A 55,287-nucleotide genomic window follows, 5' to 3' on the forward strand; every position below is an offset into this window, starting at 1 on the left:
GAACGCGTCGTCCGCCCCTTCGAGGTCGGCGAGCGACCGCTGGACGTCCGCCGGCGTCGTCCGGCGGCGCAGCAGCGACCCGCCCGGTTCGGCCCCGCGTCCGACTGCCGCGGTCGCCGGCATCACCTCGGTCCCGCCGGTCGACGACCCGGCCCGGGCGGTCGAAACCGGTACCGGCTCGGACGGCACGTCCGGATCCGCCGTCGGTTCGAGGTCGAGCAACCGCTGCCGGATCGTGCGATAGGTGACGGCCGCGGCGGCCACGTCGATGCGATCGGTCGAGCCGCCGTCGCCGACGGTCACCAGGCCGATCGGATCACTGTGCCGGTTGGCCGTGCCCGCGACGACCAGCGCGACCTCGCGGAGGAACGCCAGTTTCGTCTCGCCAGGGGGACCCGTCGCGAGCGAGCCACGGTGGTCGACGACCAGCAAGGTGCGCCGATCGGTCTCGGCCTCGTACTCGCGGACGTACGGCGTCATGAGCCGCGCCGTCGCCTTCCAGTCGATTCGGTTGCCCGCGTCACCGGGAACGTACTCGCGGAGCTCGGCGGGCTCGATCCCCGTCCCGGTTCGGTCGGCGTCGTGTAAGCCGTACGAGGCGGCGATCCGGTCGCCGCCCTCCCCGACGTGGATCCCGCGGGGACCGGGCGGTTCGACCGTCACGGTCGGCGCCGATCCCGCCGACAGCGTCTCGCGAAACAGGCCGTCGGTCGCCGTTACCGTCGGCTGCTCGAAGTCGTGGCGGCCGGCGACGGGCCAGGCGACCCGGCGCGTTCGGGAGGCGCGGTCGGTAGTCGGCTCGAGGGTGACTGCGAAGGGAGTCGTCGCGCGCGCCGCGACGGGGAGCCCGGCTTCGACTTCGACGGTCAGGGCCGTGTCCGCGTTCGTCTCCGCCCCCGGCTCGGCGTCGCGCTCGACGGCGAGCGTGATCGGCACCTCGTCGCCCGTTCGAACGTCGGTTCGGGCGGGCGACTGAACGACCGAGAGCGACGCCGTCGATCGCTCTAAGTCGCGGGCGAACCGGTACTGGTGAGCGAGCAACCAGGCGCCGACGAGGGCGGCGCCGGCAAGCGGGAGCGGACGCCCGAAGATGATTGCGAGGACGGCGAGTACGGCCGCCAGGGCGGCGACCGTTCCCCCGCGACGGGTAGGACGCATATCCGGATAGATTCCAATGCTCGTGTTGAAAGTATTGGTTGCTCACATTCGCCATTCGGATCGGCTATCCGAGCGCGAACGCAGCGGCTGCTAGGTACTAGTCCGAGAGCCGTCGTCGTGGACGACGGTACGCTGAACGATACTTTTTTGCGATAGATAATGGACCCCCCCGGGCGTGACCGACGCCCAACTCCGAGCGCTCGTCCGTGTCGTCCTCGTCGCAGCGGTACTCGGCGGTGCCGTCGCTCCGGCCGCGACGGCGGCGACCGCTCCGCCGGCCGATACCACCGTCGAGCGCGTCGCCCTCCAGGACACGGGGAGTCCCGATGCCGCCGCGGACGGAAACGAGACGGCTCGCCACCGAAACCCCGACACCTACGCCGAGGACGGCGACGTCGAGGCCGTCGAGGCCTGGTTGACCGATCGGATGGCCGCCCAACTGCGCGACGGAGCGATCGATCTTCAGGAGGGAGACTACGACCGAGCCGCCGAGTCCATCGACGAGGAGTACCACGACCGACTGCTGCAGTACGCCGAAATTTCGGACGACGACGCGGCGGAGTTCGAGGAGGCGGGTGACCGACAGGAAGCGCTGACGGCCGCGGTTCGCGAGTACTGGGAGACGAAATCGGAGTACGAGGCGGCCCGCGAGGCCGGCGACGACGAACGGGCCCGCGAACTCGCCCGCGACCTCGAGCGCACGGCCGAGGAGATCGAGGAGTCGAGCGGCTCGATCCGCGGCACCTACGACGAGATCGAAGCGGAGACCGACGCGAACCTGTCGGAGTCGGACGCGGCGATCGAGAACGTTACTGAGGAGGTTCGCGCCGAACAGACAGTGGTTCGCGAGCAGGAGTTCGAGCCGACGGTCCTGACGCTCGCCCCCGAGCGGAGCGACATTTCGTTCCGCGAGCCGCTCGTCGCCGCGGGCGAGTTGCGCACGGCCGACGGGGAGCCGATCGCGAACGAGGAGATCGCGCTCGAAATCGGCAACCACACGGAGCGCGTCGCCACGGACTCGGCGGGCGGGTTCACCCTCGAGTACCGCCCGACCGACGAGCCGCTGTCGACGGACGAACTCGAGGTGCGGTACGTCCCCGCCACGCAGTCGACGTACCTGGGCGACGAAACGAACGTCAGCGTCTCGATCGATCAAGTCGAGCCGACCGTCTCGCTGGACGAATCCGCGGCCAGCGACGAGATCGCCTACGGCGAGGAAGCCGCCGTTTCCGGCGACCTGACCGTCGACGGCGTCCCCGTCGACGGCGTTCCGCTCGCGGTGACGGTCGACGGCCAGCGGATCGGATCGGTCAACGCGACGGCCGGCACGTTCGACGGCACGGCGCCGGTTCCGGCCGACGTGGAAGACGGTGACCGTGATCTAGGCGCCCAACTCCCATTCGAGGATCGCGCCCTCGCGTCCGCGTCGGACGCGACGACCGTGACCGTCCGCGAGACCGAAAGCGACCTCTCGCTCGACGCGACACCGGCCGCCACCGACGACCGAGAGATAACGGTCAACGGGACGCTCGCCGCCGGTACCGACGGGACCGGTGATGGCGACGGCGACGGAAGCGGCGGTGGCATCGCGGGCGAACCCGTCGAACTCCGGATCGACGGGACGATCGTCGGAACCGTCACGACGGCCGCAGACGGAACGTTCGGTGACACCGTCGCCGTGCCGAACTCGGTCGACGGCGGGGACGTGACGGTCGCCGCCGTCTACGACGGCAGCGGTTCGAACCTCGAACCCGCCCGCACCGAAACGGTCGCGACGATCGGCGAGGCGGGACCGCTGTCGCTGGCGCCCGCGCAGGCCTGGCTGGCCGGCGGCGTCGCGCTTTTGCTCGCGATCGGACTCGGCGCCTGGTGGTATCGGCGGTCGACGGCGTCGGACCCGGCGCCGGTCGGTCCCCCTGGTGATCGCGGGGACGCGGTTTCGGGACGGTCCGACGAAGACGCGATTGCGGACGAGATCGCCGTGGAACCGCTGTTCGAGCGGGCGAGGCTGCACCTCTCGAACGGGCGGCCAGATACCGCAGCCAGGGTCGGGTACGCGGCGGCCCGGCGGGCGCTGGCGTCCCGGGTCGAGGACCGGCGCGCCCTGACCCACTGGGAGTTCTACCGACGGTACCGGAACGCCGACGAGACGACCGCCGATCTGCTTCGTGACGTGACCGAAGGGTACGAACGGGCGACCTTCGGTCGTCGCGACGTCTCGACGGACGAGGCTACGGGCGTCCTCGAGAAGGCGCGGCGACTGTGCGGGATCGACGACGAGTCCGGTCACGGGTCCGATTCCGCGGACGAGTGATCGGGCGATTTCCAGTTACCCATGACGCAGTTGGGTATGAGAAGGTGAACATATAAGCAGACGGACGGTGTCGGCCCGATCGGACGCGGTTATCTCGAATGGAAATATGCCCGATACAAAGCCCATGGAACCCGCTCGTGGGGCCGGCTCCGAATCGAATTACCCCCGCGCAGTCGTTCACAAACGGATCCTCTCGGTCGCGGAGTCGCGCCCGGACGCGTCGATGGAGTCGATCGCGTCGGACGTCACGGGCGCGACGACGTCGCTCGTCGAGCAGGTCCTCGAAGAATACGGCGATCCGGGTCGCACCGGAGATGCCGAAGCGGACGTCGCCGAGGAGCCGGCGGACTCCTCGGCGGCGGACCGTACCGGCGATTCGACGGCGGAGAGCGATCGGGATGCGACGCTCGAGGACAGTGACGACGTTCCCCTGGCCATGGACGACCACGACCACACCACCGCTGAGGACGAACCGCCGGTCGATCCGTCGACACTCACCGAGACGCAACTGGAAACGCTGCGCGAAATCTACAAGCGGCCGGACGCGACGCAGGCGGCGCTCGCCGAGACGTTCGACGTAAGCGACGCGACCATCAGCCAGCGAGTGAACGGAGTCGACGGGTTCGACTGGGCCCGCCGGCGGGAGTTCACGGTGCGGCTGTTCGAATCCGGGGCCGTGAGCCCCGAACCCGAGGACGCGGCCGCCACTGTGTCGGCCCCCGGCCCGGAGGCGGACGATCGCGACCCGTCCGCGGAGAACGATCGAACGAACGACAAGTTCGAGGTTGATCGAGACGATCCGTCTGATCCACCCACCGGCGGCGATCCGGCGCTCGATACGCCGGGAGAAGCGCCGTCCGCGACGCGTCGATCCGACACGCGATACCGAACGGACGGGGCCTCGGCAGCCGTGGCGTTCGAGGACGCGACCGGCGATGCCACCGCACCGACAGCCTCCGAGACGGCCGAGACGGCCGACTCGGTCTCGGAACGACTCTCCGAACTCATCGACCGAGTCGAGCGACTCGAACGGGCGTGTGCGGCCGATCGGTCGCAATCGGTTCTCGCCGATCCCGAACTCGCACACAAGGTCGTTCACGCTTGCCTCGCTTCCGAGCAGATCTCGGAGACCGAAGAGCTTCGGATTCTGAAGGGACTTCTCGGACCGGGGCGTGACGGATGCCCCGGTGATTCTCCCGATCGCTAGTCCGCAGTATAGCGGCGACGCTAGTGCACTAGTGGACGAGCTAGTACGCAACGCTGATCGTTCGGGAAGCGGGGCTAGTACTAGGCCACTGGCGACCCGGGACTAGGTATCGGACCCGGACTGCACTAGTGTCTCGCGCCGATTCCGAACCGGCGGACGGCGTGATCGCGACGGTCGGTGTTCCTATCGGTTCGCTTTTCACACCGATCGGTGGACCTGCTAATCGAATGGTCGCGTTCCGTTCGCTATGGGTATTACTTCCACGGCCGATTCGCGAGGTTCCAGCCGATCTCGCCGCAGTAGCCGCGCTCGCCGTCGCGACGAACGTCGCCACGTTCGCCCCGGTGGTTCGGGAGACGCCGATTCGGATTCCCTTGGGCCTGGTCTTCGTGCTATTCGTCCCCGGCTACGCGTTCGTCGCGGCGCTCTTTCCGAGCGCCGGCGAGCCGCCGACCGCGTCAGCCGACGCCGAGAGCGAGGGCGACGAACCGCACCCGGGCAGTCGGACGCGGCCCGTCACGTCGTTAGGCATCGATGCATCGAGTATTGACGGTCTCGAACGCGCTGCGTTCTCGTGTGGGTTCAGTATCGCACTCGTCCCCCTTATCGGACTCCTGCTAAACGCGACGCCGTGGGGGATCGGGTTGCCCCCCATCGTGGTCGCGGTCAGCGGGTTCACGATCGTCATGTCGGCAATCGCGGCCGGTCGTCGACAGGCGCTCCCGCCCGAGGAGCGGTTCCGAGTCCCCTTCCGCGGGTGGTATACTGCCGTTCGGACGGAACTGCTCGAACCGGACACGCGCGCCGAAGGCGTCCTGAACGTCCTGCTGGTTGCGTCGGTGTTGTTGGCGGCCAGTACCGGTGGCTACGCGATGCTGGCCCCGTCGGAGAGCGACCAGTTTTCGGCGATCTACTTGCTGACCGAGGACGACGACGGCGAGCTGGTTGCCGAAGGGTATCCGAGCGAATTCGTCCGCGGTGAGAGCCGCGAGGTGATCGTCGGGGTCGACAACCGCGAACACGAGACGACCGAGTATACGGTGGTCGTTATAGAGCAGGACGTCCGGATAACCAACGAGACTGCCACGTCACCGGAAGACGGCAATGTGACCTACCACGACACGGCCGTCACCGACCAACGAGAACTCGATCGGTTCAGCACGACTCTCGCACACAACGAGAGCTGGCAGTACGAGTACGAACTCGAGCCGACGGTCGTCGGCGAGAACCAGCGCGTGGTCTGGTTGCTCTTCCCCGGCGGAGACAGTGAGATTCCGGCCGATCCCTCGATCGAGGATACCGAGTATCACGGCCACCTCTGGATAAACGTCACCGACTCGGACACACGAGAATGAAAGCGACCGTCCGTCCTCCTCGCTTCGAGTCCGCTCTCCGGCCTGATCTCCTTCTCGTTAGTCGATCGACCACTGTTTCACGCGTTCTCCGCAGCGTTTTACGCGGCAGTGAGCCGTCTCGTCGGCGAAACGAATTCGAGACCGAACGGACCAGCTACATTCGAGACAGCGTCCAACGCGACCAGCCGCAACCGGAACCGATGTCCACGGAACGAATCAGCGACGGCGATCCGTCCGACGGCTTATTCCGTCTCGTTTCGAGAGTCACTGATTCGCTCCCAAATCTCGACACAGCCCGCGCCGTCAGGGACATCGGCGAGATGGTCAGTCTCCGTCTCAGTACACTCTTCATCTGCTTCGTCACAGTCGGGCCCGCTGGGCATACGAGTGACGGACTCATTTCGATCGGTAATAAAGATTGGTGTAGTCAACAGGTTTGTCTTATAATTTAATGTCAGAAACACATATTTTACTTCATATATCCAATAACCCCTACCCCTAACACAACTTTTTTATTATCTGTTGGAATCAGAAGATACCGATCGATATGACCATCGCAATCACTGGCGGGGACGGTTATCTTGGTTGGCCGACTGCATTGCGTATCGCGGACCGAACGGACGAACGCGTCGTACTCGTTGACAATCTCGCGCGACGAGAGTGGGTAGAATCTGTCGGCTCGACGAGCGGTCTCCCGATCGCCTCGATCGACGAGCGGCTCGCGGCGGCTCGCGACGTCCACGGACTCAGAAACCTCTCGTTCGTCGAGGGTGATCTAACGGACAAGGACTTCGTCGAGACGTTATTATCGGTCCACGAACCGGAGACGATCGTCCACACGGCCGCCCAGCCGTCCGCTCCCTACTCGCAGATCGACGGCGAGCGCGCGAACTTCACGCAGCACAACAACATGCAGGCGACGCGGAACTTGCTGTGGGGGCTCGAGGAACACGACCTGACCGATACGCACTTCGTCGAGACGACGACGACCGGCGTCTACGGCGCTCCCGAGTTCCCGATCCCCGAAGGCGGCGCCGTCATGGAGAATCAAGACGGCCGCGACGAGGTCCCCTTCCCCGCGATGGCCGGCTCGTGGTACCACCTCACTAAGAGCCACGACGCCGCGAACATGCGCCTGGCGCACAAGCAGTTCGACATTCCGATCTCCGACGTCCGGACGGCGATCACCTACGGAACCGAAACCGAGGAGACCGCGGTCGATCGCCGCCTCTCGACTCGCTTCGACTTCGACTACTACTTCGGCGTCGTCGCACACCGGTTCTGCGCCCAGGCCGTCGCCGGCTACCCGATGACCGTCTACGGGCGGGGCGAGCAGCGCAAACCCTTCATCGCGCTCGAGGACGCGGTCGAAGGCCTGGCCCGCCTGGCGCTGTCCGATCCCGACGCGCGACCCGACGACCACACCGTCTACAACCAGGTGACGCGGGCGATCAGCATCGTCGAGATGGCGGAGACGATCGCGGACGTCGCCGGCGAATTCGATCTCGACGTCGACGTCGAACACTTCGAGAACCCGCGCGACGAGGACGAGACCCACAAGATGGAGATCGAATACGACCGCTACGAGACCCTCATCGACGGCCAGTCCACGACCTTCGAGGAGGGCGTCCGATCGATCCTCGGCAGGCTCCTCGAGCACGAAGACACGATCGTCGCTCACGAGGACCGGTTCCTCCCGGGCGTCCTGGCCGAGGACTGATCCATGCGGATACTCGTTACCGGCGGCTGCGGCTACATCGGGAGCGTGCTCGTCCCGCAACTCCTCGACGACGAGGCCGTCTCCGAAGTGGTCGTGCTCGACTCGTTCGCGGCCGGCACCCCCCGCACGTTGCTGGGCGCGGTCGACGACTCGCTGGAGTTCCAGCGGGGCGACGTCCGCGAGTACGGCGACGTCGAGCGCGCGATGCGCGGCGTCGACCGCGTGATCCACCTGGCGGCCATCACCGGCGCCGACAGCACGCACGACCGCCGCGAGGAGACGTTCGCGGTCAACCGGCAGGGAACCGATCACGTCGTCACCGCCGCGGGGAAGTTGGGCGTCGACACCGTCGTCTTCGCGTCGTCGTGTAACAACTACGGCCGCGCCGCGAGCCGAAACATCGACGAGACGACGACGCCGGATCCGCTCAACCCCTACGCCGAAGCGAAGATCGAAGCCGAAGAGATAGTGCGCGACGCGGCCGACGAGTACGGGTTCGACGCCACGTCGCTGCGGATGAGCACGAACTACGGCTACGCGCCGGGGATTCGGTTCAACCTCGTCGTCAATCACTTCGTCTTCCGCGGCGTGACCGATCGTCCGCTGACGGTCTACGGCGACGGCAACAACTGGCGGCCGTTCATCCACGTCAAAGACGCCGCCCGGGCGTACAAACACGCCGCGTTACACCCCCACCGGTGGCCGGCGGACGTCTACAACGTCGGCAGCACCGATCAGAACTACCGGATCGAAGACGTCGCTCGCCTCGTCAACGACGAACTCGAGTCTCCACTCGAGATCACCTACCTCGAGGACAAACAGCCAGGCCCCTCCTATCACGTCGACTTCGCTCGGCTGAACGAGACCGGCTTCGAACCGACCTGGACGCTCCGGACGGGCATCCGCGAACTCGTCGATCAGTTCGGCGGGACGGCGGACGAACTCGATCCCGAACCAGACGGCAGACCGAAACTCACACCGACGAACTATGAACGCTGAGACCACCGACGAGTACGAGCCGAGGATCGCAGTGACTGGCGCGGCCGGATACATCGGCAGTCGCGTCGTCGAGCAGCTCCGTGCGACCCACCCCGAGTGGGAGCTGGTCGCCCTGGACAACCAGTTTCGCGGCCAGGTCGACGCCATCGGCGACGTGTCGATTCGCCACGTCGACGTCCGCGATCGCCGCTCGCTCGAGGACGCGCTCGCGGACGCCGACATCGTGTTACACCTCGCGGCGCTGAGCGGCGTCGACGACTGCGAGTCCAACCGCGACCTCGCCTACGAGGTCAACGTCCAGGGGACGAACAACGTCGCCTGGTTCTGCCGGCGAACGGGAGCCGGGATGGTGTTCCCGTTTAGCATGGCGTCGATCGGCGACCCACAGTCGTTCCCGATCACGGCCGATCATCCGCGGGAACCACTGAACTGGTACGGGCGGACGAAGGTGCTCGGCGAGCGAGCCGTCGCGTCGCTCGCCGAAGGTGCGTTCCCCGCCCACTGTTACATGAAATCGAACCTCTACGGCGCCCACGAACTCGACGGGACGAGGATCTCGAAGTCGACCGTGATCAACTTCTTCGTCGACAGGGTGGCCGCTGGCGAGCCGCTGACGGTCTACGAGCCCGGGACGCAGTCGCGGAACTTCGTGCACGTCAAAGACGTCGCACGCGCATACATTCGGAGCGCGGAGCGGCTCGTGACGCAACTCGACCGCGGCGACACCGGCGTGGAGACCTACGAGATCGCCAGCGACGAGGACCGCTCCGTGATGGCCGTCGCGGAACTGGTCCGGAGCCTCGCCCGCGAGGAACTCGGCATCGACCCGAACGTGGAACTGATCGAGAACCCGCGCGGTAACGAGACGCTCGTCGAGGACTTCGCCGTCGACATCACGCGCTCCCAACGGGAGCTGAACTGGGAACCGCGACACAGCGTCGCGGAATCGGTCCGACAGTTACTGAACGATCACGCATGAGTTCGGTGACCGTCTCCGCACTCGGAGCGGCGCTGGCAACTCACCTGGCACCGGTTCTGTTCACCGCCGGCGGGCCGAGCGCCGTCGACGGACTGCTGCTCGCCGTCGCCGCCGGAATTCTGGTCTGGGGGTTCGAGCGGTACCGCTCGCGGTTCGTGAAAGCCGACCTCCTCGGCGCCGTCGTTCTCACCGGCGGCCTCGCCCTCGTCGTGTTCGCGCCTGGCGTCTTCGACACGCTCGGTGCCGCACTGAACATCAATCAGCGGTTCGTCGTCGTCTCGCTGATTGCCAACCTGGTCTTCCTCCTGATGATCCTCTATCTCGTCACGCTCGTTCGGACCACGCGCGCCGATCTGAGCGATCTAACGCGGAGTCTGACGACCCGAGAGGCGTCGCGAGCGGACGGCGGCGGCCGGACGATCTACGTCGTCATCCCCGCGTACAACGAGGCGGAGACGATCCGCTCGGTCGTGCAGTCGCTGCCCGAAACGATCCGGGGACACGCAGTGCAACCGCTCGTCGTCTCCGACGGCTCGGCGGACCGAACGGCGACCGAAGCGGACTGCAACGGCGCGATCGTCGTCGAGCATCCGATCAATCAGGGCCAGGGCGGCGCGCTCAAGACCGGTTTCGACGTTGCCCAGCAGAACGGAGCGGACATCGTCGTGACGATGGACGCCGACGGCCAACACCCCGTCACCGAACTCGAGGATCTCGTCGCGCCGATCGTCGACGGCGAGGCCGACTTCGTGATGGGATCGCGGTACAAGGGCGTCAACGAGTCCGGAAACGGAACCGTTCGCGAGGCGGGGATCCGTACGTTCACGCTGCTGATCAACGTCCTGACCAAGTCCGAGATCACAGACTGTACGAACGGCTACCGCGCCATTCGCGGGTCGAAACTCGACGATCTGACGCTGACCGAAGAGCGATTCAGCGCTCCGGAGCTGATCATCGAGGCCCGGAAGAACGGGCTCGGAATTCGGGAGTTGCCCATTACGATCGAGGAGCGGAAGGCCGGCGACACGAAGAAACCGACGCTCGGGTACGCGTTCGGGTTGACGCGAGCGATCATCACGACCTGGATTAGATGAGCGATAGTAATTCGACCGTGGAGGTGTGACCGCACGATGAGCTACGGAGTCTCAGCGACGGCGGCGCTCGTTCGAAAGCGGTATTTCCCGTGGTTGGCGCTTCTCTTCAGCGGTGCCGCAACGGCGTGTCTCTATTTGCTCAACTCGTACCTCCATTTGCCGCTGGCAGTTAGCGTCGTCCTCGGGACTTTCCTCTTTCTCGTGTTTCACAACGAGAACCGTAGCGTTGCCGCGGCCGCCTTCGAGCGACGTCCCGTCCGGCTGAAAGCCTATCTGGTCGCGTATTTCGTCTGTTTGGCGCTCTCGGTATTCTTGGCGGTGAACAGCCACCATCCGCCCGGGTACGAATTCTATCTCTCGATCGCCCTGTTGTCCGCGCTGTTGCTGTGCGTGCTCACTCACGCTCGCACGTCAGTCGGGTGCGTGTTGTTCTTGGTCTCCGCCGGTTGGTTGTTCCTCTGGCCGCAGGTCGTGTTTCCGAACGGTTTCGGCGGCCAAGACTCGTACTACCACGTTTCACAGGTTATCCGGCCGATTATAGAACACGGAAGCGTCCCCCCGCAAACGAATTATACGTACTTCCCGGGTCATCACGTTCTGGTGTCGGTTCTGTCGCTCGTTCTCGATACGAGCGCTCGGAGAACGTACTATTTCACGACGGCGTCCGTCCTGGCGATTCTCAGTTTGTTCGTCTACGCGTTCGCCCGACTGTTCTCCGTCGACCTCCTCGGGAGGACGTACGTCACTCCCGAGATTGCGGTCGTAGTGTACCTCTCTTCGAGTTTCGTGCTGCGATACGCGTACCAGGGAAACCACCTCCCGTACGCTATCTTCTTTTTGATGATCATTCTCTACCTCACGTATCGCGTGTTATTCTGGAGCGATACTGACTCGTACGCGATGTACGTTTTACTGCTGCTCGCGTACCTCTCGCTCATCGTCACCCACCATTACACGACGGCGATGGGGTTACTCCTCGTTCTCGTGCTATTCGTCACGAGTCGATCGAGGCGGGTCCTTCTGGTGACGTTCGCCGCCGGCGTGTTTACGTTGTTACATTGGGGGTGGATCGCGGACGTGAACGGATTAGATCTGGTGGTAACGAACGTCGTTCCGCTCTTTCGCGACTTCGGGTTTTCCGACCCCACGAGCGCGTCGACGGACCAACCGCTCTCCGTTCTCCTCTACACCACCATCGGAACGGCGCTGGTACTCCTCTTCGCGCAAATAGGGTTACTACTCGGCATTCGGTCTTCCCGAGTGCAGACCGTCTCGCTCGTCACCGTTTGTTACTTCCTCCTGGGACTGATCGGCGTCGGGGTTATCGTCGGAACCGAGGGCCTCTCCCCGAATCGGATCTTTTTCATCTCGCAAGTTCTCTTCTTACCGGCGCTCTGTGCGTCCGGCATCGTATTGCTCGGATCGCGACGCATTCTGCTGTTCGGAACCGTCACTATCGTTCTCGTCTCCGCCCTTACGGTCGCTGGCCCGGCGCCGGCCTTCGAGACTGCGATTCTCGGTAACGACGTTCCGAACAGCAAGACGTTTCAGACCACCAACGAGAGAGCGGCGATCGAGTGGTACGATGACGTCGGTGACACCGACGACCGCGTGTATACCAGCCGTTCGTACGTCGATTTCCGGACCGGAACGGCGATGTTCCGTCCCCACCTGGAGGAGTCGACCGTCGATGCGCGAATGATACCCGTAGCAGACGACGAGTACAATAAGACGGACATCGAAGACGACGAGATTTATTTCCACACCATCTATGACAAAGAGATAGGGTACAGACCGGAGCTCGAGTCGAGCAGACGGGTCGGCCAGGCCGAAACGACGCAGATCAGCGACCGAAGCGTCGACGAAATACGTACGAGAAATGATAATGTCTACAGCAACCAGGTCGTCGAGGTGTACAAATGAACGTAGATAGAGGACAGCTCTTTTCGGTGGTGAAGGTGGCCGTCATCGCGTTTTCCGTCTACTATCTCCACGAGACCGTGCCGTTCACCGATGTCGTTTCGGTGGTAACGATCCCGAGCCGATTTGAACTCTTCGCCGCAAGCGTCACAGTAATCGCGACGACCCTTCTCACGAGCCGTATTTTACAGCTGCTCGCATCGCCGTACGCGGACATCCCGCTTCCGGTCTTCGCGAAAATCTACGTAATGAACTTCTCGTTGAATTCGTTCATCCCGTCGAAGGCGGGAAGTCTGCTGACGATGCCCTTCTTGATCGATCGCAATACCGACATCGAGAAGAAAGACGGGCTGAATATCCAACTGACGAATCTCGTACTTACAGCGGTAACGCTGGGAACGACGACGCTCGTCGGTCTGCTCGCCCTCGTCTCTATCCTCGAGTACGAAATAGCGCTCGTCCTGTTCTCCAGCGGGATGGCGTACTTGGCAATCCCGGTGCTCTCGCTCGGCCTCCATTCCACCGCCAACGTTCCGATCGTCGACGTGCCGATCGACAGACTCGATTACGCTACCTTCGATCGATCACTTATCGCGAAATGTTTTCTCTTGACGATCCTGACGGTCGTCTGCATTGTCGGCCTCCGATTCGCCATTGTAACGAGTAGCGTCGGCGTCTCGTTTCCGGTGGCGTACTACTTCGTCATCCCGGTCCTCGTGTACGCCGTCTCGGTCTTGCCGATCTCGGTCGGCGGCATCGGCATCTCCGAACTCACCGGAACGAACGTCCTCATCGCGCTCGGCGTCGAACCGGACGTAGCGGCCGCGATAATACTGCTCGACAGGAGCATCTCGTTTTACATTCCGGTGGTACTGGCATACATCTACACCATGACGGAGTTGCGTCAGTATGAGAATAGTATTTATTGAAACGACCGAGAAGACCCGGCCCGGACTAACCCGATTATCGAAGTCGCTGGCCGAGGACGGACACGAGGTGTGCGTCCTGCTCCCGGAAAAAGCGAGGGAGAACCTCGATCGGGTCGAGCGAATCGACTACCGGTTCTATTCGGCGACGACCGTTCCGGGCGTTCGATACACGCTCGTCTCTCGCTCGTTTTATCGAACCTACCGGGACGCGCTGACGGACGCGGACGTCGTCCACATCTTCAGTTACTTCTACCCGCCCTGTACGCTCGCCGCAGTGATCGCCGACCGAAACGATACGAACTGTATCGTCACGATCGATTCGCTGCCGGGTATCAATTGGTCGTACGGAAACCGGATCGTCGACTGTATCGGGTCGATTTACACCCACACGCTGGGACGGCTGACGTTCAACGCCGCGGACCGAGTCACCCTTCTCGGCGATTACTTGCGGAGCGACGTTTCCCGGTTCACGTCGACGCAAAAGGTCGAAACGATCCCGAACGGAATCGATACGTCGACGTACGTTCCCGCGGAGCGGAGTCGCCGGTCGGACGCCGACGTCGAGTTACTCTACGTCGGACGGCTCGACACGGTGAAAGGCATTCCGCTGCTGTTAGAGAGCATGCGCGTACTGGACGGCGAGCGCGACGCCGACATCCGGTTAACGATCGTCGGCGACGGGACGAAGAGGGCGGAGTACGAAGAGTACTGCTCGACGCTGGGGATCCGAGACATCGTCACGTTCGAGGGACACGTCGACGATACCGTCGAATACTACAACTCACACGACGTGCTGGTGTTACCGTCGGTTTCGGAGGGACAGCCGAACGTCGTGATGGAAGCCCAGGCCTGTGGGGTACCGGTCGTCTCTACCGACGTCGGTTCGGTGAACGAAATGATCGCCGTCGGACGCGTGATCGACTCCCGTGAGCCGCGCGACCTCGCAGCCGCTATCACGTCGGTTGTCGAGTCGGACGACGGTTCCCGAGCCGAGGCAGCGCAGTCGCACATCGAGAGCCGATACTCGATAGAGAAGGTCTGCGAGGAATACCTCGATCTGTACGAGCGTGTCGCCTAAACCACAGGTCGCTCTCGACTACGACTGGCTCTCCTCGCTCGCCTCATTACAGATAGCCGAGATCAGCGAGGTGCTCCGTCGGTGCATCGATTTCGCTCGCGTCTTCGAATTCCATCTCGCCGTCGACCAACTTCTCGACCCACTCGCGTATCTCGAGGACGTGACCGGGCAGTTCCGCGTCTTTCGACGACGATATGAACGGACGCATCGAGTGCACTCCCAGTTCGGCGTCGTCGACTGCGGCGGTCTTCATCCCGTGGTCGGAAACGATGAGTAAGTGGTCCGTCCGGTCGCGGAGTTCCGCGACCAATTCGTCCATCCGCTCGTAGTGTTCTCGGAGCCGTTCGGGCCGATCAGCGTATATGTGGCCCGTCGAGTCGAGATAATGAACGTGCGCTCCGGCTATCGGGACGTTCATCATCGCTTGGCTGCGCAGCCACCCGACCCCCTTTCCGGCCAGTCCGAAGCTCCGCTGGCAGAACTCCGATTCGCTTACATCTCCGTTTTGCACGCCCCTGAACCATTCTAATTCGCGATCCCAGTCGTAACAGGGCGTCACCCCCGGCCAATTGTATACCGTCCCCTTCTGAAACATCGATTCGCGATCGGTCGTCGGATAGCCCGTCGAAGAAACCTCGTTGTACGCCCTCTTCAGGGGTTTTTTCACCGGATCGGGGAGTTTGCTTCCGAAGAGGGTCAGGAACTGCCGAATCTCGAACTCACCGGACTCGGTGGGATGAAGCGTTATCCCGTGGTCGTCGGGTGACGCGCCCGTTGCGATCGACGGCCACACTTCGAGCGTCGCCGGAACGTCCAGCGAATAGGGTTCGACGGTCAACCGGTTCGACGTCTCGAGCAATAGATTATCGCAGTCCCATTCTTTCGCGAGTTCGTAATCCGCAGCGTCGATACCTAATACGCAGATAGTGTCGCTCATTACCGGCGATTACTATATCCGGATATATCTATCTAACCCATAGGTCTCCGTTCGGAACAGTACTAGCAGAAGTCGATGGACGACCCCTCCGCGAGACTAGTGTCCGCTGTCCGTCGCGGGTTCGTCTTCCCGGGTTCGTCTCGGATTACTCGTCCGTGTACTGCGCACAGACTCGTCGAATTCCCTCCTCGAAGTCGATCCGAGGCTCCCAGCCGGCTTCCTCGCGGATTTTCGAGGCGTCGGCGCACGTGTCGTAGACGTAGACGTCCTCGGGAATGGGGTTTTCGACGTACTCCGGTTCGACGTCGGTCCCGAGTTCGTCGTTGAGCATCTCCACGACGGTGTTGAAGTCGTAGGCGTCGCCGGTTCCGAGGTTGTAAATACCGTCGAGTTCGTGTGCCGCGGCGAGTTCGAGTCCGCGGACGATGTCGTCGACGTGCGTGAAGTCCCGCGTTTGCGTCCCGTCGCCGTACAACACCGGCGCCTCTCCGTCGGCGATGTCGTCGGCGAACTGCGCGATCACGTTAGCGTACTCTCCCTTGTGCTCCTCGGCGCCGCCGTAGCCCTGGTAGACCGAGAAGAAACGCATTCCGGCCATCGACATATCGTAGTGGTTCGAGAAGTACTCGCCGTAGCGCTCTCGAGCCAGTTTCGAGGCCTCGTAGCCGGTGTTGACCGCGACGTCCATCTCCTCTGGCGAGGGCTCCGTTCGGCTCCCGTAAATCGACGACGTCGAGGCGTAGACGACGGTGTCGCAACCGTCTTCCCGGGCCTGCTCGACGACGTTGACGAACCCCTCGACGTTCACCCGCGCTCCCGTCGTGGGATCCTCCTCGTGCATCGCGTACGACGACAGCGCCGCCAGGTGGAACACGACGTCGACGTCGGTCGGCAGGTCGTCCTCGAGAACGCTCGCGTCGACGAAGTCGACCTCGTCGGCCAGGTTCTTCGGCGTGCCCAGATAACAGTCGTCGACGACGGTTACGTCGTTCGCTTCGGCGAGGTGATTCGCCAGGTTCGAGCCGATGAAACCGGCACCGCCAGTGACGAGGACGGTGTGGTCTTCGAGTTCCATGTCCCTACTACCAGTTCGGTGATGCATAGGTGTTTGGAACCCATACCGGTACTCTAACGGATTCCAGAAGTGCCCACCGTGTCCAGCATCCCTGTTCTGCCTCGGCCCACAAGTTCTTGCTGATACGTACCACACCACACGACGATGCGCTATTACGAGGATATCGAAATCGGTGAGACCCAGGAATACGGCGAGTACCACGTCACGAAAGACGAAATTATCGAATTCGCCGACCAGTACGATCCCCAGCCGTTTCACACCGACGCGGAAGCCGCTGACGACTCCGCGTTCGGCGAACTGGTCGCCTCCGGCTGGCACACCGCCGCGATGTGTATGCGGCTGCTCGTGGACGGACCGATAGCGGGTCGGGCCGTCATGGGTGCCCGCGGCGTGGACGAGCTCCGGTGGAAGCGGCCGGTCACGCCAGGCGACACGCTCTCGATCCGCACCGAGGTCATCGACAAGCGCGTCTCCGAGAGCGATCCCCGACGAGGGTACGTCGACAGTCGACTCGAGGGGTACAACCAGGACGACGACCTCGTCGTCTCCTGGGTCAGCCTCGGGATGATCGAGCGCCGACAGCCAGGCGGCGAGTGACGGCGCCGGCCCTCCTGCGGAGATATTCGGATCGCCGCTTACGGATCCCCGTCTCGTTTCCAGTACTCATCGCTACGTGTCTTACTCGCTCCGAACAGTCATTCGTCGTCTGTCGTCTGGTCCTCGTTATCGACACGCTCGTCCGGCGCCTGGCGGTGGTGCACGCAGACACGTGGATTCTCGGTCTGGCACGTCGCATCGGTGGGACGCTGAGAACCGCTGTTCGTCTCCGCTTTGCACTGTGACGACTCCATGACTTCGACTTGGCCGGCCGCACAATAGCTCCCGCTGGCGGGTGGGGGACGCGTCTCCGGATACGGTTGCCTGCTAGGGTAGTAGGGACACTCAGACAATCGAAAGTGAGAGAATGCTCCGACGGGGATTCGAACCCCGGTCATTGCCTCGAGAGGGCAATATGATTGGCCGGACTACACTATCGGAGCCCGTTGCGTCGTTCTCGCTCCGTGGCTTCCGGAGCGGGCTTCGTCTGCATTCAATCGTTGCGCGGTCGACTGTTTAAGGATTCCGTTTCACCTTCGCCGTGCCGGACAATCCCACGTGACGACCTATCAGCTTCCGTCACTCCTCGAACGGCGACTTCGTCGCCTCGGGCTCGAATCCCTCGAGACTGATGATGTTCTCGCGACCGACTCGGAGTTTGCTGATCGTCCCTTCTTCTTCCATATCCGAGAGGAGCATACTGACCTTCGACTTCGACCAGCTGGTCTCCTCGACGATGTTGACCTGTTTCATCCGCCCGCCGTTCTCGCGGATGAGCTTGACGACGCGGTCCTCGTCCGTCATGAGTTCCTCGTCGGGAACCGGCTCGGGCTCCGACCCGCCTGGCTCGGCGGTCTCGGCGGCATCTCGGCTACCCGTTCCTTCGCCGGTCGTATCGGCGGCGTTCGCCGTCACACCCGCGGTAGCCTCGGCTTCGTCGGGGCCGCTTGTGCCTCGCTGGTCGGCAGCCTGGCCGGAGCGGCGGTACCAGGCGACCGCCGCGGTGGCGAGCCCGATCACGAGGAGGGCGCCGACGAGATACCAGGCCAGTTCGGCATCGTCGATCGTCGCGCGCAAGCCGGCGTCGTCGTCGCCGACGGCACCGGTGCCGTCACCGCTGTCGGGCCGGTCGAACACCGCACGGGGACGGCCCTCGATGAATTCCCGTTCGCCGTTCCACTGGACCGTCTCCGCGTTTTCGAGCGAGGTCCCGGCGTATTCTCCGTTGTTGGGTTCGATCGAACGGAAGGAGAGGTCACCGCCCGCCTGGTAGACGATGGCCTGATCGGAGCTGATGTAGAGGGTCTCGAAGACGTCACCGACGACGATCCGATCATCTTCGACGACGGCGAAGTTCTCCCACGTGAACGACATTTCGACGACGCCCTTCTCCCGGCCGAGCAACTGCTCTTCGATCGCTGCGGAGCGCCGGAAGTTCGTCGCTTCCATCTCCCGGCCCGCCTCCTGTGCGCCGGCTTCGGCCAGGCGGTCCGACTGGTTGATAAATTGGTCGTAGAGGCCCGTTTCGTTGGCCCGGAACTCCTCCGCGAAGGTCTCGAAGTTCTCCCGAGCCTCGGTCTCGTTGTCCGCCTCGGAGAATACCCGTTCGTAGCGGATGGTCCACGTCGCGCTCCCGTTTTCGTGGGCGGTGATCTCGAACGTCGTGTTGTCGAATCCCTGCGTTTCCTGCGAGACGAGTCTGCTTTCCTCCTGGGCGGCGACCATCGCTGTAGACGGCGTCGATTCGGGAGTCGCGTCCGGTGTCGACTGGGTGGCCGCCCCGGTAGTCGTGGCGGTGGGTGCGGCGGTGGCAGACGCCGCGATCGGACCACAGGCGCCGGCGACGACCGCAAAGACGAGGAGAACGACGAATCCGACGGGAGCCGACCGATTCATTCGTCTACTCACTACGTGCCGCAGCTAAAAATCCTTGTGAATACACGGTTCAAGCGAACTGCACCCGTTCACGCGTCGTATCCGTGGATTTGTCGGGCGAGCCGCTGGAACTTCCGGAACCGTCGCCACGGCGTCCCGGATCGGTGTCGATACCCACAAACCGGTCGCCTGCGTAGCGGGTCCCATGATCACGAATCTCGCACGGGACGTCCAGGCGTTTACGAGCAACGTCTTCCTCGTGACCGGCGATCGGACCGTTCTCGTCGATACGGGAGCGAACTTCGACGTCGTCGACGCCGTCCGGTCGGAGGTAGACGACCTGGACGCGGTCGTCCTGACCCACACGCACCGCGATCACGTCGGGAACCTCGCGGCCGTGAAAGACGCCTTCGGCGTCGAGGCGTGGGGGTACGATCCCGGGATCGACGGCGTCGACCACGCGATCGCGGACGAGGAGACGGTTCGATTGGGCGACCGCGACTACGTCGCACTACACACACCCGGTCACAAGAACGACCACCTCTGTTTCTACGCCGACGACGGCGGCGTCCTATTCGCGGGCGATCTGATCTTCCAGAACGGGAGCTTCGGCCGTACCGACCTCGAGGAGGGCGACCGCGCGACCCTGATCGAGAGCATCGACCGCGTGCGAGACCGGATCGATTCCGACCTCGCGGAGATGCACACCGGCCACGGGCCAAGCGTGACCAGCGATCCAGACGATCACGTCGAACTCGCGGGGCAGATGGCGCGCCAGGCTTGAGCCGCGCGACGACGGGCGCCGCCGTCGGGACGCTCCGCTACACCTGCCCGGCGGCGTCGAGCAACGCGTCGTAGGCGTCCCGGTACGCCCGAGCGATCCGCGCGGGATCGTCCCGCTGGTCGCCGCCGAGCGCCGGGAGCCGAACCCGATCGAGCGGGTCGAGGTACTCGAGGACGTCCGGGACCCGCTTCTCGAGCGCGCCGTCTTTCGGGCTCGAGCTGGCGACCTCGCAGGCGCGACAGTAGCGATCCCCGTCGTAGATCCGCGCGCGGCCGGGTTCGACGGCCGCGACGGCGGCGATCGACGCCGGGTCGAGTGACGACAGCGGCAGCGCGATGTCGCCGTAGGACTCCACGACGGCGACCTCGGTCGCCTCGATCTCGTCGGCCAGGCGCTCGAAGGCGGGGACGTACTCCCGCGCGGCGTGTTCGTTGAATTCCTCGACGGTCTCGACGGGAACTGCGTCCTCGAGCGGGAGCGCGTCGGCGACGGCGTCGGGGACTTCTGCGGTGGCGTTGCGGACGAACAGCGGGTCCGTAGCGTCGCGACCGACGCGATCGACGACGAACTCCCGATCGGAACGGCCGAGCAATCCGCTCCCGCCGCCAGGCGCGGGCCGCCACAGCCGGTGGACGGGATTGAGCTGCTCGGGCGGTCGATCGCGGCCGTCCGCCGCCGAGAGCCTGGCCGCGTCTTTGCCGTAGAGTCGGCCCTCGGACAGCGCCGTCAGGCAGTCGTCGTGATCGAACCAGAAGTCGTTGCCGGCCCGGGGTTTGTAGCCGACCGCGCCGGTGCGCTCGAGCAGGCCGGCAGAGAAGGTGGTCTTGCCGGCATCGACGCGGTCGGCGCCGACCACGAGGAGGATCATTCTCGCAGGCCGTAGTAGCCGGGTTCGTCCTCGTTGCGGGGTTCGGCGACTACCAGGTCGTCGGCGTTGGTCATGACCCACGGGATCGCCCAGTCGAGCAGGATATCTTCCGTCTCGCGGTCGATCTCGGCGTCGGGCTCGAGCCCCTGCAGCAGGCGCGCGATCTCGTAGACGGTGTACATCTGGTCGTCCTCGAAGAGCTCCGCGGGCGTGTAGAAGTCACACGGCGGAAGCTCGTCGAACTCCGATTTGGGGACGGGCATATCTTGTCGTACCCGGGGCCGACGCCTAAATCGTTCGTTCGCGGTCGACCGGGACCCCCGACCGGTTCGACGGCCGCAGCGACCGCCTGCAGCGGTCGACGCGCGTCCGCCGGGGATCGTCACTCGGTTCGCGTCCCGCCCTCGAGATAGTACGCGATCCGATCGCGGCTCGACTCGGCGACCTTCACGAACTCGACGACGCGCTCGCCGTCCTCGCAGCGGTCGGATTCGATCTCGATCGTCATCGCCTGGTCGTCCAGGTGATCGAACAGCGCGTCGATGGCCGCCGACGATCCTCGAACCGTGTGTCGGTGGCCGATCGTCTCGCCGGCGTCTACGTCTCGAATCGCGTCGACCGCCGGCCGGAGGATCGACTCGCCGAGGTCGTGGGCGCGCTCCCGTAAGCGGTCGCCGTCTTCGTCCAGTTCGGCGGCCTGGAAGGCCTCGCGGATGACGCGGGAGAAGACGAAGTCCCGGCCGTGGTCGAACGGGAGCGAGAACGCGTAGGCGAGTTCGCCGTGGTGGTTCGATTCGGTCGTGTACTTGACCAGCTTGGTCCCGTCGTCGGATTTCAACACGACGCCTTCCCGGCCCGCCGCGTCGAGGTCGTCGATAGCGCTTCGAACCGTCGCGACGGCGTCGCCCGGCGCGGCGCGGCCGAACAGGCGCGGCTGATTGAAGTCGTACGCCTCGCAGAGAGCACGCCGGTCGGCCACGGAGCGGGGCTCGCCCGACTCGCGGTCCCGGATATCGAAGACGCGGAAGTCGTGGGTGTCGATACCCGCATAGTCGTGGGTCGTGTAGGGCGTTTCCGGACCGATCAGCTCGGCACAGAGGGTCGTCTCCGGGTGATCCGCGAAGAAGTCCTCGAGCGAGAGCAGGTCGCGTGCTCGCGAGGTCGTGTACGGGCAGACGTAGCCGCTTCGGGTGAACGCGAGCGGTTCGCCGACGTCGGCGATGCGGACGTTGAATCCGTTAAGTTTCTCCTCGATCGCGATCGTCTCGGTGCCGGCGTCCTCGAAGAACGAGGCGATACCGGGATCGAGCACGAGAATCCGTGGGATGCTCGGATAGCCGCGGACGACGACGTCGTCGTCCGGGACGATGACGGTCCCGCGCTCGACGCCGTGGCGCGCGTCGGGGAGCGCGTGGTACGGCCGCCCCTCGACCGTCCGCTGATCGAAGTGTTCGAAGAGGTCGGCGGCGTCGTCCGCGGTGGCCCCGAGCCGCTCGAGGTACGCGTCGCGGTCCATACGTCCTCGACACCGTTCTCGGTGAAAAGCATCCGGTGGCCCGATCGGCCGGCCGTTCACCCGTTCCCGTTTGGTCGCAACGTACGGCGGGGTGAGGTCTATGTGGATGACTGCACAACCGATACGTATGCAAGGCGACCTGCCGCGCCAACGGTTCGTTCTCGACACGTCGCTGTTCATCACCGAGGAGATTCGGCGGGACGACGAACCGCTGGAGGACGCCGTGATCCGCCTGCTCGACCTGATCGCGACCGCCCGGCTCGAGCTCAACATCTCCTGTTACGTCCCGCCGTCGATCCACGACGAACTCGGGACGATGCTGCGCGAGCGCGACGTCGACGAGGTCGCGTTCTCGCGGTTGGACACGTGGGTCGTCCGCAAGAGCCCCGACCGGTACGGCGTCACGATCCCCGCGAACGTCGTCTACAACTTCATCGACGAGATGAGCGACCGTGTCGACCGCGGTCTGCGCGTCTCGGAGGAGGCCATCCGCGAGGTCGAACAGCTCGATCCGGAGGCGCTCGCGCGCGGCTCAGGGGACGGCGAGCAAGAGGAGTACATGACCGACGCCGACCGGGTCCTCTCGAACATGCGCGATAAGTATCGCCGCGCGCTCCGCCGGGGAGTCCTCGACTCCCGTGAGGACTTCGACCTGCTGATCCTCGCCCGCGAACTCGACGCCGGCGTGGTCACCGAGGACCGAGGGATCATCTCCTGGGCCGACGAGTTCGGCCTCCGCTACGTCCGCGGCGGTCAGTTCCCGACGCTGCTCGAGGAGTACCTGCGCGCGTCCGGTATCGCGGACGACGAGGAGTGATCGACGAGCGACGACGAACCGCGCAACCGGCCAGCCGGCAGGCCACGTCACCGTCCGCGCTTCGAACTGGCGAACCGGCGCACCGGCACTGTCGCTGTCCGTGACTGACGCGCGATAAAAAGTCGGGATAGACTGGCTCGTCGCTGCTACTGCAGCCGGCTTACTCGAAGTGGTCGAGGCAGGTCTGGTACTCCTCTTCGGCCTTCTCCCAGTTGACGACGTCGAAGAAGGCGTCGATGAACTCGCCGCGGTCCGGACCGTAGTCGTAGTAGTAGGAGTGTTCCCAGACGTCCAGCGCGAGCACGGGATGGGCGCCCCAGAGCGCGCCCTGGTCGTGCTTGTCAACCGCGAGGTTGCGCAGCTGCTTGGCGACCGGGTCGTAGACGAGCAGCGCCCAGCCACCGGCGGCGCCGGCGGCCTTCTGGAACTCGCCCTTCCAGCCCTCGTAGGAGCCGAAGTCCTCCTCGATGCGGTCGGCGAGGTCGCCCTCGGGCTCGCCGCCGCCGTTCGGGGACATGTTCTCCCAGAACAGCGTGTGGAGATAGTGGCCACAGCCGTTGTGGGTGACGTCCTTGAGGGCGCCGGGCGTCGAACCGTAGTCGCCCTCCTCGCGGTTCTCCGCGAGCGTCTCTTCGGCCGAGTTGAGGCCGTTGACGTAGCCCTGGTGGTGCGTATCGTGGTGCCAGGTCAGTACCTGTTCGGATAGCGCCGGTTCGAGCGCGTCGTAATCGTACGGAAGCGGTGGAAGTTCGTGGTCAGCCATAGTATGACACCTCACTACGCGGTATCGGTATCTCGCTTGTTAAGTCTTGAGGAGTGAAATGATATCACACCTCACAAAGTCGCCGCCGTCCCGTCGTGCGATTTACCGACACCTCACTGGGTCCCACCACGGACTGCGTGTTAAACCTTTCAGCGACAGCGGAGCAGACGGCCTCGCCCGCCAGGCCGTCGGTAGTGCCGTCTCACGACTGCCCGGCTACCTGCTCTCCTTGTGTTGTGCGTGTTCGAGCCACTCTTCGAGGGACGGCTGGCCCCAGTAGCGCACCGTCTCGCTGCGCCGATCGACCTCGAGAACGCCCGCGTCCTCGAGTTTCGGAAGGTGGACGTGCTGCAGTTCGGCCCGTACTCCCGTTCGAAGGTCCGACGCGTCGTCCCCGGTATCGCCGATCCGCTCGCCCTCGTCGTCGCAGTTCGCCGTCCGTTCGAGGGCGACGACGTTTTCGGTGAGCGTCTCGAGCGTCGCGACCCCATCCGGTTGGTTATTGAGGTAGTACAGCGCGTACCGCCGCCGACTGTCCGAGAGCAACTCGAAGACCAGGTCGAGCGACGGCGTGATATCCGCCCCCAACACCGTCGACTCTCCCTCCGTTTCACGCATCCACGAACCACCTACCGTAAGTTACCATTCGAAACCACCAGCCGACCCTACTGCAGCCGACACATTAGACCTTACGTCTACCTAGAAAAATACCTGTGTTATATCTGTAAGAACGAAAACGGAGAAGAATAACGATCGCTCAGCAGCCGTTGAATGCGGCCATCTCGCCGACTAGGCGGTGACGCCGCACCTGTTCGATACAGTAGCTGTCGATTCGTGAGAACGTCGAGAAGCGGAAGCGAAATCGAGACCGGCGTTACTCGTAGAGCCACTCGGCGTCGTGCTGATCGTAGTCGATCAGCTCGTCCTCGTCGAAGTGGATCGCGATTTCGCGTTCGTTGGCGCCCTCATCCTCGTGATCGGCCGCGTGAACGACGTTCCGACCGAGGTCGAGCGCGTAGTCGCCCCGGATCGTCCCGGGTTCGGCCTCGAGCGGATCGGTCTCGCCGATCATCTGGCGGACCTGGCGCGTCGCGTCCTGGCCCTCCCAGACCATCGGGACGACCGGGCCGGAGGTGATGAAGTCCACGAGGTCATCGTAGAACGGCTTGTCCTCGTGCTCGCTGTAGTGTTCCTCGGCCCGCTCGCGGGGCATGTTCTCGACCTTGATCCCGACGAGCTTGAGCCCGCGGTCCTCGAGTCGGGAGACGACCTCGCCGACCAGGCCACGCGCGAAGGCGTCGGGCTTGACCATCACGAAGGTACGTTCGTGGTCGCTCATTATTCCTCGCTGTCCTCTTTGCCGCCGGCGACGTCGTCGAGTTCACCCTCGGCGGCCGCTTCGGCTTCGCCTTCGACGGCCTCCTTCTCGGCGACGGCCTCGTCGCCGGCCGGTTCGGTGTCCTCGTCTTCGTCGACGGCCTCGGCTTCCGTTTCGAGGTCCTCGTCCTCGGCGGCTTCGACCTGCTCTGCCTGATCGGCTTCCTCGGCGGCGGGCGTCTCGGCCTGGGCGGGGCCCTTGCCGCGACGACCCTCTTCGGTCCACTCGAGATCGCGCGGTTCGCGACCGAGCTTGTAGTTTTTCTCCGCCTTGGAGTTGACGAAGTGAAGCACCGTGCCGTCGTTCTTGACGTACATGATGCCCGTCCCGGGCTCGATCTCTTCGCCCGTGTAGTCGCAAGTGCGTTTCTCGACCATTGTTTACTGTCCTCCGATGGAGTCGGCTTCGCGGGCGGTCTCGCGAAGCTGGAGTACGTCCCCTTCGCGGACCGGCCCGAGGCAGTTTCGGGTGATGATGCGTCCCTGGTTCTCGCCCTCCTGGATCCGGCACTTGACCTGCATGGCTTCTCCGTGCATGCCGGTCTTGCCGACGATCTCGATGACCTCGGCGGGCGTAGAGCCGCTTTCTTCCTCTTCAGCACTCATCTTTGCTCACCTCAGTCGAGGTCCTCGACCTTGTCAGCGATATCCTCAACATCGTCGGAGGCTTCGCCTGCGTCGACGATCGCGGCAGCGGCCGAGCCGACCTCGAGGCCGGCGGCGTGACCGACGTCGTCCTGCGTCTCGATGAAGACGACGGGGATGCCCTTCTCGTCGGCGAGCTCCGGCAGGTGCATCACGATCTCTTCAGGCGAGACGTCCTCGGCGACGTAGACGAGCTCGGCGTTGCCGCGCTCGATCGCCTTCGTGGTCTCGTTGGTTCCTTTCTTTACTCGTCCGGTGTCTCGTGCGACCTCGAGCGCCTCGAGGGCGTCGTCCGCGAGGTCGGCTGGGATGTCGGTGTTAACGTAGACTGACATGGTTGTTCACCTCTCCTACGCGTGGGCTCGCGCTCCCCTGCCGTCCGGGCGCTGGCACCCGGGCCGAGAACACTCGGCGGAAGTCCTGAGAGGCTAGGAGCATCATCAACCCCGCGTAGGGTGTACACTCGAATAGCGTTGCCCCCCTTAAAAGCGTGTTCAAACGGCTGCTCGGATGCGAACGATCCGCATTCGGCCGGCGATCGGCGGGCAACTGATCGTTGATGGACCGCGACGGACCACGGTGGGGGTATCGAGGCCGTCACCAGCGACCGGTGACGCGGTCAGTACCTGCCGGGAGCTACACGGAACCAACGACCGATCACGGAGCGGCGGCGTATTCCCGATTATCCGTCGTCGGCTGCCGTTTCCATGGCCCGTTGGATCAACTCGTCCTCCGGGAGGTCGTTGCGCATGAACTGGAGCAGCCAGTCGACGTGAACATCGAGGGTGAGCCCGCCCGTTTTCTTCGTCCCCTTCTTGTGATCCTCGCCCAGAATGGTCACCGTAATCGTCTCGATTGCGGCGATGAACGCCCGAGGATCGGTGACCGCGTCGGTCGCGGCCTGAAGGATCGCCGAGAGACGCTGTTTCAGTTCCTCGTCGGAACGGTCGCTCGACAACGCATTCGCGTCGAGGCCCGAAACCGACACTTCGACGGCGAGCGTCGAGTTATTGCGACGGAAGGTTTCGAGGTGAATACCTCGCTGTGCTAACTGCTCCTCGAGTACGGCTTCGTCGATGCCAGGGACGTCGCGCTTACCTTTCGTCTCGTCGTGCTCGTCGTCTTTGTCTTTGTCTTCGTCGGTCTCATCACCGTTCTCCGTCTCCGTGTCGTTCTCCTCGGTCTCCCCTTTCTCGTCGGGTCCGGTCGTCTCTTCGTCGTCGCTCGTTTGATCCCCGCCGGAACAGCCTGCGAGGACGGTTATCAGTCCGGCGCCAGTACCGAGGAGGATTTTTCGTCGCTCCATGGGTGACGAATCAGCGATATCTGGTAAAAGTAATGGTAATGTACAATGGAGTTCTCCGATCGTCCGCGTTTCAGCAACTGTTTCCGATCGAACAATCGGGCTGCCGTCCGGTCATCTGACGGCCCGCTGAAGCGCCGCTCCCGACCGTCCGCTCGCTCCGCGAACGAACCGTTGGACTCGCTGAAACCGAACTAGGGGACGTTTTCGGCTGCGTCATCCATCGACGCACCGATCATCACCGTCCGAACTCGCCCGCGGGGAACGAACGGGTACTATTACGGCCCGCGGTTCCAACGGCCCGTATGAACGTCGTCGACGTCGCGACCGCCCTCCGCGACGAAGCGACCGAGGTCGGCGAGCGGCGGCTGTTGGCCCTCGCGGGCGACCGCGAACGCGGCTACGACGCCCTCGCGTCGATCCTCGATACTCTCCCCGTTCCGATCACCGAAACGTCGCTCGTCGGCCCCGACGACCGGCTCCGCTGCGAGCAGCTCTCCCAGGCCAACGCGGGCGAACTTCTGGGGACGACCCGAGACGTGATCGCGGTCGATGCCCACGACGAACTCCGACCGAACGCGCTCGGAAAAGTCGTCGGCGCCGTCGACGGCGGCGGCCTCCTACTCTTCCTGACGCCGCCGCTCGACGAATGGCCCGACCGCCGCGGCGGGTTCGACGCGTCGCTCGCCGTCCCGCCGTTCGAACTGACCGACGTCACCGGCCGGTTCAAACGCCGCCTGGTCGAGACGCTTCGCGCCCACCGCGGGATCGCGATCGTCGACCTCGACCGTGGGCAGGTCGAAGACGACGGGCTGACGCATCCGGCCCCGCGTCCGGCGACGGGTGTGCCGGCGCCGCCCGCGGACCGCCGCTTTCCGGCCGCCGCCTACGAAGCCTGTCTCACGGCCGACCAGGCCGACGCGGTCGCGGCCTTCGAGTCGCTGTCGGACGCGGCGGACGACCAGGCGGTCGTGCTCGAGGCCGACCGCGGGCGCGGGAAGTCGAGCGCGGCGGGCCTGGCCGCGGGCGCGTTCGCCGCCGACGGCGAGGACGTGCTCGTGACCGCGCCCGCGGCGCGGAACGCGCGGGAACTGTTCGATCGGGCGGGCGAACTCTGCGAGGCGCTCGCGGCTGATGGCGCCGATGGAGACACCGAGGGATGGGACCCGCTGACGGTCGAGTCCCGCCGGATCGAAACGCCCGCCGGCGGGACCGTTCGGTTCCGCGAGCCGTCCGCGGCTGTCGACGAACTCGAGTCGGCCGATATCGTCGTCGTCGACGAGGCTGCCGCCCTCCCGGTCGCGACCCTCGAGTCGCTGCTCGCCGCCGATCGCGTCGCGTTCGCGACGACGATCCACGGCTACGAGGGCGCCGGCCGGGGCTTCTCGGTCCGCTTTCGCGACCGGCTCGCCGAGAGCGATCACGAGGTGACCGACCGCACGCTCGTCGAGCCGATCCGGTACGCGGCCGGCGACCCCGTCGAGGTGTGGGCCTTCCGCGCGCTGTTGCTCGACGCTCGTCCGCCCGTCGAACCGCTGGTGGCCGACGCCGCGCCCGAGAACGTCGACTACCGGCACCTCGAGCCCGACGACCTGCTCGCCGACGAGCGCCTGCTCCGCGAGGCCTTCGGGCTGCTCGTGCTCGCTCACTACCGGACCGAGCCGAACGACCTGGCGCGATTGCTCGACGCGCCGAACCTGACCGCCCGCGCGCTCGTCCGCGACGGCCACGTCGTCAGCGTCGCGCTGCTCGCGCGCGAAGGAGCCCTCTCGAACGAGACGCGGGCGATGATGTACGAGGGCGGTCGCGTGCGCGGGAACATGCTCCCGGATGTGTTGACCAGCCAGTTGCGCGACGAGGCAGCGGGCGAGCCCGCGGGCCTGCGCGTCGTCCGCATCGCGACTCACCACGCGGCCCGTTCGCGCGGACTCGGATCGCGGCTGCTCGAGCGCGTGCGCGAGGAGTTTTCGGATTCGGCGGACTGGCTCGGCACCGGCTTTGGCGCGACGCCCGGTTTACTCGACTTCTGGCGCGAGAACGGCTACCGGACGGTCCACGTCTCGACGACCCGCAACGACGCCAGCGGCGAGTACTCGTCGCTCATGCTCGCCCCGACGAGCGACGCGGGCCGGGCGCTGCACGATCGCCACGCCGCCTGGTTCGCCCGCCGGTTCGCCGCGCTCTGTTCGGACTCGCTGGACGACCTCGACCCCGACGTCGGCCGCGCGGTGCTCCGGTCGGTCGATTCGGGGGCCGGCCCGCCGCTCGACCTGACCGACCACGAGTGGCGTGTCGTCGCGGGCGCCGCCTACGGGCCGGGACTGTTCGACGTCGATCCGGGGCCGTTCCGCGCACTCGTCGTCCGATATTTCGTCGACGATCCCGCCGCCGTCGACCTGACGGCTCGAGAGGAACGGCTGCTCATTTTGCGCGCGCTTCAGAGCCGCGCCTGGCCGGCCGTCGCCGAGTTCCTCGACTACCCCTCGACGGGACAGTGTATGCAGGCGCTCGGCGACGCGTTCCGTCCGCTGGTCGACCGCTACGGAACGGACGCGGCGCTCGAGGTGCGGGAGCGGTTCGCCGACGACCCGTAGCGCCCCGCCGAACGCGGGAGCGGCGGTTTTCCGAGCGGGGAGCCGACGAGCGAGCGTCAGACCAGCCGTCGAAGCAGCCGCTCGGGCATCGCCTTCAGGAACCAGACGACCAGGCGCCACCGCCTGGTGACGTACGTGTGTGTTCGCTTCTTTTCGATCGCGCGAGCGATCTGCTCGGCCGCCGTCTCGGGCGAACACTCCCAGAATCCGCCCATCGAGAGGTCGGTGTCGACGAACCCGGGTTCGACGGTCGTGATCGTCACGTCCGCGTCGCGGTCCGCCTGGCGGTTGCGCAGCCCCTCGAGGTAGGTCGTGACGAAGGCCTTCGAGGCGTTGTACGCCGGAGCGCTGCCGTTTCCGAAGTGGGCCGCGACCGACGAGATACCGACGAGGTGCCCGGCGCCGTCGCGCTCGCCCTTGCTCGCGCGGTCGGCCGTCGCCTCGAAGTACCGCATCGCGGCCGTCGCGATGGCGGCGAATCCGCGGACGTTGACGTCGGCCGTCCGCCGCGTCGGTTCCCACGCGAGCTCGCGGTTCAGCTCCCCGACGCCGGCGCTGATGACGACCAAATCGACCGACTCCATCGCCGCCGCGAGTTCGAAAAACCCCTCGCGGGCGTCCGCGGTGTCCGTGACGTCCATCGTCGCGACGGAGGCCTTGGTCGGCAGTTCCGCGCCGATCCGTCGCATCCGCTCGGTTCGCCTGGCCGCCAGGCCGACCTCGTAGCCGTCGGCGGCGAGCCGACGGGCCAGGGCCTCGCCGATGCCCGACGACGCGCCGACGAGTATCGCTCCCCGTGTCATACAGTCACCTTTTCCGACCGGCGTATAACCGTGCTGGTCGACCGCCGGCGATACGGCTTTGAGGCGATCGGTCGTTGCGTCTCGTATGGTCGATGCGGTCACCGTCCTCGCGGTTGCACTGCTCGTCGGCGGCGTCGTCGGCACGGTCGTCCCGCTGATCCCCGGCGGCCTCCTTTCGCTGGCCGGACTCGGCCTCTACTGGTGGGGCTCCGGGTTCACGGAACCGGGAACGATCACCCTCGTCGTTCTGGCTCTCTTAGGTTCCCTGACCGTCATCGTCGAGTTTTTCGGCGGCTCGATCGCCGCGCGGGCCGGCGGCGCGTCGTGGGTGACGACCGCGGCCGCTGCCGTCGTCGGAATCGTTCTCATGGTCGTCACCGGCCCGTTGGGATTGCTCGTCGGCCTCTTCGGCACCGTCTTCGTCCTCGAGTTCGTCCGCAACGGCGAACTGGAGGGCAGCACCCGCTCGGCCGTCTACACGACCGTCGGCGTCCTCGCGTCGACGGCGATCCAGGTCCTGCTAACCTCGGCGATCCTGTTCGGGTTCGTCGTCGCGGTCATCCTGTTCTGATTGTCCCCCGCAGTCTCAGCGCCTGGCGACGGACCGCAAATCGAAGGTCGAAAATCGAATAACGAATATCGGATATCGAATTCAAGAGTGCGAGCGCGAGCACCGGGGCAGATAGCGGCAGTTGCGGATCGATCGGCGTCGGCTCAGGGGTGTGCGTAATACGCGACCGTCTCTTCGCCGTCGCCGTCACTCTCGTGTCGATCGATACGCGCGAAGCCGACCCGCTCGAACTGCACCATCTCGTCAGGATCGAGGTCGCCGACGCCCGGCTCCGCGCGCCCGGACACATCGCCGTCCATCGTCCGCATGCGGACGGGGACGCTCTCGCCGGCCGGGACCCAGTGGATCACGTCGACGCCCTCCTCGCGGACCACGTCGATGTCGTCGTCGGTGTACTCGAGGATGCCCTCGGCGAAGCGGAACCCGCCCAGGCCCTTCAGCCAGATGCGGCGGTCGTCCGCCCCCTCTTCGGGCAGGTCTTCGGGCTCGAGCAGGACCGAGTCGCCGACCGGAATCTCGCGGACGCCACGATCCTCGTGGTCGGGGTGTAGCGGCGGGTTCGCTTCCGCGGGCGGATCGCCGGCGAGGGGGATCTGATTGCCTTCGCGCACGAGGAACCGGCGGTCGGTCTCGTCGCCGATCAGTTCGCGGTTGTTCGCGTAGATCGAACTCATCGCGAGGTCGACGTCGCTGGTCGAGGTGCCCAGGCCGGCCATCGCGTCGACGATGGCCTGGCCGCGGATACCGCGCCGTCGCAGACTCTTGAGGGTCGGCGCGCGCGGGTCGTCCCAGCCGTCGAGTTCGCCCGTCTCGATCAGCTCCGAGATGGTCGACGTGCTCACCTTGACGTCGTAGTCGTCGAGTTGGACGTGACCCCAGTGGACGACCTCGGGGTACTCCCAGTCGAAGTAGTCGTAGACGAACTGCTGGCGCTTCGCGGAGTCCTGGAGGTCGATCCCGCGGATGATGTGGGTGATGCCGATGAGGTGGTCGTCGACGCCGGACTGGAAGTCTAGCATCGGCCAGCAGCGGTATTCGCTAGCCTCCTCGCGCGGGTGGGGCGTGTCGATCATCCGGAAGGCGACCCAGTCGCGCAGGGCAGGGTTCTTGTGTTCGATGTCGGTCTTGACCCGCAGGACCATCTCGCCGCTGCTGTACTCGCCGTCGACCATGGCCTCGAACTCCTCGCGAACGGTGTCGACGTCCTTGTCGCGGTGGGGACACGGCTCGCCGCTGTTTTTCAGGTCGGAGAACTCGTCGCCGGAACACGAGCAGGTGTAGGCCCCGCCCAGGTCGATCAGTTCGCGGGCGTGGTCGTAGTAGGTCTCGAGGCGGTCGCTGGCCCGATAGACTTCGTCGGGCTCGAACCCGAGGTACTCGAGGTCCTCCAGGATCGCGTCGTAGGCCCCGAGATCGGGTCGCTTGGTCTCGGGGTCGGTGTCGTCGAACCGGACGCAGAACCAGCCGTCGTAGCGCTCGCGGTAGGTGCCGATGACGGCGGGCATCCGGGCGTGGCCGACGTGCCAGGGGCCGTTCGGGTTCGGCGCACACCGCATCCGGATCTCGTCGTACTCGTCGGCGTTCGGCAGTTCGGGAAGGTCGTGCTCGTCCGCCTCGTCCTCAGCCTCGATCTCGGCGAGTTCCTCGGGCGCCAGATCTTCGAGGCGAGCTCGTTTCTCTTCGTAGTCGAGGTCGTTGACCCGACTCACGACGCCGCCGATGATCCCCGGCACGGCGTCGGAGTGCTCGCGGAAGTCGGGGTTGTCGCCCATCAGCGGCCCCATGACGGCGCCGACGGCGGCGTCGCTCTCGTGTTTGACGGCGTTCAACAGCGCGTGCTTCTCCGCCTCGCGCTCGACGCGATCACGCAACTCGTCGTTCATTACCGGGCGGTATTCGCGCCCGGCCCAAAACCTTCGCGATTCGCAGTGTCGTCTCGTCGGGGACGTGAGGGCCGCAACCGCGCGGTTCGCGTCCGGTCGCCGGGCCGCGAGTGCGTGACGAGCGTTCGCGCAGCCGACGCTGCCGCTCGCGGACCAGCCCACGAGCCCGCTCATCGTCTTGCTATCCTGCTTGCACCGCTCCGTCTCGACGCCTGGCCGTCGACGGGATCAGCCGACGGCGACCGGCACGATCAGCGCGAGCACCTTCGCGTAGAACACCATGAATAGGAGCGCGAAGGGGTAGGCGTTGCCGTACGCCGCGCCGACTTCGTCGGCGTCCGTCGCGTCGATCGCGGCTGCGAGGCCCTTCGTATCGGTGTGGCCGCCGCAGATCCCGCCGGCCGCGGTGATCCAGTCCTGATTCCAGAGCCCTCGCGTGATCACCAGGCCGACGACGATGGCGGCGAGGCTGTTGACGGCGGCAGCGGCGACGATCTGGACGCCGTAGTCGGAGACGGTGGTGACGAATCCCGCGCCGGCGTCGACGCCGACGACCGCGAGGAACAGTCCGAGCGTGAGCGTCCGGAGTTCGGAGAGCACGTCGCGATCCATGCGCATCGTGATCGGGCCGATCGTGCCGCGATAGCCAAGCGCCAGCGCGGCGATGATGACGCCGCCGGTCGTCCCGAGCGTGGGCGCGCCGAGCGGTCCCATCGGAATTGGGATCGAACCGATGACGACGCCGATCGCGAGCACGAGACCGAACCCGACGAGGCTGAACGTCACTCGCGAGACGTCCGCGCGCTCGTCCGCGTTCCCGCCGACGTCGGCTTCGTACGTCCGCTTCTCGGCGTCCATGTCAAGCCCGGCGAGTTGCGGGTACAACTGGTTGAAAACGACGATCAGCACGACGCCGACCACGTACCCGATGGAGTGGCCGATCTGGTACGGCTCCCGAGCGGCCGCGGGAAGCGCTTCGATCGCCGAGGCCAGGCCGGGGCTGCTCGTGAGCGCGCCCGTGAACGACCCCATGATGAGCGCCGTCTCGGCGTCGGCAAACAGGACCGTCGCCGAGACGTAGGTGAGGGCCAGGCCGACCGCGGTCATGACCGCCGCCAGGACGATGAAAAACGGCCCGTACGTCTTGATGACGCCGGAAATGTCTTCCGCCGCAATTAGGCCGACCGACGCGACGAACAGTGCCAGGGTCAGCCCGAAGTACGGCTCCGGAACGGAGAGACCAACGTGTCCGAGGATCAACCCGGCGAACAGCGGTCCGGCAACGCCGAACGCGATTCCGCGATACCGGAGCCGTCCGAAGGCCATTCCCGCGACGACCGCGAGGGATAACACGAAGATTCCGTTACTGGCGATCGACTCTATCACGGCCACTGTCACAGTCCCCGATCCAGTTTACTCGTGTCGGCGCGCCCGATCGTCACGTTTCGGCCGCCCGGTCCAGACTCACGGTCCCGAACCAGGCGGAGAGTCCGCTGTGGTCGATGACCGACGTCGGTGCGACCGACAGTCAATGGTGTCCCTGTCGCAGGATATCGGTGAGGCATCATTCTGATCCTCCTCAGCGCCACGTCAGGTACCGAGGGTGATAACGAGATGCCCGATTCCTAATCGATAGGAACGATATTGGGGTTGAATGCCCACTAATATTCGAAATAATTGAAATAATTAATCCATTCGCCAACCTGACCCGAGTTCAAAGTAGCCCTGCTGGTTGGCGCGCTCTCCGAGAGCGGCGAACGACGACGAGGAAGCGCGAATTTCGCCCCGAAGTCCGACCGTCGGACCGCCGGCAGAATCAGTACCCGCGTTCGATTAGGTAATCCGCGAGCTCACAGAGCAGATCGCGGGCCTCGTTGTCCGGCAGCACTTCGAGTCGGTTTTTCCCCTGGGCGACCAGGTCGCTGGCGGTGTCGTTGGCGTAGGAGATCGAGCCGGCTGTCTCCAGTTCGGCGACGGCGTCGTCGATTTCGGCCTCGGTGACCGCGTCGACGTCGTCGGTGTCGACCAGATTATCCACGTCGACGCCCTGTTCGCGGGCGTGGACGGTGATCAGCGTCTGTTTGTTCTCGACGAGGTCGCTGCCTCGCTGTTTGCCCAGCTGTTCGCTGGGGACGGTCAGGTCGAGTACGTCGTCTTGGATCTGGAACGCGCGGCCGATGTCGAGTCCGTACCCGTAGAGGGCGTCGATGGTCTCGTCGTCGGCTCCCAGCAGGATCGCGGGGAGACACGCCGAGGCGGCGTAGAGCACTGCCGTCTTCTGCTCGACCATCTCGAGGTACTCGTCGGGGGAGACGTCGGTCTGTTCCTCGAAGGTGACGTCCAGCGACTGTCCCTCGCAGATCTTAGTGCAGGTCGTCGCGAGCACGTCCAGAGCCTCGACGATCCGATCGGGCTCGGCACCCGTCTCGAGCATGATCTCGAAGGCCTTCGAGTACAGCGTGTCGCCAGCGAGGATGGCCGTCTCGAGGTCGTACTCCTCGTGGACGGCCGGGACACCCCGGCGGAGATCGTCGTCGTCCATAATGTCGTCGTGAATCAGCGTGAACGACTGAATGACCTCGACGCTGACGGCGGCGGCCATCATGTCCACCGGACCGCTCTCGTCGAGCGGCGTGAACGACCGGTACTCGGCCGAGAGCGACTCGACGTCGGCCAGCGCCTCCGCGGTTGTCAGGAGGACGGTCGGACGAAGCCGTTTCCCGCCTGCGTCCAGCAGATAACGCGACGCCTCGTAGAGCCGTTCGGGCCGTTTGATCGGCAACTCCTCCGGAATCGCATCGTTGACCAGCTCGCGGCGCTGACGGACCGCCTCGAGCACCGCCTCTTCACGTGCCTCGGGGCTCGTCATATCAGTCGACTAGCTGGATCAGGTTTCCGTTGCGCGTGACGTGGAGGTCACGGCCCATTTTGTACCCCTCGTCCTCACAGAGGTTGACGTAGCTCGAGTAGCCGCTCATATCCTGGTGGGCCGGGATGACGTGCTGGGGCTGGAGTGCGTTGAGCATCTCGTAGTGGCCCTCCTGGTTGAGGTGGCCCGAGACGTGGATGTCGTCGTAGATGCGAGCGCCCTGCATGCCCAGCAGCTTCTCGGCCTGGTAGCGCTGACCCTCGTTGGTTGGCTCCGGAATGACGCGGGCGGAGAAGACGACCTTGTCCCCGTCGTCCAGTTCGTACGGCGTCTCGCCGCGGGCCATCCGAGTGAGCATCGCGCGGGGCTCGCCCTGGTGGCCGGTGACGACGGGCAGGTAGTCGCCCTTGCCCTCGTTCATGATGCGTTTGAACGTGCGGTCGACGGACTTGCGGTGGCCGAACATCCCTAGGTCGGTGGGGAAGTCGATGAAGTCGAGCCGCTCCGCGGTGCCCGAGTACTTCTCCATCGACCGACCGAGCAGGACGGGCTGGCGGCCGATGTCGTCGGCGAACTCGACGAGCGACTTCACGCGAGCGATGTGACTCGAGAAGGTCGTCGCGACGAGTCCGCCGTCGTAGTCCTCGAGACTGTAGAGAACGTCACGGAGGTGTTCGCGGGCGACCCGCTCGGAGGGCGTCCGCCCCTTCTTGTTCGCGTTGGTACAGTCCTCGATGTAGGCGAGGACGCCGTTGCCCTCGCGACCGATCTCGCGGAACCGCTTCATGTCGATCGGGTCGCCGATGACGGGCGTGTGGTCCATGCGCTTGTCCAGCCCGTAGACGACCGCACCTTCGGGCGTGTGGAGGACAGGGTTGATGGCGTCGATGATCGAGTGCGTGACGTTGACGAACTCGAGGTCGACCTGGCCGGAGTCGCCGATCGACATCGTCTCGCCGGCCTCCATCTTGATCAGATCGTTCTCGACGCCGAACTTCTGCTCGCCCTCGATCTGCTGTTTGACGAGTTCGATCGTAAACGGCGTTGCGACGACCGGCGCGTTGTACCGGTGGGCCAGCTTGGAGATGGCGCCGATGTGGTCGAGGTGGCCGTGCGTGGGCACGATGGCCTGCACGTCGCCCTCGAGGTCGCTCATGACCCGATCGTCGGGGATTGCGCCCATGTCGATCAGATCGAGACTGTGCATCCGCTCGGTTTCGACGTTGTCGTGGATGAGAACCTGCGAGAGGTTCAGACCCATGTCGAAGATGACGACGTCGTCCCCGGCACGGACGGCAGTCATCTGCCGTCCGACTTCTTCGTAGCCGCCGATGGTTGCGATTTCGATTTCCATGATTCGTTGTACTGAAAGCCGCGTTATGGACTCTCATCGAAACGGTCCGCGGACTCCCGGTTGTGCGGCCCCGGCGTCTTACAGCGCGTCGGCCATCCCGCTATGCGTTCTGGAGACAACCGCCTCCGGTCGGCACACGACATCGTGAGCCCGAACGCACTTGCCCGCGGGTTTCGCTAGTTCCCCGTACACGCCCAGGTCTTAAAAACACCGTGGGTTAGCCTGCCCGTCGCGGCGCCACCGCTCACACCGCCCTCGCTCTATCCGTCGACGCGATGCTACAGCCGTTCTCGCATCGAAATCCATTTGCCGATCGCTCGAAAACCGCCGGGAATAGCAATGATTCCGGAGGGACCGTCGTGTACGTGATCATCGTCGGAGCCGGCGAGGTCGGCCGATCGATCGCAGCCAACTTAGAAGAGACCCACGACGTCGTCGTGGTCGATCGGGACGCCGCCGTCACCGAGGAACTCACCTATTCGCTGGACGTCCTCACGATTCACGGCGACGGAACCGACCTCGAGACGCTCCGCGAGGCCGGCCTCGAACAGGCGGGCCTGGTCATCGCGTGTACGGACAACGACGAGACCAACGCGGTCGTCTGTGGCGCCGCGAAGGCCGCGACCGACGTGTTCACCATCGCCCGCGTGCGCCGCCGGATGCTCTTGGAGACCTGGCAGGGGTCACAGGGCGCGTTCGGCGTCGACTTCATGGTCTGTACCGACCTGCTGACCGCCCAGACGATCTTCCGGATCTCGGGGCTGCCGAGCGCGCACGACGTCGACACGTTCGCCGGCGGGCTCATACGGATGGCCGAGTTCGACATTCCGACCGACAGCCCGATCGCCGACCGAACCGTCAGCGAGGCCGACTGCTACGACTCGCTGACCTTCGCCGCCCTCTTCCGCGACGACGAAATGCTCGTCACCCGCGGCGACACGGTCATTCGGGGCGGGGACCGGGTCGTCGTCATCGGCAGCCCCGACTCGATCAACGACTTCGCCGACGAGGTCGCCACGGCCCCCGAGGAGGCCGAGGAGGTCGTCATCGTCGGCGCCAGCGAGATCGGCTACCAGACCGCCCGCGAGTTCGAGGACCACGGCTTCCGCCCGCGGCTGATCGAGCGGGATCACGACCGGGCACGCGAGGTCGCCGAGGCGCTCCCGAACACGATGGTCATGGAGAGCGACGCGACCGACGCCGACTTCCTCGCCCGCGAGCACGTCGACGAGGCCGATGTCGTGATCGCCGCCCTAGACAGCGACGAGAAGAACTTGCTGGTCTCCCTGCTGGCCGATCGTCTCGGCGTCGATCGGACCGTCGCGATCATCGAGACCCCGGAGTACGCCGACCTCTTCGAGACCGTCGGCGTCGACGTCGCGATCAATCCCCGCGAGGAGACCGCCGAGGAGATCGTCCGCTTTACCCGGACCGACCACACCGAGAAGGTGGCCATGCTCGAACACGACCGCGCGGAGGTCATCGAGATCGAGGTCGCGCCGGAGAGCGTCCTCGTCGGCCAGAACATCGCCGCTGCGACGAACAAACTTCCCGAGGGAGTCGTCATCGGCGCGATCTCTCGGGCCGGCGAGCACATCACGCCGCGGGGCTCGACGACCGTCGAGCCTGGCGATCACGTGATCGTCTTCGTGGACGCGGCCGTCCTCGACGAGGTCGTCGACCTAATCTGAGCGTCCTTCCCATCCCCGTCCTCGTCCCCGTCCGTCTTCGTCGCTTAGCTCCGATTCCGGTCCTCGTGGCGGAGCCCGCGATAAAGGACGTACGCGACGAAAAAGAGGAGATACGCGATCGCGATGGCGCTCGTGATCGGCGACCGACCGACGATCGCGATGAGGACGATCAGGAACGGCCCGACGAGCAACAGCGAATCGAAGACCCGATCCTCGGCGCCCGATTCGAGAATCTCGCCGACGATCGGCACGTCGTCGACGTTCATCGGTACAGCCCTCCGCGGCTGAAGAGCGCCCGCAGCGTCACCAGCACGGGGATGATCTCGAGGCGGCCGATCCACATATTGAACAGGAACATGACCTTGCCGAGCGTCGGCAGCGAGTCGGGGCCGGTGATGCCCGCCGAGAGGCCGACGTTACCCTGGGCGCTGGCCACCTCGAAGATGACGTTCTCGAGAGTGTACTCGCCAGGCGGGAGGATCAGGAGGAGCACGAACATGCCGAGACCGAGGAACAGGAACCACAACACAGCGATGATCGCCGCTTCCTCGAACTCCTGGCGCAGCTCCCGTTCGGAGAGGCGCCGACCGTTGATGTCCAGTCGCCGGACGGCCGTCTCGGGATAGAAGACGTCCGCGATGCGGAATCGGATGCCTTTCAGCAGCGTGAGCGCCCGGATCAGCTTGATCCCGCCGACGGTCGACCCGGCCGCGCCGCCGACGATCATGCCGGCCGTCACGGTCAGTTGGGCGTAGGCCGGCCATCGGCCGAGCGCCACGTTGGTCGCGTCGACGGCGGTCTGGAAGCCAGCGCAGGTCGCCGCCGAGACGAACTGGAAGGAGCCGTACCGGAACGCAGAGAACAGGGAGTCGTACGTGCCGGCGGCGTAGACGAACGCGGTGAGGACGAGCGTCCCAGCGCTCATGTAGATGAACACCCACCGCGTCTGGAGGTCCGTATAGAGGTTCCGCAGGTCACCTTGGAGGATTAGGTAGTGGACCGGGAAGGCGATGCTCCCCAGCAGCATGATCGGGAGGAGCGCGAAGTCGATCGCGACGCTGTCGTAGGTCGCAATCGACTCGTCGGTGACGGAGAACCCGCCGGTCGCCAGGCCCGTCATCCCGTGGTTGATCGCCTCCCAGATCGGCATCCCGACGACCCACAGTACCAGGATCGAGACGAACGTAAAGAGGATGAAGATCCACCAGATCGTCTGGACGGTCGAGACGATACTCGGGTGGATCCGCTCGGAGCGGGCCTCGCTCTTGTAGAGGGTCAGCGACCCGCTGCCGGGCCTGGCGAGGATCGCCGTCGTGAGGACGATCACGCCGACGCCGCCGACCCACTCGATGAACGAGCGCCACCACTGCAGCGTGCGCGGTAGCACTTCCTCGTTGTCGGTCATCGTCAACCCGGTACCGGTGAAGCCGCTCATGCTCTCGAACAGGGCGTTGAGCGGGTCGGTAAAGGCCGCCAGCGTCGCCGTCTGCGACGGGGTGCCAAGCGCCGGCACGCCGAGTTCGACCGTCCACGCGATGAGATAGAACGGCAGCGAGCCGAACACGGCGACGCAGAACCAGCCCATCGCGGCGATGACCATGCCGTGCAGTTTGCCCGGCCTGGTCGCCTGGCGGAACCGCCGCGTCAGGTAGTAGCCGATGACGAGCGGGACCAGGCCGGAGACGAGCAGGGCTGGAATCGCCCAGTACTCGCCCCAGACGAGCGGGACGAGCAGCGAGACGAACAGGAGGCCGGCCAGCGCCTCGAACATGCGTCCCAGGTCGCGACCGATCGTTTCTATCGCCTCGTTCATGTATCGCTCACTGCCGGAGCCGCGTTCATATACACATCGAAACGTTGATGAAACGGTTCGGACGCGACGCGCGGCGGCGCTCGACGGCGTCGGAGCGGCGATCGCGGTCGCAGTCGCTGTGACCGGACGATCCGCTCGCTCGATAGGTGACTCATTGCAACCGATCTTCCGGGTGACCGAACACGTCGGTGAGTTCGGGATCGGCGCCGAACCCGGAGTAGACGGTCACTAAATCGCCCGTTTCGATCTCGGTCTCGCCGCGCGGGGTGATCGGCGGATCCTGGCCCTCGCGTTCGATCGCGACGATCAGGACCTCGTCGTGGAGCAGTCCGTCCTCGGCCGCCTCGACGAGGGTCGTGCCGGCGATCGGAGCGTTCTCGGTAACCTCGATTTCGAACACCTCGGCCTCCTCGCCGATCTGCATGTAGTCGACGATCGCCGGTCGGGCAACCGCCCGATAGAGGTACTCGGCGATGAGTTCCTGCGGGTTCTGCATCGTGTTGACGCCGATCTGGCGGAACACGTTCATGTGGTCCGGATCGTGGACGACCGACACGATCGCGGGCACCTCGTGTTCCTGGGCGAGCAGACAGACCATGATGTTGGTCGCGTCCCGATCGGTCGTGCTGATCAGCGCGTCCGCCCGTTCGATGTTGGCGTCTAAGAGGGCCTCGTGGGACGTCGCGTCGTCGTTGAGGACCAGGCAGTCGTACTCATCGGCGACCCGATCCGCGCGCTCGGCGTCGGTCTCGATGACAACGACTTCGTTGCCCGAGCTGGTCGCGATATCGATGAGCGGAACGCCGATATCGCCCGCTCCGACGACGATAATATACATTACTTCGGGTTTCTTGCGTTCCCATTGAAAATATATCGCTTCGATAGGCAGGTCCTGCCTCCGGTTCGCACGCGACGATCGGCCGGGTCGGTCGGATGGCGAGCGGCCGTCATCGTCCCCGCCGTTATCGATTCCACGGCGACCGTCGTCGCTTCGACTGCGCTTCGGACTGTTTCAGAATGCGTTCGATAGCCCAGATCGCCCACAGGAAGACGAGCGTCACGAGGACGGCCATCTCGATGCGAACGACGGTCCCGTATCGGACGGCCAAGACGAGCGCCATGACGGTCACTGCGGCGGCGACGACGCCGAACACGTCGTAAAACGAGTGCGGGTCGCGGACGCTCGGCAGTCGAACGCTCATAATTCTTTCTAGGCGCGAAACGTATATAGATCCTCGCCCGAGTGAACCGGCGGCATTCGTCCGCTGCGGTCGGCTACGGATCGCTCGCGTCTCGCCCGCACAGTCGTTTCGAGCCGAAATGCCGTTCTGTGGCGACACAAGCCCGGTTACGATGGATTAATACGATCCGATAGAATTCCCGTACATACGTGTCCCGAAGCAGGTTCCGACGGGTGATCCCCCGATTATGAGGATCCGCATCAATTGGCAGACGAGTCTCGCGCTGACCGGGACCGTCCTGAAGTATCTCTCTGTCCCGCTGCTCGTTCCGCTGACCGTCGCGCTCATCTATCGCGAAGCGATCCTCGCGTTCGTCGCGACGATCGCCCTCACGATCGCGGTCGGCCACGCGCTCGAACGGCTCAGTCCGATGCCCGATCTCCAGGTCCGGGAGGCGATGCTCTTCGTGGCGATCTCGTGGCTGGCGGTGGCGATCGTCGGCGCGGTCCCTTACGTGCTCGCGGGCTGGGGGACCGAGTCGACGCTCGCCCATCCCGTCAACGCGCTGTTCGAGTCGATGTCCGGGTTCACGACGACCGGGGCGACCGTCCTCGGAGAGATCTCGCTCGACCGCCACTCACACGCCGTGATGATGTGGCGCCAGCTCACGCAGTGGCTCGGCGGGATGGGGATCATCGTCCTGATGGTCGCGATCCTCCCCGAACTCGCGGTCAGCGGTGCGCAACTCGTTCAGTCGGAGGCGCCGGGACCGCAGCTACAGAAGCTCACCCCGCGGATCGCCGAGACCGCGCGGATCCTCTGGCTCGCGTACTTCACGTTCACCGTCGTCTATATCGCCTTACTGTACGGGCTCCATCTGGCCGGCCTGGCGCCGAACATGGGCCTCTACAACGCCGTCGCCCACGGCTTCACGACGCTCCCGACGGGCGGGTTCTCGCCGGAGGCCGACAGCATCGCGGCGTTCTCGGCGGCCGTTCAGTGGACCGTGATCCCGTTTATGATCATCGCCGGGACGAACTTCGCCCTGTTCTGGCACGTCTTCAGCGGCGAGCACCACCGCTTCGTCCGCAACTCCGAGTTCCGGGCGTACATCGCGGCGATCGCCGCGCTGGCGTCGCTGCTGGCCGCCATCCTCTACGCCGGCGCCGCACCCGCCCTGGCGGAGCTCGGCGGCGTGACGGAGGGCATCCTCGAGAACTCGCTGCGTCAGAGTGCCTTCCAGATCGCGTCGCTGTTGACCTCGACCGGTTACGCGACCAGCGACTTCGTCGAGTGGAGTTCGACGGGCAAGATCGTCCTCCTGTTCGCGATGCTCGTCGGCGGCTGCGCCGGCTCGACCGGCGGCGGCGTCAAGGTTATCCGCTGGCTGATCGTGTTCAAGGTGTTGCGCCGGGAGCTGTTTACCGCCTCCCATCCGGAGGTCGTTCGTCCGATCCGCCTCGGCGGCAACGTGGTCGACGAGGACGCCGTCCGCGGCGTGCTCGGCTTCACCTTCATGTACCTCTTCATCTTCGCCGTCGCGGCCCTACTGATCGCGCTGGATTACACCCGCACCGGCGGCGCGATGGCGCCGCTCGAGGCGTTCAGCGCGAGCCTGGCGACCATCGGAAACATCGGCCCGGGATTCGGATTCCTCGGCCCGTTCGGAAGCTACCTCGAGTTCCCGTACACCTCGAAGCTGCTGATGGTCTTTCTCATGTGGATCGGCCGCCTCGAGATTATCCCCGTGCTCGTCCTGTTCACGGGCGGGTTCTGGACGCGCTGAGCGGCCCGCGGTCGCATTACCGTTCTTCATCGGCCGCTCACGTTCGCGTCAAGGTAGCTGTTCGTCGCAGCGTCAAAGCAGTAGAATCAGTGCCCGAACGTGGTGCCGTCCGCCTGCAACCGTCCGGCGCTACTCGATCGTCGTCCCCGGGTTCTCGCCGCCGAGAAACGCGCCCAGATCGTCGAGTCCGAAGATCGACGCGGCCGGCTCGAGGTCGAGCAACGTCCGGACCTTGCCGGCCATCCCGCCGGTCACGTCGGTCGCGTCGCTGGCCCCGAGCACGTCGGCGACGGACTCGAAATCCGTAATTCGGCCGATCACCGCATCGCGCTCGTCGAGCACGCCCGGTACCGTCGAACAGAGGCCGACCCGATCGGCCGCGAGGTCTCGGGCGAGCGCCGCCACGAGTTCGTCGCCGCTGACGACGGTCGCGCCCGCCCCGGCGTGAGCGACGACGTCCCCGTGCAACACCGGTACGAATCCCTCCGCGAGCATGGTTTCGACCTGCTCGGTCGTCAGATGGAGGTCGCCGTCGCTGTTGCGGCGGGCCGCCGAGAACGGGTGGACCGGCACCGCGTCGACGTCGCGGGCGGCCAGGCGGCTCAGGACGAACTGATTCAGGGTCTTCATCGCGCCGTGGATGTCCAGGACTGCGTCTGCGTCGCGGGTGCCCTCGGTCGTGGTGACGCCGTGTTCGCTGGCGTGGTGGTGACCGAAGCTCCCGCCGCCGTGGACGATGACGAGGTCCTCGTCGCCGCTCCCGTCGCGGGCGTCGGCGATCGCGTCCGCGGCCCGGTCGAGGGCCTCGCCGTCGAGCGTCTCCGCGCGATCCTTCGCGGTGATGACGCTGCCGCCGAGTTTCAGGACGATCATTCGAGCCGCTTCACCCCCTCATCGGCGAGTTCGGCGCGGAAGGCGTCCTCGCAGCCCGGCGTGAACGAGAGGGCCGTCTCGGTCTCCGGCGTCGGGTCCAGCGCGACGATACAGCCGCCCCCGCCGGCCCCGGTGAGCTTCGCGCCGTAGGCGTCCGCGTCGCGGGCCGCCCAGACCATCGTGTCCAGCGAGCGCGAGGAGACCCCCAGCGCAGAGAGGAGGCCGTGGTTGAAGTCCATCAGCCGCCCCAACTCTTCGAGGTCGCCGTCCGCGAGGGCGTCCTCGCCGTTTCGTACGACGTCGCCGATCGCCTCGACCGTGTCGGCGGCGAACTCGTACTCCTCGCGCAGGGTTCGGACGCCCGAGACCAGTTGTCCGGTGTCGCCGGCGCCGCCGTCGAACCCGATCACGATCGGCAGGTCCGGCGCCTCGATGACGCGGCAGTCGTCGCCCTCGACGCGGACCGCGCCGCCGGTCGCCGAGCAGAACGTGTCCGCGCGCGAAGCCTGGCCGTCCTGTACCTGGTACTCCGTCCGATACGCGCGCTCGGCAAGCTCGTCGACGTCGAGGGTGACGCCGAGTTCGCGGGCGGCGGCGTCGATGGCCGCGACGACGACCGCGGCCGAGGAGCCAAGCCCCGCCCCCAGCGGGATGTCGCTCTCGATCGTCACGTCGAAGCCAGCCTCGTCGTTCCCGGTAACCTCGCGGACCTGTTCGATCGCGCCGTCGACGTAGCCCATCGCGGCGTCGAGCAACGACTCCGAGACGTCGACGTCCGGCCCCTCGCCGGCCGCGCCGTCGTACTCGACCGTGAAGCCGTCCAGACTGAGGTCTTCGGCGTTGACTCGGAGTTTGCCGTCGTCGCGTTGCTGCACACCGACTCGTGCCCGCCGCTCGATAGCACACGGGACGGCGGGCTCGCCGTAGACCACCGCGTGCTCCCCGAATAGGTACACCTTGCCGGGAGCGCTCGAGAGTGTCATGCCGGGCCGTTCGAACGACGACGATTAATACCTGTCTGTGTCCGCGTTGCTCGTGACAGCGAACAGTTATGCCGCTGGGGTCGAACGTCGCTCGTATGTCGCTCGTTTTGCCAAGCGAACTCGTGGTCGACCGGTTCCTGCCGACGGTGCGGGCGATGCTGGCGACCAGGCTCGCCGAGCGCGGCATGACCCAACAGGAGATCGCCGCCGAACTCGGCGTCACCCAGGCCGCGGTCAGCAAGTACGTCAGCGGCGAAAGCGGCGGTGACGACCGGTTCCGCGACGACCCCGAGACCGTTGCGACCGTCGAACGCATCGCCGACGGCCTGGTCGGCGGCGAGATGGACGGCTACGATGCGCTGGCCGAACTCCTCTCGCTCGTCCGCAGCCTCGAGGACCGCGGTCCCATCTGCGAACTCCACGAAGAGGAGATGCCGGCGCTGCGCGGCCTGGGCTGTGACCTGTGCGTTCGCGGCCTCGATCCCGACGTGCGGGCCGAACGGGACGTGCTCGCAAACGTCCGCACCGCCGCGCGAACGCTCGCTTCGACGCCGGAGATGACCGACTTCATCCCGAACGTCGGGACGAACGTCGGCATGTGTCTTCCAGCGTCCGGCGACGAAACCGACGTGGCCGCGATTCCGGGCCGCATCTACGCCATGGGCGGCCGGATCGAAATTCCGGCGAACCCCGAGTTCGGCGCGTCGAAACACGTTGCGACGGCCGTCCTCGCCGCGACGGCCGTCGATCCCGAGATCCGCGGCGCCGTCAATATCGCCACCGACGACGCCCTGCTCGAGGCCGCCGAGACGCTGGGCATCGAGCCACTCGAGTTCGACGCCGACTACGAGGACCGCGGCGAGCACCTGCGAAGTCGGTTCGCGGACCGCGGAGCGGTCCCGCGCGTCGCCTACCACCGCGGCGCGTTCGGGATCGAGCCCGTCACCTACGTCTTCGGCGCGACGGCCGTCGACGCCGCCGAACTGATCGGCGACTTGCTCGAGTCGGAGTCGACGTGACGAGCATCCGATAATCTCGTTCGTTCAACCGCCCCGATTCTTCGGCTCCGTTCTCTCCCGGACCGGCGGCGGTCAGCCCTTCACTCCGTACCCCGAACTTCCGCCGTCGTCGTCGCGTTCCTGTTCGCGTTCGCGCTCGAGCCTGCGACAGCCGCGGACCAGGCGGTCCGGCATCGCGTCCACGTTCGCGTACAGGCTCTCGAGGACGATGGTCACTTCCTCGAAGTCGCGGCCGCGATACGCGCGAAACGGGTCGCGCTCCCACTGGACGAGCCCTGCGTCCGCCAGCACGGGGAGATGGTGGTGATGTAATTGCGTTTGAAGGCGCTCGGGTTCGGTTTCGAGCGCCGGATTCGTGCCGGCCTCCGGGAGCGAGACCGCTTCACCGGGAGCGACGTCCATGAGTTCGGTGACGATCTGCCGTCGCGGCTCGGCCGAGAGCGCGGCGAATACCCGGTCCCATCGCTCGACGACCTCGCCCGGACCGCCAGGCTGTCGACTCTGCATGGGATATGTGACTGTACCACGTCCGGTAAACTTTGCGAATTACCATCGGTAACTGAACGTGGTCGGGACCGATCGGTTCGACGGTGGTTAATCGGTTTCGAGAAGCGACAGGGCGGTCGCACCGCTCGGGACGAACGTGGGGACGAGAAACGAAACGATCAGTGTCGACTAAAAACCCGGTTACGGCGTGCTCTCGAAGTCCTCGAGCGAGTAGGACGGCTCGGCGCCGCGGCGGTCGAGAACCTCGTTGGCGAGCAGCCAGTAGACGACCGAGAGGGCCTTTCGACCCTTGTTGTTCGTCGGGACGACGAGGTCGACGTTGCTGAGCTGGTTGTTCGAGTCGCACATTGCGATGACCGGGATGCCGACCGTGATGGCCTCCTTGACGGCCTGGGCGTCGCCGATCGGGTCAGTGACGACGACGACATCGGGCTCGATGTAGCCGTCGTACTTGGGGTTGGTCAGCGTGCCCGGGATGAAACGGCCGGTGCGGGCGCGAGCGCCGACGGCCTCGGCGAACTTTTCGGCCGGGAATCGCCCGTACTGGCGGCTCGAGGTGACCAGAATCTGCTCGGGGTCGTAGTTCGAGAGGAAGTCCGCGGCCGTGCGGATGCGGCCGTCGGTCTTGGAGACGTCCAGCACGTAGAGCCCGTCGGTCCGGACGCGGTGGATGAACCGCTCCATGTCCGCGGTCTTCTGCTGGGTACCGATGTGGACACCGGCGCCGAGGTAGTCCTCGACGGGGATCAGCAGGTCCGCTTCCTCGTCGGACATGACGTCGTCGTCGAGGGTCGGACCGGCGTCTTCGGTCTCGGCGTCGTCGGCTGCGTCTGTGTCGGCCTCCGCCTCGGGCTCTCCCTCGGCGTTGGCGGGCTGTTCGGCTGCTGGCTCGACGTCCTCGTCGGCGGCGGGGCCAGCCCCTTCGGCTGGCTCCTCGTCGATCGCCTCCTCGGCAGCGTCGAGCCCTTCCTGGGATGCGTCGTTCTCTGTCATGTCGCGTCGTCTGCGATTCGGATGAGCTCGTTGAGCTTTGCGGTTCGCTCGCCGCCGACGGCGCCCGTCTTGATGAAGGGCGCGTCGGTCGCAACGGCGAGGTGTGCGATCGTCGCGTCTTCGGTCTCGCCCGACCGGTGGGAGACGACCGAGTCGTAGCCGTTCTCGGTCGCGAGTTCGATCGCGTCGAAGGCGTCGGTCAGCGTCCCGATCTGGTTGGGCTTGATCAGAATGCTGTTGGCCGCGCCCTGATCGATCCCGTTGCGGAGCCGATCGGTGTTGGTGACGAACAGGTCGTCACCGCAGATCAGCGTCCGATCACCCACTTCGTCGGTGAGATCGGCGAAGGCCTCGTAATCGTCCTCGTCGAGCGGGTCCTCGACGTAGACGAGATCGTACTCGTCGACGAGCTCGGCGATGTACGCGATCTGTTCGTCGGTGTCGCGGCTCGCGTCGCTGTACTCGTAGGTGCCGGAATCGGCATCGTACAGCTCCGCGCCCGCCACGTCGAGGCCGAAGCCGACCTCGAAGCCGACCTCTTCCTCGACCATCGAAACGGCCTCGTCGACGATCTCGAAGGCCTCGCCGTCGTCGATCGACGGCGCCCACGCGCCCTCGTCGCCCTTACCGCAGGGCACGCCGCGGTCCTCTAAGAGGTCCGCAACGGCGGCATGGACGGCCGCGTTCGCGAAGACGGCGTCCTCGACGCTTGGCGCGCCGACGGGCGCGGCGAGGAACTCCTGGATGTCGGTCGCGTCGGCGGCGTGTTCGCCGCCGCCGACGACGTTCCCTAGCGGAATCGGGAAGTTCTCGCCGCGGAACGTCCCACCGAGATGCTGGAACAGCGGCGCACCGAGCACGTCGGCACCGGCCTTCGCGGCGGCCATCGAGATGGCCACCGCGCTGTTGGCACCGATCTCCGAGAAGTCGTCGGTGCCGTCTGCGGCGTGCAGAACGGCGTCGACCTCGCGCTGGTTGCCCGCGTAGGCCTCGCCGACGAGCCGGGGAACGGCGTGTTCCCGGGCCGCGGCGATCGCCTCGGACGGGGGACGCTCGACGGCCTCGTATTCACCGGTGCTGGCACCGCTGGGGGCCGCGGCGCGGCCGAACCCGCCGCTTTCGGTCAGAACGTCGGCCTCGACCGTCGGGTTACCCCGCGAGTCGAGGATTCGACGCAGTCGAACGTCCGTGATGAGCGTCATTGCTCGTCGTACCCCCGTTTGACCGTAAAGGGCAACACGCCGGCGTCGTACTCCTCGGCGGCGATGAGAATCGGTTCCGTCTGATCGGTCTCGATCAGTACCGGCGCACCGTAGGACACCTGCAGCGCTCGCGCGCCGAGGATGCGTGCCTTCTCGTAGCGGTTGTGCTGTTGCTGTTGCATAGGTTACTGGTACGGAGAGACGACGTCGACGAGGTCAGTGTGACTGACGAGCATGCGCCGACAGCAGTAGCGCTCGACGCCGAGCTCGTCGAGGACCTTCTGCGGGTCCTCGTCGCCCTCGTTTGCTCGCTCGTCGAACTCCTCCCAGTGTTCGCCGACGACGTTGCCACAGGTGAAACACCGGACCGGTACCATCATGCTTGAATCACCTTAGCGGTAGGACTTCTGGTAGCGCGCCCGAGCGCCCGGGCCGCCCCACTTCTTCGGTTCGGACTGGCGAACGTCGTTGACCAGCAGCGACCGATCGAACTCCATGAACGCGTCGCGGAGTTCGGCGTCGTTCGTGTGCTGGACGATCCCGCGCGCGATGGCGGTGCGAACGGCGTCCGCCTGGCCGCTGATGCCGCCACCCTCGACGCGCACATCGATGTCCATCTCGCTGCGGAGGTCCTCGCCGGCGATGCGGAACGGCTCGACCATCTTGAGCTGGGACATCTCCGGTTCGACCAGTTCGACCGGTTGCGAGTTGATTCGAACGCGACCCTCGCCCTCGCGCACCGTGGCGCGAGCGACGGCCGTCTTTTTCTTGCCACTCGTGTTGGTTACCATGTGACGTTAGCACCTAACTGTTCGGAGACTTCGCTGAGGTGAACGAAGCGGATGTTCGACAGCCGATCCAGCGACGTTCCCTCGAGGACCTCCGTCTCGCGGTCGTCGTCCTCGTAGGGATTGCCGACGTAGACGCGGACGCTGTCGAGCGCCTCGCGGCCGCGCGGTTTCTTGTACGGCAGCATCCCGCGAACGGACCGCTTGAAGATCGTGTCCGGTCGTCGGGGGTAGTAGGGCCCACTGTCCGAGCCCATCTGCAGCCGCGTGCGGTACGTCTCGAAGATATCTTCCTTGTCGCCGGTGATGACCGCGTCCTCGGCGTTGATGATCGCGACGCGTTCGCCGTCCAGCGCGCGCTGGGCGACCTCGCTGGCGACGCGACCGAGGATGCAGTCACGGGCATCGACGACGGTGTCTGCGTCGAATTCAGCGAGACTCATCGAATCACCCGGACGTTGGAACCTTCGGGGTTCTCTTCGAGCGCTTGCTCGAGCGGTACTGGTTCGCCGACCTGGTCGATCTTCGTCTCCGCCGACGAACTGAAATTGATCGCCGCGACGGTGACGTTCTTCTGTAGTGCGCCCGAACCCAGCACTTTGCCGGGAACGACGACGGTCTCTTCTTCGCGTGCGTATCGCTCGATACGGCCCAGGTTCACCTCAGCGTGGGTGCGCCGGGGCTTCTCGAGTCGATCCGCGACGTCTCGCCAGACGTCGGCGTCCGTCTCTCGGGACGTCGACTTCAGCTCGGCGATGAGATCGTTGAGCCTCGGATTAGTCTTGCTACTCATTGGTATCCTCCAACTGCTACTGCAACTGCACGACCGTCGGCGGCACGAGTACTCGTGTCTGTGCCGTCGACTGTCGGACTGGAATCGATCTGGTAGAAGTGGAAGTGATGCAGGGAGCAGGATTTGAACCTGCGGACTCCTACGAGACAGCGCCCTGAACGCTGCGCCGTTGGCCTGACTTGGCTATCCCTGCTCGCACTTCCGTGTACCCGCCGCCCCTTCAAACCCCTTTCGATTCCAGTGGACGAGCGACCGCTGGTCTCGTCGCTCACGGCGCCGGCGAACGACTCGTCCTGTGTGGGTCGGGGGCGTCGGGTCATGTCTATAGCTGTACTGCCTCTTCGAGTTCGGTCGCGCGCGCTCCGATCGTGTCCGCGGCTCGCGTGACCAGTTCCTCGACGGTAAAGGAGCCGTCCGTCTCCACGTGGAAGACGAAGGCGTTGGGCACGTCCTCTACCCGGACTTCCTTCCCCGGATAGCGGTTCGAGAGGTCGTGGTCGAACTCGCTCGTGGGAACGAGCTCGCCGTCCTCTTCGATCACACCGCGGATGATCCGGCTCTCCTGTTCCTCGAACTCGGGGAGATCACCGGCGACCTCCACGCGCTGAAGGTGTCGGTAGCCGACCGCGACGCCACCCTGATGTTTGGCGTGGTCCTTGCCGCGGTCGAGGATGGCGTCGGCCTCGGCTTCGAGGCGCTGCCCGTCCTTGAGTTCGATAATCGGGACGTTCTCGTCCGCGGGCTGGACGAGTTCGTCGCTCGATTCGAGGTCACCGGAGTAGGCGGTGGCCGGCCCTTCGACGTCGATCGAGAGCGTGACGGTGTCGTCCTCCGAAAACTCGCCTTCCGGCGGTGTCGTCAGGGGGACGAGCCCGAGCCGGAGCGCGAGCTGCTCGTCGAACATGACCGACGAGTTCTCGACAAACCGGACGGTGTCGATCGCCATCGTCGGCACGTCGGCGACCATCGCGCGACGGATGCCGTTGGCGAAGCCGGGCGTCACGCCCCGGACGAGGAACCGCGCTTCGCGATCCCCGCGTTCGACGAACTCGACGTCGTACTCTGCACTCATGATCTAGTAGCCGCCCTTCCCTTTGGGTGCGCGCGATCCGTCGTGCGGAATCGGCGTGACGTCTTCGATGCGCCCGATCTCGATACCCGAGCGGGCCAGCGCGCGGATCGTTGCCTGCGCGCCCGGACCGGGGGACTTCTGGAGGTTGCCGCCGGGGCCACGCACGTGAACGTGTAGGCCCGTGATGCCGGCCGCCTTGACCTCCTCGGCGACGGACTCGGCCATCTGCATGGCCGCGTACGGCGACGCCTCGTCGCGGTTCTGCTTGACCGCCGTCCCGCCGGAGGACTTGGCGATCGTCTCCGCGCCCGTGAGGTCCGTCACGGTCATGATCGTGTTGTTGAACGATGCGTGCACGTGGGCGATTCCCCACTTTTCGTCGTCCTGACTCATGGTTTACTGACCCTCCGCGCGTTCGGGGTGGAGTTCGTCCGCCAGCGGGCTGTTCTCGTCGAAGGCCACCAGGCCCTCCTCGTCGACGTCGACGACGTAGGAGGGAACGCGGTGGCGCTGCTCGCCGACCACGACGTGGCCGTGCGTGATGAACTGACGAGCCTGCTGGGTCGTGTTCGCCAGGCCCTTGCGGTAGACGACCGTCTGGAGGCGACGCTCGAGGATGTCCTCGATCTCCAGCGACAGGATGTCGCCGAGTTCGTCGGCCTCGTCGAGGATGCCGACGCGCTTGAGCCGACCGAGGAACTCGTCGGACCGCTGCTGGACGGTCTCGTCGTCCTGGGCCTGGCCGAGAAGGTCGCGAGCCTCGCGTCGCAGCGAGCGAAGCTCGGACTGGGCGCGCCAGAGCTCTTCCTTGTTTTTGAGCCCGTAGCGGTCGATCAGGGAGTGTTCGGAGGCGATGCGCTCACCCTGGTAGGGGTGGTTCGGCGTCTCGTACTGCTTGGTGCGGGTTCCGAGCGGCATTATTCACCACCCTCCTCGTCGCCGCCTTCTTCGGCTTCCTCGCGGATCTCTTCGACGTTGACGCCGATGGTGCCCTCCGTACGACCGGTGGACTTGGTCCGCTGACCGCGGACCTTCTGACCGCGCTTGTGGCGGACTCCCTTGTAGGAGTCGATCATCTTCATCCGGTTGATGTCGTGCTGACGGGTCAACTGGAGGTCGTTGCCGATCTCGTGGGTCGTTTCGCCGGAGTAGAAGTCCTCGCGCCGGTTGTTGAGCCAGTCGGGGACTTCGTTGGCGTAGTTCTCGACGATCTCGACGACCGCGTCGATGACGTCGTCGTCGAGTCGACCGAACGTCGCCGTCCGGTCGACGCCCGCTTCCTCGGCGATGAGACGGGCGGTTCGGCGACCGATCCCGTTCATCTCCGTCAGCGAGCGCTCGACGGACTTCGTCCCATCGAGGTCAGTCTGCCCGATGCGGACGAAGTAACGAAGATCTTCGTCGTCTTCTTGTTCTTGAGGTTCTTCCGCGCTCATATGTCGTGTATTTATGTCTGGTCTGCGTGCGTTGCAAATGACTGGCGGGAAAACGCCAGTGAAGTATCCGACGTCGTGGCGGGGATTCGAACCCCGGAGGCTTGACGCCACATGGTTAGCAACCATGCGCCTTGGGCCGCTTGGCTACCACGACACCGTGTCTCTATCGTCGCCCTCCCGGACTCGGGGATCGCTCCCCTACACGTATCGCACTCTGACCTACCCCCGTCGACTACTTAAACGCAACGAAAGGTAGCGACAATGGTAGTCGGGTGCAGAGTGACCGTATCGGCCCGGAATCCCGCGATACAGTCGTCCGGCTGCCGGCCGCCTCTCGGGCCGGAATTGCGCCGCAGGCGACGACGGAATCGCCGTCGTCGCTGACACTCAGACGACTTCGACGCGAATGCCCTCATCCTCGAGTTCGGCTGCGAAGGCTTCGGCGTCGGCGTCGATGGTATCGAAGGTATCGTAGTGGATCGGGATCACGAGGGCTGGATCGACGCTTCGAGCGAAGTCGGCCGCTTCGTGGCGATCCATCGTGTAGTGGCCCCCGATCGGGGGAACGAAGACATCGGCCTCGATCGATTCGTGGTGGTCGAAGAAGTCCGTATCCGAAGGAACGTACACGTCGATTCCATCGAGAGCGAGCAGCAGGCCGATTCCCTCGCCCTCCGCGTGGAACGGCATCCCGTCGTCGTCGACGTGATCCCCTTCGGGGTCGTTGTACGCGGGGACGGTTTCGACTTCGATCCCGTCTACACCCGTCTCGCCCGAGTAGGGGAGGTCGACGACGTCGACTCCGAGATCGCTTGTGTCGACCGCCTCGAAGACGGCGACCGTCGCGTCGGGTCCGGCGACCGCTGCGATCCCGTCGGGATCGTAGTGATCGAAGTCGGCGTGGGTGACGAACACGACATCCCCGTCGCCTGGCTCGTCCTCGAGGACGTCGGACCAGGGGTCGACGTAGACGACCGTGCCGTCTCCCGTTTCGAGTCTCACGCTCGCGTGACCGAGTCGGTCGATAGTCAGGTGGTCGTATTCGACGGCCATGGCCGCGACCTACGACGGTGCTACCTTTACCGTTTCCCGTGGCTCGTGACCGTGCCTGGGGAGGAACGGCACCGATCTCGGAAGATCGGGGACTCGTGAGCGGTCGCAAGGTGGCGTCAATAGGGAGGAGAACCGGGTCGTGACGATCGGGGACGGAATCCGGGACGATCGGTCGCGCCCGCTCAGACGCTGATGTACTCCTCGTTGATCTCCCACTCCCCCTCGTCGTTCTGGATCATGTACTCGCCGTAGTAGGGCACCCGGTTTGCGACGACCTCGCGGAAGGCCTCGCGGATCTCGGGTTTGGTCATCTCGCCCATCGACTTGAGGTCGTCGTTGCGGTTGAGACACCCCTTCAGATACCCCTCGTGCGTGACCCGGACGCGGTGGCAGTTCGCGCAGAACGTCGGGTTCTCGACCGGATCGACGATCTCGACCATCCCGCCGTTCACCCAGTAGCGCCGCCGGTCGTGCATCTCCCGGTGTTCGATCTCGTCCGCCTGGTCGGCCAGCCAGTCGTGGACACGCTGGATGTCGATGTTCCACTCCGGCTTGCCGGTCAGTTCGGGCATGTACTCGATTAGCTGTAGCTGCAGGCCGTCGTTCTCGGCGACGTGGTCGACCATCTCGGGGACGTAGCCGGCCGTGTGCTCGAAGACGACCATGTTGAGCTTGACCGGGTCAAGCCCGGCCTCGAGCGCGGCGTCGACTCC

At 65.3% G+C, this 55,287-nt stretch carries 56 protein-coding genes, 3 tRNA genes and 1 pseudogene (2 of these 60 only partly in view); 18 read left to right on the forward strand and 42 right to left on the reverse strand.

The window, feature by feature from the left end:
- Positions 1 to 1,158 carry the 5' portion of a DUF58 domain-containing protein gene (locus BMY29_RS02600; RefSeq protein ID WP_049991879.1) on the reverse strand. It extends 429 nt beyond the left edge of the window, so the window shows 1,158 of its 1,587 coding nt (coding positions 1-1,158); the start codon lies at positions 1,156 to 1,158; its stop codon lies beyond the left edge, outside the window.
- Between the two features lie 175 nt (positions 1,159 to 1,333).
- Here BMY29_RS02600 and BMY29_RS02605 point away from each other — a divergent pair, with 175 nt between their 5' ends.
- The 10 genes from BMY29_RS02605 (at position 1,334) to BMY29_RS02650 (ending at position 14,753) form a co-directional block, all read left to right on the forward strand.
- Positions 1,334 to 3,472 (forward strand): hypothetical protein, encoded by a 2,139-nt coding sequence (locus BMY29_RS02605; protein ID WP_074854614.1) that lies wholly within the window; start codon positions 1,334 to 1,336, stop codon positions 3,470 to 3,472.
- 124 nt (positions 3,473 to 3,596) lie between these two features.
- A complete protein-coding gene (locus tag BMY29_RS02610) occupies positions 3,597 to 4,679 on the forward strand; it encodes a MarR family transcriptional regulator (RefSeq protein ID WP_049989891.1) in 1,083 nt (360 codons plus the stop codon).
- A gap of 227 nt (positions 4,680 to 4,906) precedes the next feature.
- A complete protein-coding gene (locus BMY29_RS02615; protein WP_049989890.1) occupies positions 4,907 to 6,034 on the forward strand; it encodes a DUF1616 domain-containing protein in 1,128 nt (375 codons plus the stop codon).
- Positions 6,035 to 6,581: 547 nt separating this feature from the next.
- Entirely contained in the window at positions 6,582 to 7,754 is a 1,173-nt protein-coding gene (locus BMY29_RS02620) for an NAD-dependent epimerase/dehydratase family protein (protein ID WP_049989889.1), read from the forward strand.
- Positions 7,755 to 7,757: 3 nt separating this feature from the next.
- On the forward strand, positions 7,758 to 8,753 hold the full coding sequence (locus BMY29_RS02625) for an NAD-dependent epimerase/dehydratase family protein (RefSeq protein ID WP_049989888.1): 996 nt from the start codon (positions 7,758 to 7,760) through the stop codon (positions 8,751 to 8,753).
- The gene (locus BMY29_RS02630; RefSeq protein WP_049989887.1) at positions 8,743 to 9,732 is read left to right on the forward strand and encodes an NAD-dependent epimerase/dehydratase family protein; all 990 of its coding nucleotides are present in this window, start codon (positions 8,743 to 8,745) and stop codon (positions 9,730 to 9,732) included. The genes BMY29_RS02625 and BMY29_RS02630 overlap by 11 nt, the downstream gene beginning before the upstream one ends.
- Entirely contained in the window at positions 9,729 to 10,826 is a 1,098-nt protein-coding gene (locus BMY29_RS02635) for a DUF2304 family protein (protein ID WP_081985446.1), read from the forward strand. Before BMY29_RS02630 ends, BMY29_RS02635 begins: the two co-directional genes overlap by 4 nt.
- 600 nt (positions 10,827 to 11,426) lie before the next feature.
- A complete protein-coding gene (locus BMY29_RS02640; RefSeq protein WP_143067643.1) occupies positions 11,427 to 12,749 on the forward strand; it encodes a hypothetical protein in 1,323 nt (440 codons plus the stop codon).
- Positions 12,746 to 13,675 carry a lysylphosphatidylglycerol synthase transmembrane domain-containing protein gene (locus BMY29_RS02645; protein WP_081985445.1) on the forward strand — a complete coding sequence of 310 codons (930 nt, stop codon included), beginning with the start codon at positions 12,746 to 12,748 and terminating at the stop codon, positions 13,673 to 13,675. The genes BMY29_RS02640 and BMY29_RS02645 overlap by 4 nt, the downstream gene beginning before the upstream one ends.
- Positions 13,656 to 14,753, forward strand: coding sequence for a glycosyltransferase family 4 protein (locus tag BMY29_RS02650; RefSeq protein ID WP_074854616.1), 1,098 nt, complete (start codon positions 13,656 to 13,658; stop codon positions 14,751 to 14,753). Before BMY29_RS02645 ends, BMY29_RS02650 begins: the two co-directional genes overlap by 20 nt.
- A gap of 46 nt (positions 14,754 to 14,799) precedes the next feature.
- On the opposite strand, the gene BMY29_RS02655 is transcribed toward BMY29_RS02650, so the two are convergent.
- Complete coding sequence (locus tag BMY29_RS02655; RefSeq protein ID WP_049989883.1) at positions 14,800 to 15,690, reverse strand: alkaline phosphatase family protein; 891 nt, start codon at positions 15,688 to 15,690, stop codon at positions 14,800 to 14,802.
- Between the two features lie 145 nt (positions 15,691 to 15,835).
- Positions 15,836 to 16,765, reverse strand: coding sequence for an NAD-dependent epimerase/dehydratase family protein (locus tag BMY29_RS02660; RefSeq protein ID WP_049989882.1), 930 nt, complete (start codon positions 16,763 to 16,765; stop codon positions 15,836 to 15,838).
- Positions 16,766 to 16,909: 144 nt separating this feature from the next.
- On the opposite strand from BMY29_RS02660, the gene BMY29_RS02665 reads away from it, so the two are divergent.
- Positions 16,910 to 17,362 carry a MaoC family dehydratase gene (locus BMY29_RS02665; protein ID WP_049989881.1) on the forward strand — a complete coding sequence of 151 codons (453 nt, stop codon included), beginning with the start codon at positions 16,910 to 16,912 and terminating at the stop codon, positions 17,360 to 17,362.
- A gap of 368 nt (positions 17,363 to 17,730) precedes the next feature.
- On the opposite strand, the gene BMY29_RS02670 is transcribed toward BMY29_RS02665, so the two are convergent.
- Positions 17,731 to 17,805 (reverse strand) — tRNA-Glu (locus BMY29_RS02670).
- A 136-nt stretch (positions 17,806 to 17,941) separates the two neighbouring features.
- Positions 17,942 to 19,258 (reverse strand): helix-turn-helix transcriptional regulator, encoded by a 1,317-nt coding sequence (locus tag BMY29_RS02675; protein ID WP_049989880.1) that lies wholly within the window; start codon positions 19,256 to 19,258, stop codon positions 17,942 to 17,944.
- A gap of 184 nt (positions 19,259 to 19,442) precedes the next feature.
- On the opposite strand from BMY29_RS02675, the gene BMY29_RS02680 reads away from it, so the two are divergent.
- Entirely contained in the window at positions 19,443 to 20,021 is a 579-nt protein-coding gene (locus BMY29_RS02680) for an MBL fold metallo-hydrolase (protein WP_049989879.1), read from the forward strand.
- Between the two features lie 37 nt (positions 20,022 to 20,058).
- Here BMY29_RS02680 and BMY29_RS02685 read toward each other — a convergent pair whose 3' ends face one another.
- The 3 genes from BMY29_RS02685 to BMY29_RS02695 all read right to left on the reverse strand — a co-directional run bounded on the left by BMY29_RS02685 (position 20,059) and on the right by BMY29_RS02695 (position 22,405).
- Positions 20,059 to 20,889: an ATPase gene (locus tag BMY29_RS02685; RefSeq protein ID WP_049989878.1), complete on the reverse strand. Its 831-nt coding sequence runs from the start codon at positions 20,887 to 20,889 to the stop codon at positions 20,059 to 20,061.
- Positions 20,886 to 21,152, reverse strand: a complete 267-nt coding sequence (locus BMY29_RS02690; RefSeq protein WP_049989877.1) for a DUF5827 family protein — start codon at positions 21,150 to 21,152, stop codon at positions 20,886 to 20,888. Before BMY29_RS02690 ends, BMY29_RS02685 begins: the two co-directional genes overlap by 4 nt.
- Before the next feature lie 119 nt (positions 21,153 to 21,271).
- Complete coding sequence (locus BMY29_RS02695) at positions 21,272 to 22,405, reverse strand: RNA ligase (RefSeq protein WP_049989876.1); 1,134 nt, start codon at positions 22,403 to 22,405, stop codon at positions 21,272 to 21,274.
- A 127-nt stretch (positions 22,406 to 22,532) separates the two neighbouring features.
- Between BMY29_RS02695 and BMY29_RS02700 the strand changes: the two genes are divergently transcribed.
- Positions 22,533 to 23,222 (forward strand): RNA ligase partner protein, encoded by a 690-nt coding sequence (locus tag BMY29_RS02700; protein ID WP_049989875.1) that lies wholly within the window; start codon positions 22,533 to 22,535, stop codon positions 23,220 to 23,222.
- Between the two features lie 160 nt (positions 23,223 to 23,382).
- On the opposite strand, the gene sod is transcribed toward BMY29_RS02700, so the two are convergent.
- From sod to BMY29_RS02740, 7 genes are all read right to left on the reverse strand, one after another.
- Entirely contained in the window at positions 23,383 to 23,985 is a 603-nt protein-coding gene (gene sod / locus BMY29_RS02705; protein WP_049989874.1) for a superoxide dismutase, read from the reverse strand.
- 216 nt (positions 23,986 to 24,201) lie between these two features.
- Positions 24,202 to 24,603, reverse strand: a complete 402-nt coding sequence (locus BMY29_RS02710; RefSeq protein ID WP_049989873.1) for a DUF7344 domain-containing protein — start codon at positions 24,601 to 24,603, stop codon at positions 24,202 to 24,204.
- A 256-nt stretch (positions 24,604 to 24,859) separates the two neighbouring features.
- Positions 24,860 to 25,324: a nucleoside-diphosphate kinase gene (ndk, locus tag BMY29_RS02715; protein ID WP_049989872.1), complete on the reverse strand. Its 465-nt coding sequence runs from the start codon at positions 25,322 to 25,324 to the stop codon at positions 24,860 to 24,862.
- Positions 25,324 to 25,740, reverse strand: coding sequence for a 50S ribosomal protein L24e (locus tag BMY29_RS02720; RefSeq protein WP_049989871.1), 417 nt, complete (start codon positions 25,738 to 25,740; stop codon positions 25,324 to 25,326). Before BMY29_RS02720 ends, ndk begins: the two co-directional genes overlap by 1 nt.
- Positions 25,741 to 25,743: 3 nt before the next feature.
- Complete coding sequence (locus BMY29_RS02725) at positions 25,744 to 25,968, reverse strand: 30S ribosomal protein S28e (RefSeq protein WP_004214009.1); 225 nt, start codon at positions 25,966 to 25,968, stop codon at positions 25,744 to 25,746.
- An 11-nt stretch (positions 25,969 to 25,979) separates the two neighbouring features.
- Positions 25,980 to 26,342 carry a 50S ribosomal protein L7Ae gene (rpl7ae, locus tag BMY29_RS02730; protein ID WP_049989870.1) on the reverse strand — a complete coding sequence of 121 codons (363 nt, stop codon included), beginning with the start codon at positions 26,340 to 26,342 and terminating at the stop codon, positions 25,980 to 25,982.
- Positions 26,343 to 26,689: 347 nt separating this feature from the next.
- Entirely contained in the window at positions 26,690 to 27,313 is a 624-nt protein-coding gene (locus tag BMY29_RS02740) for a hypothetical protein (RefSeq protein ID WP_049989869.1), read from the reverse strand.
- A gap of 302 nt (positions 27,314 to 27,615) precedes the next feature.
- Here BMY29_RS02740 and tmcA point away from each other — a divergent pair, with 302 nt between their 5' ends.
- Entirely contained in the window at positions 27,616 to 29,904 is a 2,289-nt protein-coding gene (gene tmcA, locus BMY29_RS02745) for a tRNA(Met) cytidine acetyltransferase TmcA (RefSeq protein WP_049989868.1), read from the forward strand.
- A gap of 56 nt (positions 29,905 to 29,960) precedes the next feature.
- Here the strand turns inward: tmcA and BMY29_RS02750 are convergent, their stop codons facing one another.
- Positions 29,961 to 30,707, reverse strand: coding sequence for an SDR family NAD(P)-dependent oxidoreductase (locus BMY29_RS02750; RefSeq protein ID WP_049989898.1), 747 nt, complete (start codon positions 30,705 to 30,707; stop codon positions 29,961 to 29,963).
- A gap of 85 nt (positions 30,708 to 30,792) precedes the next feature.
- Between BMY29_RS02750 and BMY29_RS02755 the strand changes: the two genes are divergently transcribed.
- Positions 30,793 to 31,278 carry a DUF456 domain-containing protein gene (locus tag BMY29_RS02755; RefSeq protein WP_049989867.1) on the forward strand — a complete coding sequence of 162 codons (486 nt, stop codon included), beginning with the start codon at positions 30,793 to 30,795 and terminating at the stop codon, positions 31,276 to 31,278.
- Between the two features lie 143 nt (positions 31,279 to 31,421).
- Here BMY29_RS02755 and BMY29_RS02760 read toward each other — a convergent pair whose 3' ends face one another.
- The 4 genes from BMY29_RS02760 to BMY29_RS02775 all read right to left on the reverse strand — a co-directional run bounded on the left by BMY29_RS02760 (position 31,422) and on the right by BMY29_RS02775 (position 37,384).
- Complete coding sequence (locus BMY29_RS02760) at positions 31,422 to 33,161, reverse strand: glutamate--tRNA ligase (protein WP_049989866.1); 1,740 nt, start codon at positions 33,159 to 33,161, stop codon at positions 31,422 to 31,424.
- Between the two features lie 228 nt (positions 33,162 to 33,389).
- Positions 33,390 to 34,553, reverse strand: a complete 1,164-nt coding sequence (locus tag BMY29_RS02765) for an aspartate-alanine antiporter-like transporter (RefSeq protein ID WP_049989865.1) — start codon at positions 34,551 to 34,553, stop codon at positions 33,390 to 33,392.
- 424 nt (positions 34,554 to 34,977) lie between these two features.
- The gene (idsA3, locus tag BMY29_RS02770; protein WP_049989864.1) at positions 34,978 to 36,030 is read right to left on the reverse strand and encodes a geranylfarnesyl diphosphate synthase; all 1,053 of its coding nucleotides are present in this window, start codon (positions 36,028 to 36,030) and stop codon (positions 34,978 to 34,980) included.
- Position 36,031: 1 nt separating this feature from the next.
- Positions 36,032 to 37,384 (reverse strand): ribonuclease J, encoded by a 1,353-nt coding sequence (locus BMY29_RS02775; protein ID WP_049989863.1) that lies wholly within the window; start codon positions 37,382 to 37,384, stop codon positions 36,032 to 36,034.
- Between the two features lie 359 nt (positions 37,385 to 37,743).
- On the opposite strand from BMY29_RS02775, the gene trkA reads away from it, so the two are divergent.
- Complete coding sequence (gene trkA / locus BMY29_RS02780) at positions 37,744 to 39,075, forward strand: Trk system potassium transporter TrkA (RefSeq protein ID WP_049989862.1); 1,332 nt, start codon at positions 37,744 to 37,746, stop codon at positions 39,073 to 39,075.
- A gap of 44 nt (positions 39,076 to 39,119) precedes the next feature.
- Here the strand turns inward: trkA and BMY29_RS02785 are convergent, their stop codons facing one another.
- The 4 genes from BMY29_RS02785 to BMY29_RS02800 all read right to left on the reverse strand — a co-directional run bounded on the left by BMY29_RS02785 (position 39,120) and on the right by BMY29_RS02800 (position 42,090).
- Positions 39,120 to 39,341, reverse strand: a complete 222-nt coding sequence (locus tag BMY29_RS02785) for a hypothetical protein (protein ID WP_049989861.1) — start codon at positions 39,339 to 39,341, stop codon at positions 39,120 to 39,122.
- A complete protein-coding gene (locus BMY29_RS02790; RefSeq protein WP_049989860.1) occupies positions 39,338 to 40,888 on the reverse strand; it encodes a TrkH family potassium uptake protein in 1,551 nt (516 codons plus the stop codon). Before BMY29_RS02790 ends, BMY29_RS02785 begins: the two co-directional genes overlap by 4 nt.
- A 151-nt stretch (positions 40,889 to 41,039) precedes the next feature.
- Positions 41,040 to 41,726, reverse strand: coding sequence for a potassium channel family protein (locus BMY29_RS02795; RefSeq protein ID WP_049989859.1), 687 nt, complete (start codon positions 41,724 to 41,726; stop codon positions 41,040 to 41,042).
- 124 nt (positions 41,727 to 41,850) lie between these two features.
- Positions 41,851 to 42,090 (reverse strand): hypothetical protein, encoded by a 240-nt coding sequence (locus tag BMY29_RS02800; RefSeq protein ID WP_049989858.1) that lies wholly within the window; start codon positions 42,088 to 42,090, stop codon positions 41,851 to 41,853.
- Between the two features lie 226 nt (positions 42,091 to 42,316).
- On the opposite strand from BMY29_RS02800, the gene BMY29_RS02805 reads away from it, so the two are divergent.
- The gene (locus BMY29_RS02805; protein WP_049989857.1) at positions 42,317 to 43,855 is read left to right on the forward strand and encodes a TrkH family potassium uptake protein; all 1,539 of its coding nucleotides are present in this window, start codon (positions 42,317 to 42,319) and stop codon (positions 43,853 to 43,855) included.
- A 129-nt stretch (positions 43,856 to 43,984) separates the two neighbouring features.
- Here the strand turns inward: BMY29_RS02805 and BMY29_RS02810 are convergent, their stop codons facing one another.
- Both BMY29_RS02810 and mvk read right to left on the reverse strand, forming a co-directional pair.
- Positions 43,985 to 44,728, reverse strand: a complete 744-nt coding sequence (locus tag BMY29_RS02810) for an isopentenyl phosphate kinase (protein ID WP_049989856.1) — start codon at positions 44,726 to 44,728, stop codon at positions 43,985 to 43,987.
- A pseudogene (gene mvk, locus BMY29_RS02815) lies at positions 44,725 to 45,714 on the reverse strand (mevalonate kinase); the annotation flags it as partial. The pseudogene mvk and the gene BMY29_RS02810, both read right to left, overlap by 4 nt.
- Positions 45,715 to 45,806: 92 nt before the next feature.
- On the opposite strand from mvk, the gene BMY29_RS02820 reads away from it, so the two are divergent.
- Positions 45,807 to 46,730: a thiamine-phosphate synthase family protein gene (locus tag BMY29_RS02820; protein WP_049989854.1), complete on the forward strand. Its 924-nt coding sequence runs from the start codon at positions 45,807 to 45,809 to the stop codon at positions 46,728 to 46,730.
- A gap of 72 nt (positions 46,731 to 46,802) precedes the next feature.
- On the opposite strand, the gene BMY29_RS02825 is transcribed toward BMY29_RS02820, so the two are convergent.
- The 16 genes from BMY29_RS02825 to moaA form a co-directional block, all read right to left on the reverse strand.
- A complete protein-coding gene (locus BMY29_RS02825) occupies positions 46,803 to 47,237 on the reverse strand; it encodes a DUF7344 domain-containing protein (protein ID WP_049989853.1) in 435 nt (144 codons plus the stop codon).
- A gap of 180 nt (positions 47,238 to 47,417) precedes the next feature.
- A complete protein-coding gene (gene rpsB / locus BMY29_RS02830; RefSeq protein WP_049989852.1) occupies positions 47,418 to 48,230 on the reverse strand; it encodes a 30S ribosomal protein S2 in 813 nt (270 codons plus the stop codon).
- Complete coding sequence (gene eno / locus BMY29_RS02835; protein WP_049989851.1) at positions 48,227 to 49,432, reverse strand: phosphopyruvate hydratase; 1,206 nt, start codon at positions 49,430 to 49,432, stop codon at positions 48,227 to 48,229. The genes rpsB and eno overlap by 4 nt, the downstream gene beginning before the upstream one ends.
- On the reverse strand, positions 49,429 to 49,614 hold the full coding sequence (locus BMY29_RS02840) for a DNA-directed RNA polymerase subunit K (protein WP_049989850.1): 186 nt from the start codon (positions 49,612 to 49,614) through the stop codon (positions 49,429 to 49,431). Before BMY29_RS02840 ends, eno begins: the two co-directional genes overlap by 4 nt.
- Positions 49,615 to 49,617: 3 nt before the next feature.
- Complete coding sequence (locus BMY29_RS02845) at positions 49,618 to 49,812, reverse strand: DNA-directed RNA polymerase subunit N (protein ID WP_049989849.1); 195 nt, start codon at positions 49,810 to 49,812, stop codon at positions 49,618 to 49,620.
- A gap of 12 nt (positions 49,813 to 49,824) precedes the next feature.
- Positions 49,825 to 50,223 carry a 30S ribosomal protein S9 gene (locus BMY29_RS02850; protein ID WP_049989848.1) on the reverse strand — a complete coding sequence of 133 codons (399 nt, stop codon included), beginning with the start codon at positions 50,221 to 50,223 and terminating at the stop codon, positions 49,825 to 49,827.
- Positions 50,217 to 50,663 (reverse strand): 50S ribosomal protein L13, encoded by a 447-nt coding sequence (locus tag BMY29_RS02855; RefSeq protein WP_049989847.1) that lies wholly within the window; start codon positions 50,661 to 50,663, stop codon positions 50,217 to 50,219. The genes BMY29_RS02850 and BMY29_RS02855 overlap by 7 nt, the downstream gene beginning before the upstream one ends.
- Positions 50,660 to 51,013 (reverse strand): 50S ribosomal protein L18e, encoded by a 354-nt coding sequence (locus tag BMY29_RS02860; protein WP_049989846.1) that lies wholly within the window; start codon positions 51,011 to 51,013, stop codon positions 50,660 to 50,662. The genes BMY29_RS02855 and BMY29_RS02860 overlap by 4 nt, the downstream gene beginning before the upstream one ends.
- 108 nt (positions 51,014 to 51,121) lie before the next feature.
- Positions 51,122 to 51,206: transfer RNA gene (locus tag BMY29_RS02865), tRNA-Leu, on the reverse strand.
- A 129-nt stretch (positions 51,207 to 51,335) separates the two neighbouring features.
- The gene (locus BMY29_RS02870; RefSeq protein WP_049989845.1) at positions 51,336 to 52,085 is read right to left on the reverse strand and encodes a DNA-directed RNA polymerase subunit D; all 750 of its coding nucleotides are present in this window, start codon (positions 52,083 to 52,085) and stop codon (positions 51,336 to 51,338) included.
- A 3-nt stretch (positions 52,086 to 52,088) separates the two neighbouring features.
- Positions 52,089 to 52,478, reverse strand: coding sequence for a 30S ribosomal protein S11 (locus tag BMY29_RS02875; RefSeq protein ID WP_049989844.1), 390 nt, complete (start codon positions 52,476 to 52,478; stop codon positions 52,089 to 52,091).
- A 3-nt stretch (positions 52,479 to 52,481) separates the two neighbouring features.
- Entirely contained in the window at positions 52,482 to 53,003 is a 522-nt protein-coding gene (locus BMY29_RS02880; protein WP_049989843.1) for a 30S ribosomal protein S4, read from the reverse strand.
- Complete coding sequence (locus tag BMY29_RS02885) at positions 53,003 to 53,521, reverse strand: 30S ribosomal protein S13 (protein ID WP_049989842.1); 519 nt, start codon at positions 53,519 to 53,521, stop codon at positions 53,003 to 53,005. Before BMY29_RS02885 ends, BMY29_RS02880 begins: the two co-directional genes overlap by 1 nt.
- 71 nt (positions 53,522 to 53,592) lie before the next feature.
- Positions 53,593 to 53,675 (reverse strand) — tRNA-Ser (locus BMY29_RS02890).
- 233 nt (positions 53,676 to 53,908) lie between these two features.
- Positions 53,909 to 54,574, reverse strand: coding sequence for an MBL fold metallo-hydrolase (locus BMY29_RS02895; RefSeq protein WP_049989841.1), 666 nt, complete (start codon positions 54,572 to 54,574; stop codon positions 53,909 to 53,911).
- Positions 54,575 to 54,756: 182 nt separating this feature from the next.
- Positions 54,757 to 55,287, reverse strand: partial view of a GTP 3',8-cyclase MoaA gene (moaA, locus tag BMY29_RS02900; RefSeq protein ID WP_049989840.1) — the 3' portion only. 429 nt of this gene lie beyond the right edge of the window; only the last 531 of its 960 coding nucleotides appear in the window; the start codon falls outside the window, past its right edge; the stop codon is at positions 54,757 to 54,759.

It is taken from the genome of Natrinema salifodinae (genome assembly GCF_900110455.1).
Lineage (GTDB): Archaea > Halobacteriota > Halobacteria > Halobacteriales > Natrialbaceae > Natrinema > Natrinema salifodinae.

Bases quoted from the DNA above. Each gene is read 5' to 3' on its own strand.
- BMY29_RS02610 (WP_049989891.1), top strand. From the start codon at position 3,597: ATGGAACCCGCTCGTGGGGCCGGCTCCGAATCGAATTACCCCCGCGCA.
- BMY29_RS02615 (WP_049989890.1), top strand. From the start codon at position 4,907: ATGGTCGCGTTCCGTTCGCTATGGGTATTACTTCCACGGCCGATTCGC.
- BMY29_RS02620 (WP_049989889.1), top strand. From the start codon at position 6,582: ATGACCATCGCAATCACTGGCGGGGACGGTTATCTTGGTTGGCCGACT.
- BMY29_RS02625 (WP_049989888.1), top strand. From the start codon at position 7,758: ATGCGGATACTCGTTACCGGCGGCTGCGGCTACATCGGGAGCGTGCTC.
- BMY29_RS02630 (WP_049989887.1), top strand. From the start codon at position 8,743: ATGAACGCTGAGACCACCGACGAGTACGAGCCGAGGATCGCAGTGACT.
- BMY29_RS02635 (WP_081985446.1), top strand. From the start codon at position 9,729: ATGAGTTCGGTGACCGTCTCCGCACTCGGAGCGGCGCTGGCAACTCAC.
- BMY29_RS02645 (WP_081985445.1), top strand. From the start codon at position 12,746: ATGAACGTAGATAGAGGACAGCTCTTTTCGGTGGTGAAGGTGGCCGTC.
- BMY29_RS02650 (WP_074854616.1), top strand. From the start codon at position 13,656: ATGAGAATAGTATTTATTGAAACGACCGAGAAGACCCGGCCCGGACTA.
- BMY29_RS02655 (WP_049989883.1), bottom strand. From the start codon at position 15,690: ATGAGCGACACTATCTGCGTATTAGGTATCGACGCTGCGGATTACGAA.
- BMY29_RS02660 (WP_049989882.1), bottom strand. From the start codon at position 16,765: ATGGAACTCGAAGACCACACCGTCCTCGTCACTGGCGGTGCCGGTTTC.
- BMY29_RS02665 (WP_049989881.1), top strand. From the start codon at position 16,910: ATGCGCTATTACGAGGATATCGAAATCGGTGAGACCCAGGAATACGGC.
- BMY29_RS02675 (WP_049989880.1), bottom strand. From the start codon at position 19,258: ATGAATCGGTCGGCTCCCGTCGGATTCGTCGTTCTCCTCGTCTTTGCG.
- BMY29_RS02680 (WP_049989879.1), top strand. From the start codon at position 19,443: ATGATCACGAATCTCGCACGGGACGTCCAGGCGTTTACGAGCAACGTC.
- BMY29_RS02685 (WP_049989878.1), bottom strand. From the start codon at position 20,889: ATGATCCTCCTCGTGGTCGGCGCCGACCGCGTCGATGCCGGCAAGACC.
- BMY29_RS02690 (WP_049989877.1), bottom strand. From the start codon at position 21,152: ATGCCCGTCCCCAAATCGGAGTTCGACGAGCTTCCGCCGTGTGACTTC.
- BMY29_RS02695 (WP_049989876.1), bottom strand. From the start codon at position 22,405: ATGGACCGCGACGCGTACCTCGAGCGGCTCGGGGCCACCGCGGACGAC.
- BMY29_RS02700 (WP_049989875.1), top strand. From the start codon at position 22,533: ATGCAAGGCGACCTGCCGCGCCAACGGTTCGTTCTCGACACGTCGCTG.
- sod (WP_049989874.1), bottom strand. From the start codon at position 23,985: ATGGCTGACCACGAACTTCCACCGCTTCCGTACGATTACGACGCGCTC.
- BMY29_RS02710 (WP_049989873.1), bottom strand. From the start codon at position 24,603: ATGCGTGAAACGGAGGGAGAGTCGACGGTGTTGGGGGCGGATATCACG.
- ndk (WP_049989872.1), bottom strand. From the start codon at position 25,324: ATGAGCGACCACGAACGTACCTTCGTGATGGTCAAGCCCGACGCCTTC.
- BMY29_RS02720 (WP_049989871.1), bottom strand. From the start codon at position 25,740: ATGGTCGAGAAACGCACTTGCGACTACACGGGCGAAGAGATCGAGCCC.
- BMY29_RS02725 (WP_004214009.1), bottom strand. From the start codon at position 25,968: ATGAGTGCTGAAGAGGAAGAAAGCGGCTCTACGCCCGCCGAGGTCATC.
- rpl7ae (WP_049989870.1), bottom strand. From the start codon at position 26,342: ATGTCAGTCTACGTTAACACCGACATCCCAGCCGACCTCGCGGACGAC.
- BMY29_RS02740 (WP_049989869.1), bottom strand. From the start codon at position 27,313: ATGGAGCGACGAAAAATCCTCCTCGGTACTGGCGCCGGACTGATAACC.
- tmcA (WP_049989868.1), top strand. From the start codon at position 27,616: ATGAACGTCGTCGACGTCGCGACCGCCCTCCGCGACGAAGCGACCGAG.
- BMY29_RS02750 (WP_049989898.1), bottom strand. From the start codon at position 30,707: ATGACACGGGGAGCGATACTCGTCGGCGCGTCGTCGGGCATCGGCGAG.
- BMY29_RS02755 (WP_049989867.1), top strand. From the start codon at position 30,793: ATGGTCGATGCGGTCACCGTCCTCGCGGTTGCACTGCTCGTCGGCGGC.
- BMY29_RS02760 (WP_049989866.1), bottom strand. From the start codon at position 33,161: ATGAACGACGAGTTGCGTGATCGCGTCGAGCGCGAGGCGGAGAAGCAC.
- idsA3 (WP_049989864.1), bottom strand. From the start codon at position 36,030: ATGACGAGCCCCGAGGCACGTGAAGAGGCGGTGCTCGAGGCGGTCCGT.
- BMY29_RS02775 (WP_049989863.1), bottom strand. From the start codon at position 37,384: ATGGAAATCGAAATCGCAACCATCGGCGGCTACGAAGAAGTCGGACGG.
- BMY29_RS02785 (WP_049989861.1), bottom strand. From the start codon at position 39,341: ATGAACGTCGACGACGTGCCGATCGTCGGCGAGATTCTCGAATCGGGC.
- BMY29_RS02790 (WP_049989860.1), bottom strand. From the start codon at position 40,888: ATGAACGAGGCGATAGAAACGATCGGTCGCGACCTGGGACGCATGTTC.
- BMY29_RS02795 (WP_049989859.1), bottom strand. From the start codon at position 41,726: ATGTATATTATCGTCGTCGGAGCGGGCGATATCGGCGTTCCGCTCATC.
- BMY29_RS02800 (WP_049989858.1), bottom strand. From the start codon at position 42,090: ATGAGCGTTCGACTGCCGAGCGTCCGCGACCCGCACTCGTTTTACGAC.
- BMY29_RS02805 (WP_049989857.1), top strand. From the start codon at position 42,317: ATGAGGATCCGCATCAATTGGCAGACGAGTCTCGCGCTGACCGGGACC.
- BMY29_RS02810 (WP_049989856.1), bottom strand. From the start codon at position 44,728: ATGATCGTCCTGAAACTCGGCGGCAGCGTCATCACCGCGAAGGATCGC.
- BMY29_RS02820 (WP_049989854.1), top strand. From the start codon at position 45,807: ATGTCGCTCGTTTTGCCAAGCGAACTCGTGGTCGACCGGTTCCTGCCG.
- BMY29_RS02825 (WP_049989853.1), bottom strand. From the start codon at position 47,237: ATGCAGAGTCGACAGCCTGGCGGTCCGGGCGAGGTCGTCGAGCGATGG.
- rpsB (WP_049989852.1), bottom strand. From the start codon at position 48,230: ATGACAGAGAACGACGCATCCCAGGAAGGGCTCGACGCTGCCGAGGAG.
- eno (WP_049989851.1), bottom strand. From the start codon at position 49,432: ATGACGCTCATCACGGACGTTCGACTGCGTCGAATCCTCGACTCGCGG.
- BMY29_RS02840 (WP_049989850.1), bottom strand. From the start codon at position 49,614: ATGCAACAGCAACAGCACAACCGCTACGAGAAGGCACGCATCCTCGGC.
- BMY29_RS02845 (WP_049989849.1), bottom strand. From the start codon at position 49,812: ATGATGGTACCGGTCCGGTGTTTCACCTGTGGCAACGTCGTCGGCGAA.
- BMY29_RS02850 (WP_049989848.1), bottom strand. From the start codon at position 50,223: ATGGTAACCAACACGAGTGGCAAGAAAAAGACGGCCGTCGCTCGCGCC.
- BMY29_RS02855 (WP_049989847.1), bottom strand. From the start codon at position 50,663: ATGAGTCTCGCTGAATTCGACGCAGACACCGTCGTCGATGCCCGTGAC.
- BMY29_RS02860 (WP_049989846.1), bottom strand. From the start codon at position 51,013: ATGAGTAGCAAGACTAATCCGAGGCTCAACGATCTCATCGCCGAGCTG.
- BMY29_RS02870 (WP_049989845.1), bottom strand. From the start codon at position 52,085: ATGAGTGCAGAGTACGACGTCGAGTTCGTCGAACGCGGGGATCGCGAA.
- BMY29_RS02875 (WP_049989844.1), bottom strand. From the start codon at position 52,478: ATGAGTCAGGACGACGAAAAGTGGGGAATCGCCCACGTGCACGCATCG.
- BMY29_RS02880 (WP_049989843.1), bottom strand. From the start codon at position 53,003: ATGCCGCTCGGAACCCGCACCAAGCAGTACGAGACGCCGAACCACCCC.
- BMY29_RS02885 (WP_049989842.1), bottom strand. From the start codon at position 53,521: ATGAGCGCGGAAGAACCTCAAGAACAAGAAGACGACGAAGATCTTCGT.
- BMY29_RS02895 (WP_049989841.1), bottom strand. From the start codon at position 54,574: ATGGCCGTCGAATACGACCACCTGACTATCGACCGACTCGGTCACGCG.